This is a genomic window from Hoeflea sp. IMCC20628 (genome assembly GCF_001011155.1).
Lineage (GTDB): Bacteria > Pseudomonadota > Alphaproteobacteria > Rhizobiales > Rhizobiaceae > Hoeflea.
In genome coordinates, this window is the sequence record NZ_CP011479.1 from 949,327 (window position 1) to 1,006,997 (window position 57,671).

Genomic DNA, 57,671 nt, shown 5'->3' on the forward strand with positions numbered 1-57,671 from the left:
CCGAGATGGTGTCAAACGACAGCGCCTTGAGCGGCATCTGCATGGCTTGCCCGGTGGTACGACGGAACTCCTCGAGCCGGCTGGCAGCAGCAATTTCATCAACTGAGCCGGGCTGCTGGTCGTCAAGCCAGGCGAGGAACCGCACCATCGCAGCGCCATCCTGGCGGTGCACGCTGGCGCTGCCTGCAATCTCGGCGCTGTTCTTGACCGCCCGCGGGATCCGCGCCGGATCGGCAGCGCTGAGCACCGTCCCGCCAGATTGTCCGATCAGCATGGAGACCGCATGCGGGGCCACCGATGGATCGACCAGAACAGTGCCACCGTTCCGGCCAAGTTCCTTGAGTGCGTCATCGAAGTCTGATGGCGGTTCGAGATCGGCCAGTTGCGTGAGATAGGCCTCGGCCTCAATGCCGGTCTTGCGCTTGTCGATGAACAGCAGCGGCCTGCCGGTCGCGGGTATGATGGCACGCGACAGCGGATGCGGCGTCGAGGGCAGGTCCTGGCCACGGATGTTGAAGCTCCATGCGACCGAAGAGGGATCGGCCAGAATCACGGCATCGGCGCCGGCGTCGCGGGCGTTGTCGGCAATCATCGCCAGTTTTTCGCGCGCAAGTTTACCTGCATACTCGATCGGCTGCAGCGTCACCGTGCCGAGCGGCGGTTGCGGCCGGTCCTCCCAGATTTCGTCGACCGGATTGTGGTCGAGAAACACCAGACTGCCGCCGAGTACTTTGAGCGCGGCTTCCAGGCGTGTCACTTCGCTCGACGGCCATGTCCATGGATCAATTCCGAGCTTCAGCCCGCTGTGGTCCGAAGCCTCGATAAATGCCGCCAACGGTGTGGCGATCAGATCTTCGTATGTGAAGACCTGACCATCGGTCTGCGCCCGGACTTGCGCCGCATAGCGTCCGTCAACAAACAGATGGGCCTGGTCAGCGAGCACCAGCACCAGTCCGGCCGAGCCGGTGAAGCCGGTCAGCCATGTCAGTCGCTCGGCGCAGTCAGGCACATATTCTCCCAGATACTCGTCCGAACGCGGAACCGCGACGGCGTCGACGCCGGATGCGGCAAAACGCTCGCGAAGCCGGGTCAGCCTGCCGGCCGCCTGGTCAGGGGACGAAAGCACTTCGAAGTTCTGAAACATCATGGGATCCTGAATAAGCCTAACTCTGCCGACCTTATAGCAAATCGATGCCGGATTGGCAGCCGTTGTCGGCGGTTTTGAATTTTGTTTGAAGTTCGGGCTTTGCCCATTAATTGACACATTTCATGCAAATCGGTGGTCTGCCTAAAAAGTTAACAAGTTGCATTGCTCGTAGGCTTTGCATGCGCTGTATGCATAGCTGCACTGCAGCATTAATGCTGGCATCAAGGCGATAAACACCTATCTTATGGCTACAGGAGGAGTGAACGATCACTCAACCAAAGGGAAATATCAAATGTCCGGCAATTTTTTCAAAACCGCTCTCGACCGCATCGTAACTGCCCGCGAACGCCAGGTTCGCCGCTATGTGAATGGCGCGCTTCTGGGCATGGACGACAGCCAGCTCAAGGCTCTTGGCCGCACCCGCGAAGAAATCCAGCGCGAAGGCGCGCAGTCCTACCTCTACTAGGATTGCACGGTACGCGGATCGGATCTGCGATCCTCATCAGTTTTAAACGGCTCCTTCGGGGGCCGTTTTTTGTTGCGCTGCTGTTTGCGATTTTACTGCATTCACTTCAGATGAATCGTCACCCAGCCATTGCGCCACAGGGTTTCGACGTGGCGCATGCCCTGGGTGTTGAACGCGGCCAGAACCTGCCAGCGCTGGCTGGCCAGAATGCCTGACAGGATCACCGAGCCGCCCGGGGCGAGGTTGCGCTTGATATCCGGCGCCATGCGCATCAGCGGCCGGGCCAGAATGTTGGCGATGATCAGCCCGAATGGGCCGGAGCGCGAAAACGCGGTGGAATGAAACCCGGTCGCGGTGACGCAATTGATCTGGCTTGTGCAGTGGTTGTGCCTGACATTGGCGGCGGCCACGCGGGTGGCGATCGGATCAATGTCGGTAGCCAGGCACCAGATCGGTCCGAGCTTGGCCGCGGCGATGGCCAGCACACCGGAGCCGGTGCCCAGATCGAGAACCGGATCCACGCCGCGTGGTCCGCGCGGGTGGGCGCGCATCACCTTTTCGATCATTTCCAGGCAGCCGGCGGTGGTTCCGTGATGACCGGTGCCGAACGCCTGTCCGGCTTCCAGTTCGATCGCCAGATCATGCGGCCGTACCGCAGCGCGGTCATGGGCGCCGTGGACCAGAAACCGTCCGGCGCGCACCGGCTTGAGGCCTTCGAGTGACTTGGCGATCCAGTCGGTATCGTCGCCAAAGACTTCGGTTTCGATCATGGCATCTGGAAACGGGCCAGCCAGGATGGCGGCGATGCGGTCCTTCAGCTCTGCCTCGGGCTCGCCATTGGCGTAAATTGACGCCTCCCACAGCCCTTTGGCCTCGTCGACCTCCATCGTGGCGATGGGCAGACCCTCGTCTTCGAAAAAGTCGTTGAGCAGATCAAGTGCCCGGTTGGCACCGGCTTCGTCGGTGACGATGTAGTATCGGTGTTCGCTCACGATGCCTTGCTTCCTTCGTCGTTTGTCGCCTGACTGGCGGATATTTCTTCCGCCTTGCGGGCAGTCTTGCTGGCGGCTTCGGCGCGCGCATCGTCCTTGGGCAAGCCAAAGCTCAGGATCCGGTCGTTCTGTCCGGGCGTGTTGGATGAGGTCGCGGCAAACACGATCGTCCCCGACGGCTTGATCCATAACAGGATCAGTGCGCCCTCGGGGCGCGACGCCTCATAGGCATCCCAGCCGAATTCATCGGTCAGGCGGGTGAGCTGGAAGGTCCAGCCGTTGAGCAGCTTTTCCCGCAGATCCAGAAAGCTGACGGATTCCTTGGTCAGCGACCGTCCGCCGAGCGTGAAGTTCAACGCCTTGCGGGCCTTCTCGTCGATACGGCCGATCTGGAAGACATGGCTGCGGCCCAGTTCCGGTCCGAAATCGGTGCACACCAACGCATTATAGGCGTCGTTGTCGCCGGTCGCGATCAGGTTCGAAAAGCTCTTCGGATCAATGCTGTGGTGGGCTGATTCCGACAGCACCTCGCCGAAATAGACCGGAATGCTGGCGAGCCGCGCCTCGGCCAGATGGTTCCAGTTCTGGTCGGCCAGCATCACCGGTATCTCAGCTTCCTTGAGCTTGAGGGCGAGTGCCGTTGACCAGCGCGATCCACCAACAATGAGTATGCCGGGCTTGGATGCCTTCTTGAGCTTCAGGAAGCTCGCCAGCGGCGCCAGGGTGAAGCCGTGCAGCACGATGGTGGTGACGACGACAGCGAAGGTGAAGGCCACCATGCGGCCGGCATCCTCGACGCCAACATCAGCCAGCAGCGTTCCGAACAGGCCGGAGACGGCGACGGCGACAACGCCGCGGGGTGCGATCCAGGCGCTCAGCAGGCGCTCCTGCATGGTTGCGCCCGAGCGGATGGTGGCGAGCATGATGGCGACGGGGCGGATGACCAGCAGCAGTGAGGCAACAAACAGTGCTGCGCGCCAGTCGAGCGAACGGATATCATCGATGCTCAGCGACGCCGTGAGAATGATGAAGACGCCCGAGACCAGAAGCGTGGTGATGGTTTCCTTGAAGCGGCGCATGTCGGTGAGCGAGGCAATTCGGCTGTTGGCAAGCACCATCCCCATCACCGTGACAGTGAGCAGGCCGGATTCCTCAAGCAGCGTGTTGGTCGCGGCATAGACCGCCACCACCGAGGCAAGAAGCACCGGGGCCTTGAGGTATTCGGGCACATGGCCACGTACGAACGACCAGACAATCAGTTTTGCGGCTAGCCAGCCGCCAACAATAGCCACGGCGAAACCGGCCAGCAGCAGCACGATCAGGTTGTCGGCTTCATGTATGCCGATATAGACGAGGATGACCTCGAAGGCGACAACGGCGAAGAGCGCGCCGATCGGGTCGTTGACAATGGCTTCCCAGCGCAGCAGCGAGGCGGGGCGGGCATCGAGCTGGGCCTGGCGCAACAAGGGCATGATCACCGTCGGTCCGGTGACCACCAGGATGGCGCCCAGCACAATCGCCGTCGGCCAGCTCAACCCGCCGATGTGATGGGCGGCGAAGGCCGCCATGACCCAGGTCAGCGGGCCGGCATACATGATGATGCGGCGAACCGCAGTCGAGGTCTCGCGGATTTCCTTGAAATTGAGCGTCAGCCCGCCTTCAAACAGGATGATCGCCACGGCGATCGATACCATCGGCCTGTAGATCGCGCCAAAGTCAGCCGCCGGATTGAGGAACCCGGTTGCCGGTCCGGCGATGAAGCCAGCGGCGAGCAGCAGCACGATGGCCGGCAATTGCAGCCGCCAGGCAAACCATTGCGCGGCAATGCCCGCGGCGCCGATGACGGCCAGTTTGAGAACGATGTCATCCATGTCAGTCCCCCGTCGCGCGCCCCGAATGCGTTCCGGGACAAGTGCGTGACGTTCTATTGAACGTCCGCGAAACGCTGTAAAGCGCTGAAATGGTGCGCGGGGCTAAAAGTTCCACCCAAATAATGGCAGCGTGACCGGTTTCAGAGCAGGTTTTCAAGCTTGGCTACAGCCGTTTCCGGGTTTTCGCCCCAGGCAATGGTGCTCTTGAAGCGGCCTTGCGCGTCGAGCAGGAACACCGAAGCGGTGTGGTCCATGGTGTAGTCGCCTTCGGGGTCCTTGACGTCAACCGGCACCTTCTTGGCGTAGATATTGAAGCCCCGGACAACCTCGTCGATCTTCTCGGGCGATCCGGAGATGCCGATCACCCGGTCAGTGACACCCGACACATAATTGCCGAGCAGTTCCGGCGTATCGCGCTCGGGGTCCACGGTGACAAAATAGGCGCCGATCTTGTCGCCATCGGGATCGACCTGCTTGAGCCAGCCATCAAGCTCGTAAAGTGTGGTCGGGCAAACTTCCGGGCAATGGGTGAAGCCGAAAAACAGCGCTGTCGGCCGGCCGCGAAAGGCAGCCTCGGTGATCGGCGCGCCGGACTGGTCGACAAGCTCGAACGGTACGCCATAGGGTTTAGCGGCGATCTCGTTCTCGGTCACCTGCCATTCATAGGTAAACCAGCCCAGAACCACGGCAAACACGGCGATCAGCGCCCAAAGGGCAATGCGAAGGGCTTTCATCGAAGTCTCCAGCTTGGCCCTCAGCCGCAGCCATCCAGGGCTGCACAGGCAGGGCCGGTATATTCAGGTCAATTCACAGGCACCAGGCAAGCCCGTTGGCCGCAAGCACGTTCAACAGCGCCGGTCCGTTCGTCTGCCAGGCCGCAAACACCAGTGCGGTCGCAACCGCTGCAGCGATGAGGCCCAGGGCACGGGGAAGCATTCCCCTCCATGGACTTGATTGCGGTGGATTGGCGGGCGCGGCGGTCATGCGCCCTATCTAGCGCGCCGCAGAGGCGATGCCAAGCGGCCCCGGCCTCTCCGGCAGTTGACGCGCGCTTGTGCCGCAGGATTTTTTGCCGCCCGCGCCGTATCTTTTATTTGTCGCCTGCAAGGTCCATATGCGTTTGATCCGATTCATCGGTGGCGCAGCGGGAACCGATCAGGCCCTGCGGCGTTGCCGGCACAAGGAGATTTTCATGATCATTGCCACATCCATCCGCTCGGCGCTTTCCGCCGGTCTTGTTGCCGCAACTCTGGCAAGCCCATTGATTGCCACGTCAGCCAATGCCGAACAGGTCGGCGAGGTCGGCGTCGACTGGCTCGGCAACGATATCCTGATCGATGCGGTCACCGACCCGGAAGTTGACGGCGTCACCTGCCATGTGGCCTATTTCGACCGTGGCGTCATTGACCGGCTGCAGAAGGGTAACTGGTTCGAGGATCCTTCCAACGCCTCCATCGCCTGCCGCCAGACCGGCCCTATCACCATCAAGGACATCGATCTCGATGAAGATGGCGACGTGGTGTTCAAGGAATCGCGCTCGCTGATCTGGAAATCGCTGGTGGTGCGCCGGATCTACGACAAGGCCAACGATACGTTGATCTATCTGGTCAACTCGCAGCAGGTGCAGGACGGCTCCGCCAAGATGAACATCTCTACCGTACCGCTCTACGGCCAGGAGGTGACCTGGGAAAACGGCAAGCCGTAAACCCGCCGCTGTCTGATTGGCTGAAGTTTGATTTTTGTCATGCTGCTTTGACGGCTTTTATGGTTGTGTCTGCCATTGGAATTTCGTTCGGCGTTCGGCGCGAACCAAATCGGTTGCAAAGGCAGGCGTTCCCGTGAAACCAGACAGGCTTGAAAACGCTCATGCGCACAAGGTGCAGGACGTTGCCATCGGGCTCGATACCGACCCGGCGACAGGCCTCGAACCGGCACAGGTCCATCAAAGGCTGAAGCGCTACGGCCCCAATCAGCTGCGCCGCCAGAAAACCAGGAACGTGCTGGCAATCCTGGCGCACCAGTTCAACAGCATCATTGTCTGGTTGCTGGCGGGGGCGGCCCTGCTGTCGTTTGCGTTTGATGATATTGCCGAGGGCGTGGCGATTGTCGTCGTGCTGCTGCTCAATGGCGGCATCGGCTTCGTCACCGAGCTCCGGGCGGCGCGGTCTATGGAAGCCCTGATGCGCATCGCCGAGGTGAAGACGCGGGTGCGCCGCGACGGGCATCAGCGCATCGTCAATGCGCACGAGCTTGTGCCAGGCGACGTGGTGATCCTCGAGGCGGGCGATGTGGTGACGGCCGATTTGCGGATCAGCCAGGCCTCGAACCTGCAGGCTGATGAATCCGTTCTGACCGGTGAATCGGTGCCGGTCGTCAAATCCACCAAACCCGTCAGCCTGGACGCAACGCTTGGTGACAGAACCTGCATGGCGTTCAAGGGAACGGCGATCACCCAAGGGACGGGCGAGGGGCTGGTCGTGGCCACCGGCATGAAAACCGAAATCGGGCATATCAGCGATCTGGTCCAGAGCGCCGAAAGCGAAGCCGCACCACTGGAAAAACGCCTCGACAGCCTGGGCCACCGGCTGGTGTGGCTGACCTTCGCGCTTGCAATACTGACCATCGGAGCCGGCATCCTGCGCGGGCATGAGGTGGTTGCCATGATTCAGACCGGCGTGGTGCTGGCAGTGGCGGCCGTGCCCGAAGGACTTCCGGTGGTGGCGACGCTGAGCCTGGCGCGCGGCATGTGGCGGATGAGCCAGCGCAACGCAGTGATCACCCGGTTGTCCTCGGTCGAGACGCTGGGCGCCACCACCGTGATCCTCACCGACAAGACCGGCACGCTGACCGAAAACCGGATGACGGCGGTGCGTTACCTGCTTGACGGTGGCGATGTCGAGCTTGAAGCGCATGAGAGCGACGGCCGCAATCCGGCATCTGATGATCCCTTCAACTGGGCGATCAGGATCGGGGCGCTGTGCAACAATGCCGAACTGGGCGACGGCAAGGCAGACGGCCGGGCTGGTGATCCGATGGAGCTGGCGTTGCTGGCGGTGGCCAAAACATCAGGTGTCAGCCATGCTGGCCTTTTGAAAGAGTTTCCGGAAATCCGTGAGCACGCCTTTGATCCCGATGCCAAGATGATGGCGACGGTGCATGCTGACGATGGGAGATGTCTTGTTGCGGTCAAGGGGGCGCAGGAAGCGGTGATCGACAGCGCTGATGCGGTGCTGACTGCGGAGGGTCCGCGCCCTCTTGACGAGACGGCGCGCCAGCAATGGAAAAGCCGAAGCTCGAAAGCGGCCTGCGAAGGCCTCAGGCTGCTCGGTCTGGCGATGAAACGCAGCGAGCAGGAGGGTCCCGATCCCTATGTCGGCCTGACGCTGGTGGGGCTGGTCTGCCTGCTTGATCCGGTCCGCGAGGACGTGCCGCCGGCGATCAAGGCGTGCCGGGAAGCCGGTGTCCGGGTCATCATGATGACGGGCGATCATGCCGACACGGCGGCAACCATCGCCCGGCAGGCAGGGCTTGGCGACGGCGATCTGACGGTGATCGAGGGCAGCGAGATTGCCGGGCTTGATCCTGGCGCGGTGAGCGAAGATGTGCGTAAACGGGTTTTGTCGGCGGACGTGTTTGCCCGTGTGGCGCCGGAAACCAAGCTGACGCTGGTGTCGATCTATCAAAAAGCCGGCCATGTCGTGGCGATGACCGGCGATGGCGTCAATGATGCGCCTGCGCTGAAGAAGGCCGATATTGGCATCGCCATGGGAAAGCGCGGCACCCAGGTGGCTCAGCAGGCAGCGCACATGGTGCTGCTCGACGATCAGTTCGCCACCATCATCATGGCCATGCGGCAGGGGCGCGTGATCTTCGACAATATCCGCAAATTCGTGGTCTATCTGATGTCGTGCAATGTCAGCGAGGTCCTGGTCGTTGGCCTTGCCGTCGGTATCGGCCTGCCAATGCCGCTACTGCCGTTGCAGATCTTGTTTCTCAATCTGGTCACCGACGTCTTTCCGGCCTTCGCGTTGGGGCTGGGCAAGGGCGATAAAAACGTCATGCACAAACCGCCCCGCGATCCGGACGAGCCGATCATGGACCGCGCACGCTGGACGCTCATCGGCGTGCTCGGCGCGGCCATCACGGTGTCCACGCTTGGCGCCTTCCATCTGGCGCTCGACTGGCTGAGGCTGGAGGCCGATGCCGCCGTCACCGTGGCGTTCCTGACGCTGGCGCTGGCGCAATTGTGGAACGTGTTCAACATGCGCGATCCGGATGCCGGGCTGTTCAGCAATGACGTCACCCGCAACCCTTACGTCTGGGGCGCGCTGGCCCTGTGTCTCGGGCTGATCGGTCTTGCGCACTGGCTGCCATGGCTGGCGGACCTTCTCGGCCTGCCAAACCCGGGCCCGCAGGGGCTGGCGCTCTCCGCCGCCGCCAGCCTGGCGCCGCTGGTTCTGGGACAGGTGTGGTTGACGTTGGCGCGATTTGGGAAGGGGTGAGGGCGGATATGTCGGGGGTAGCTTGTTTTTGGGACGTTAGGGGTCAAACGGTTTGCCGACCGGCAAAGTATATTGTTCAATTCAAAGATGGTTCTCAAAGTGCATAAATTCAGCATAGCCGGACAATGCGAATTTTCTCGATTCATTGGGACTGTACTCACCGCAGTGGTTGTCTGCGGAAGCCTATTGCTAGCCGGTTGTTCGGATGAGCGCTCACCTCGGGCGCTAAGCAAAAGCGAGATCGAGCAGTGCAAGCGAATAACAAAACCGGAAATCATCGATGTGGCCATAAGGGATGTCGCTGAAGACATTCCTAATCTATTTCGTGAACTGAATAGCCTTCAATCGGGCGGGGTCGTTTCGGAGGAGGCCATTCCATCAGCTTCGGAAGCATTCCAAAGCCTCAAAAATTCGAATTGTTGCAAGATCCGGGACAAAATACCTGGAGATTATGACAGAGATACGCAGAAGCTTGGTGTCATGAAGGATGGATTTATCCGAATTTACGCAGTTGAAGCAAATTATGAGATAGATCCCTCTTTCAAACACAACAAGCGCAGGACAATTGTCCTGGTCAACTGCACCGGAAAAACGGTCGGAGGTCCCTCTTTCTCTATAAGATGACGACCACCGTACTCCTCAATACCCCACTGTCGCCGATCCGGTCCGGCGCGTATCCGAGGCGCCGAGCAGCAGGCTCTTGTCGGCGTCGACATGGATCGACTGGGTCGAGCCCATCACGCTTTTGACCGCGATCTTGTGGCCCTTGGCCTCCAGCGCTGCGACTGTGTCTCGCGACAAGCCGCCTTGTTCGACGCGGATTTCGTCGGGCAGCCATTGGTGGTGGATGCGCGCGGCGTTGGTGGCTTCGGCGACATTCATTCCGTGATCGATCATGTTGGAGATCACCTGCAGCGTGGTGGTGATGATGCGCGAGCCGCCGGGGCTGCCGGTGACCAGGAATGGCTTGCCGTCTTTCAGCACAATGGTCGGGCTCATCGAGGACAGCGGCCGCTTGCCGGGTTCGACTGCATTGGCGTCGCCGCCGATCAGGCCATAGGCGTTGGGCACGCCGGGCTTGGCGGAAAAATCATCCATCTCGTTGTTGAGCAGCACCCCGGTGCCTGCCGCCGTCATGCCCGAGCCATAGGAGAAATTCAGCGTGTAGGTGTTGGACACCGCGTTGCCATCCTTGTCGACAATGGAGAAATGCGTGGTCTGGTCGCTCTCATAGGGCGCCAGCTTGCCGGGCTTGATCGTGTCCGACGGCGTGGCGCGGTTGAGGCTGATGCCGTCGCGGATTTTTGCCGCATAGTCCTTCGAGGTCAGGGCCTTGACCGGGACATCGGCGAAATCCGGGTCGCCCAGATATTCCGAGCGGTCGGCATAGGCGCGCTTCATGGCTTCCGCCATCAGGTGGATTGTCTCGGAGGAGTTGTGGCCGAGATAGGAGACCGGATAGCCTTCCATCACATTGAGGATCTGGATGATGTGGGTACCGCCCGAGCTTGGCGGCGGCATCGAAACGATCTCGTGGCCGCGGTAGCTGCCGCTGACCGGCTCGCGGATGACGGCCTTGTAATTTGCCAGATCCTCGACGGTCATCGAGCCGCCTGCTTCCTGCACTGACGCTGCGATTTTTTGCGCCACTTCACCTTTGTAGAACCCGTCCGGGCCTTCCGCCGCGATTGTCTTCAGCGTTGCGGCGAGATCGGGCTGTTTGATGACGTCGCCGGGTTCGTAAAAGCTGCCATCTGCTTTGTAAAAGATCGCGGCTGAGGCCGGCCAGGTCTTCAGCCGCTTCTCCAGTCCCTTGAGACTGTCGGCCAGATCGGCGGTGACGGTGATGCCGTCTTCGGCGAGTCTGATCGCAGGTGCTGCGGCCTCGGCCAGCGTCATGGAGCCATAGGTTTCGAGCGCCAACTGCATGCCGGCGACCGTGCCGGGCACGCCGACGGCGAGACCATGAAAGCGCGACAGCTTGCTGTCGGCATTACCCTCGGCGTCGAGATACATGTCGCGGGTCGCACTTGCGGGCGCCATCTCGCGGTAGTCGATGGCCTTGGTCTCGCCGCTCTCCGCGTCATGCACCATCATGAAGCCGCCGCCGCCGAGATTTCCGGCGCGGGGCAGGGTGACCGCCAGCGCCAGCGCCACGGCGACACCTGCGTCGACCGCATTGCCGCCGTCTTTCAGCACCTGCAACCCGACTTCGGCCGCGACCGCCTCCTGCACTGAAACCATGGCGGATTTCGCCCAGACCGGATGCACTGCATCCATGCTGGAAAAGATCGCGGCTTCCTGCGCGGTGGCGGCAACGGGGGCGAGGACGAACAAAGCGGCGGAGGCGAGGGCGGTGAGCGGGCGGATCATCGGGCGGTCCTTTCAAGATTGTCAGACTGTCAGCGCCATGAACGGATCGACATGGCGCTTTGCCAAGATACTGGTTCATCGAAAGCCACATAGCCGTCTTCGTCAACCCGGTTTTGCCAGAACACCAGGCGATGAAGGATGTCTGTATGGACACTGCCGCTGCGGCAACCTGCGCCTCACGCCCTTTATCAGGCGGGGGTCGCACCCTATGTAGGGCTTATGACCGAACCCAATCTTGACAGAAACTGACCATGGCGATCCTCGGCATCATTGGCGTGCTTGCGGTTCTTGCCGCTATCTATGGCCCGCAATACTGGGTCGGCCACACCATGCGTCGCCACAGCGCCAACCGGCCGGATTTTCCCGGCACTGGCGGTGAGATGGCGCAGCATCTGGTCGAGCGGCTCGCGCTCAAGGATGTGCGTGTCGAGGCGACCGATGCCGGTGACCACTACGACCCGGAAGCCCGCACGGTGCGCCTGTCGCAGGCCAATTACAACGGCGCCAGCCTGACCGCTGTTGCGGTCGCTGCGCATGAGGTCGGCCACGCGCTTCAGCACCATCGCGGTGAACGCGGGCTGGCGCTGCGCCAGTCTTTGGTCAGGTTCGCGATGGTCACCGACCGGATCGCCTTGATCTTCTTCATTGCAGCACTCGTGCTGGCGATCCTGCTGCGCGCGCCGGTGGCGATGCTGGGCATGGCGGTGATCGGCATCGGCCTGCTGGCGATCCGGATTGTCGTGCATCTCGTCACCCTGCCGGTCGAATATGATGCCAGCTTCAACAAGGCACTGCCGATCCTGCGCGAGGGCGGTTATCTCGGCGATCAGGACCTTGCTGGCGCACGTAGCGTGCTGAAGGCCGCAGCCCTGACTTACGTCGCCAGCGCGCTGATGAGCCTGCTCAATCTCGCGCGCTGGGTCCGGACTTTGCGGTAACGTCGTCTTGAATTTCCAGAACCGTGATGCAACTAGTAGGGTCTCGACAAGTCCGGACAACGAGACACCACGAAATCAAAGGAGATTGCCATGACGACCAGACGCAACTTTATCATTGGCGGGGCCGCTACTGTCGGAGCCGTAACGCTTCTGCCATCGCTCGGCTTCGCCGCCGCGCATGCAGCCAGCTTCAATCTCATGGACGGCAAGATCGTGATCCATCCGGTCGAGCATGCTTCCATCGTCATGGAGACCCCGGGAGGAACCCTCTATATCGACCCGGTTGGTGACGCGGCGCTGTATGAAGGCTTGCCCAAACCGGACCTTATCCTGGTCACCCACCGGCACGGCGATCACTACAATGCCGATCTGCTGGCCGCACTTGCCCCGGCGCCGATCCTGACCAACGCCGATGTCAAAGGCATGATGCCGGAGGATCTGCAGGCTCGCACGGACGTCATCGCTCCGGGTGAATCTACGGAAAAGACCGGCATCGCCATTGAGGCCATCGCGGCCTACAATACCTCTGCCGACAGGCAGGATTTCCACCCAAAGGCGAGAGGCGACCTGGGGTTGGTGCTGACCATCGACGGGACTCGTGTCTATATCTCCGGTGACACCGAGGGAACGCCGGAAATGCAGGCGCTCGAGAATATCGACCTGGCCTTTGTCTGCATGAACCTGCCGTTCACAATGGACGCCGAACAGGCAGCGGAAGCCGTGGCGGCCTTCGCGCCGGGCATGGCTATTCCTTACCACTACCGCGGTAAAGACGACGGAACCCAGGACCCGCAGGTGTTTGCGAAACTGCTGAGCGAGGCCGGCAGTACGACCGAAGTCAAGCTGCACGACTGGTACAACGGTTCACTGGGCTGACGCTTCAGCCGCTCTCCGGACCCGGTTCGACCTTCCGCCGATTAGGTGGAAGGTCGAACCTTGAAACAGCGCAATGAAGCCTCTGGGTTAGGCGAGATGCTTTTTGAAATGCGCAAGTGTCCGCTCCCAGGAGAGATTTGCCATTTCCTCGTCATAACGCGGGGTGCTGTCGTTGTGGAAACCATGGTTGGCGTTCTTGTATATGTAGGCCTCATACACCTTTTCATTCGCCTTCAACGCAGCTTCATAGTCAGGCCAGCCGGCGTTGACGCGTTCATCCAACTCACCGTAATGCAGCAACAATGGTGCCTGGATCTTGGGCACATCTGCTGCGCTTGCCTGACGCCCGTAATACGGCACCGCGGCTTTAAGTTCCGGAAATGCGACCGCCGCCGCATTTGCGACACCGCCTCCATAACAAAAGCCGGTGATCCCGACATTGCCTGTAGAGCCTTCGTGAGCCATCAGAAACTCGACCGCAGCAAAGAAGTCATTCATCAGTTTTTCTGGATCCACGGTGCTCTGCAGATCGCGACCTTCGGCATCATTTCCTGGATACCCTCCAACGGAGCTCAGCCCATCCGGTGCAAGGGCCATAAAGCCGGCTTTTGCAAGGCGGCGAGCAACATCTTCAATATAGGGATTGAGGCCCCGGTTCTCGTGGACAACAACCACCGCTGGCAATTTGCCCTCAACTGCTGCGGGCCGCACCAGATAGCCTCTGACCTCACCGTGCCCATTCGGCGACGGGTAGGTAATGTATTCGGGTGTGATATCCGGGTCATTGAACGAAACCTGTTCGGCCAGGGCGTAGTCGGGTGACATCAAGCCCAAAACCGTCGTGGCAGTCATGCCCGCGACAGTGTATTTCGTGGCGCGTTCCAAAAACTCCCGCCTTGAAATCATACCGTGGGCGTAAAAATCGTACAGCTGCAGCAGTTTGGGGTCGAAGTCTTTCGCTGTTAATCTGGCCATAATTCTTCTTTCCTTTTGCAAAAACCAATGCGTCATTGCGGTCAGTTTGGAGATATGAAGCGATTGTCCGCAATTTCAATACTGATATCTATGCTCTCTCATCCACCCATGAGGATTTGGAAAATTCAGTGTTGCTGGATTTTGCGCAGATGTATGCATTAATGCAAGCTACAGAAATGGCACGTTGGGTTTTGAGTGATGGATCTGAGGCCTCAAAAAATTCCAGCTTGCGTTTATACTCGTCAACCGCGACGCCAGTTCCGGGCAATGCGTCGAGATCGTAAGCCTCAAACAGAAGCACCGATCACCCGTGATGTCCGGGATATCCGGTTTTACCATAATGGTGATTTGCTTCTATGGGACAGGAAGGTAGAAGGAGCCTCGCTGTGACAGCGTTTGCCCGCAATCCAGTCTTGACTCCGAAGGAACCCCAGTGACCACTCCCGATCACCTCGAAGAGCTGTTGAACGCCACCAGCTCCGCATTCAAGAGCGGGGCGCTGGTGCGGCTGCGGCTGGTTGGCTATCACGGCTCAGAGCCGGATCTGAAGTCTGTCGAAATCAAGAAGATCACGGTCAAGGCCGGTGACAAATACTCCTTCACCTACCGCTACAAGACCCGCGATACCATCAAAAACTTCTTCGAAACCGAGGCGCTGGATCTGCTGCGTCATGCCTTGAAGACCGAGTTCGGCAGCGCCCAGCTGGCGACAACCGACTTCGACATGGCGTTTGAACGCAAAGGCGACAGGACGCAGCTCAAGCGCACCGAGGTGGAAGGCCGCGAGCCGCCCTCGACCGATCACAACCGGGTCAAGAACCGGCCGCTGACCGATACCGGCAAGCTCTGGCTCAAGGCTTTGGCGATTACCGGCAAGGACGGAGCCGTGCGTCACAATGCGCAGGACAAGTTCCGTCAAATCAACAAGATGGTGGAAATCTTTGCGCCTTTGATTCAGGCGCTTAAAGTGGAGAATCCGCTGATCGTCGACATGGGCGCGGGCAAGGGCTATCTCGATTTCGCGCTCTATGATTATCTCGCCACGGTGGTGGCGCACCCGGTTCGCATTGTCGGCGTCGAAATGCGCGAGCAACTGGTAAATGACGGCAATGCGACGGCACGGAAATCAGGCTTTGACGGACTGAGTTTCAAGACCGGCACCATCATGGATTACGACGCCAGCGGCGCTGATGCGGTGATTGCGCTGCATGCTTGCGACACCGCCACCGACGACGCCATCTTCAAGGGCGTCAGCGCTGACGCGGCGCTGATCGCGGTGGCGCCCTGCTGCCACAAGCAGATCCGCCGGCAGATGGCCGACGGCCATCCCGACCAGCGGCTCAACCCGCTGTTGCGTCATGGCATCTTCGTCGAGCGGCAGGCCGAGATGCTCACCGACACGCTGCGCGCTCTTCTGCTGGAGCTTCACGGCTACCGCACCAAGGTGTTCGAATTCGTCTCCGACGCGCACACGCCAAAGAACAACCTGATTGTCGCGGAGAAGGATTTGCGGTCTGCCCGTGACCCCGATGCGGTGCGCAAGCAGATCACCGAGATCAAGGCGATGTTCGGCATCAGGCAGCATTATCTCGAGGGCCTGTTCGAGGCGTGATAACGTTGCAGTCTGTTTTGCTATCTGAATAACTGCAGGATCATGTTGGGTTGGGAATTGGCGATGGACAGGGCCTGGATCGCCAGCTGTTGTTGCACCTGCAGGGCTTTGAGCCGTGTTGACTCCTCTGCCATGTCCGCATCCACCAGGCGACCGAGTGCCTTCTTGGACACTTCGATCAGCTTCTTGGTAAAAGCTTCCTGCCTTTCGATGCCTTTAGCCTTGATCCCCAGCATGGCATTGGCATCGATCAGATCCTTTTCCATGTCGTCCATGGCCTGAACCATGCCGCTCAACTCATCGGCGGTGGTGTTGGCGTCGAGCGTGATCTGTTTTGCGGTTCCCGACGTTCCCGAGCCGAGCAGATAAAAGGTTTCGGCCGAACCACCCGCCGTGGTGACATCCCTGTCTTCAGTCAGGATGCCGTTGCTGTTGTCGGCGGGATCGATCAGCGTCGTCTCACTCTTGTCCACCTCGATGTAACCGACACTGACAAAGCCGCCGTAGTCCCTGGTCGAGGCCGGCATCGAGACGATCCCGGGCGAGCCATAAAGCCAGTTCTGGCCATTGAAGGACGAGCTTTGCGCAACATTGAGCAGTTGTGCCTTGAGCTCATCGAGCTCCTTGTTGATCTTTGTCTTGTCGACGCCGGGTTCGCTTGCAAGGACCAGCTTGGCTTTGATTTCGCCGACGATGTCGACCGCCTGGCTCATTCCGGCCGAGGCAACATCCGTCATGGCGCGCGACAGGCCCAGCGCGTCGACAACGGCGCTCTTGGCCTTCATGTCGGACCGCAAGGTGGTTGCTATCGACCAGTAGGCAGCATTGTCCGACGCATCATTGACCCGCAATCCGGTCGAGATGCGCTGCATCGTGGTTTCCATCTGCGCATTGATCTGCCGCAGCGTGGCAAGCGCAGACATGGCTGAATGGTTTGTGTGTATGCTGGACATCGGACGCGGGTTTCAAATTGAAATTCTGCATTCAAATTTCTACCGTGAAGTGTATTTCGCCAACTCTTAAGTATTTCTGAATTCCTGGTGCAGAGATACCTATTTAAAACTGCAAGTTGATTTTCCGGGGAAGGATTTGCCGCGGAGATTACGAGGTTCCGGCAGGATCGTCATGGTGGCCAAATATGACCGATTGTTAATTCCACTTTTGCGACCCCGGGCGCTAGAACTGACAGCAATGCTGGTGATTTGATCGAGACTGAAGCGAAGGATACCCCATGACACCGACGATATCGAAGTTCGCCAACGCGTTGAGCAGCAGTGCGAAGCCGACTGGGCTTGGGCTTGTCTGCACCGCCTTCTTGACCTTTTCCGCCACAGCGCATGAGGCCACAAGTGTCGACATCACCGGCGCGATCTTTGCCAGCACCCGGGCCGATTGCGCCAGCTATGAAAACCTCTATTCCTCGGATGTCACCGATACCCAGCAATATCGGCAGCTCAAGGGCTCGGTGCATGTCACGGCCTACGACGATCATTGCGTGGTCGAGTCCAACTCGATCCCCAATCACGACACCGGCGAGGGCAGCGGCCGCAATTTCGTCGCGCCGGTGACGGAAATCTCCGGCAGCTTCACCATTCCGCGCAGTCCGAAACAGCAGGCATCCGTGACGGCGCTTGAACAGCGCAGCTATGATGCGATCCTGCTCAATGGTGTGGTTGTGGATATCCTTTCGGCCGGCTGCTACCGGCCGGGTGGCAACCGCGTCGATGCCAACGGCAATGTGGCGATCGGCTGCCGCGCAACTGACAAATGGCTGCTTGATCCGCTGGGACCGGACGCTGGCTTCGGGGCTGATATTCATCACGCCCACACCCAGCCCAATGGCCAGTATCACTATCACGGCAACCCGATGGCGATGTTCGATGATCAGCCTGGCGATGACGGGTCGCCGGTGATCGGCTTTGCGGCCGACGGCTTCCCGATTTACGGCAGCTATTTCAAGGACGCCGCCGGTGCCGTGCGCAAGGCGAAATCCGGCTACAGCCTGAAACCCGGCACCCGCCCGTCGTCGGCCAGTGATCCCGGCGGCACTTACGATGGCATGTATGTCGATGATTTCGAATTCACCGATGCCGGCGATCTCGACGCCTGCAACGGCATGGTGGTGAATGGCCAATATGCCTACTACGTCACTGATGCCTATCCCTGGGTGATCAAGTGCTTTTCCGGTACGCCGGATTCGTCCTTTGCCAAGCCACGCCCCTGAACCCGGACCTTTGACGTTTGTCGCCGGCATGCGCGCCGCGGCGAGCGGCAATCATGACCGGCAAACACGGCTTTTGCACCGGTGTTGGCGCGGCGATCACGCCGCGCAGCTTCGTCATGCCAGCGTCAGAAATTCCACTTTCCCCGTTGCAATGTCATAGACTGCAGCGGCGGACTTGATCTTTCCCGACGCGTGAAATTCGGAGAGGATCGGACCGGCGGCTGCTGCTTTTTCCGCGTTGAGCTTGGCGTTCTGTGCGGTTGCTGCTGCGAGCAGGTCACTCGGATTGCCGGGCATGACATCATAGACGGCAGGCCGAATTGCATCGACCAGGCTCGGCAGGTGTCCGGGCGGGAGGATATTGTCCTGAATCGACGTGATCGTGGCGCCAACCGCGCCGCAGGATGTATGCCCGAGAACGACAATCGTCTTGATGCCGAGAATCGCAGCGCTGTATTCGAGGCTGGCCAGCCCGTCCTTATTGATGAAGTTGCCGGCAACGCGGACAACAAAAAGGTCGCCCGGCCCCTGGTCGAAAATCAACTCCGGCACGACGCGGGAGTCGGAACAGGCGACGACGGCGGCAAAGGGCTGCTGCCCGAGCGAGCGGGCCGACCGGCTGGCGGAATGATCCGTGTTGATTGCGGTATTTGACACGTAGCGTGCATTGCCCTCGATGAGGCGCTGAAGTGCTAGATCGGGTGTGGCTGGTGGCGTTTCGTCGGTTTGAGCAAAAGCCCGGGAACCGGACGCCGTTGCTGCCAGGGCGACGGCCAGACCGCCTCCGAAAAGCCCCCGGCGGCTGATGGTCGCTTTCGCGTTTTGCTCACACATAAATTTCTTCCTTCAATGTCTTCACTAAAAATCGCCGGACCATCCGAAGATTGGCCCGGCGATGTGTGCCCGGAAACTGTTATCCCGCCGCCTTTGATGGCGGTGGGAAATATCCGTCAGATCAGTTCGACTTCTGCAGCAGATTGCCGATGGCGTTGACTGCGTTGCCGACGTCGTCGATGGTTTTCTGCATCTTCTCGGCCTTCAGTTCTTCCTCGGTCCTGGGCCGGGCGGCTTCTTCGGCCGCGGCCTTGTCCGCTGCTGCCTTTTCTGCTGCCAGCGCCGCCTCATAGTCAGCCGCCCGGGCAGCCGCTGCTTCAGCGGCGGTCTTTTCGGCGGCCATGTCGGCGCGAACCTTTTCTTCGGCTTCGAGCTTGATGCGGGCCTCGCGTTCGGCCTGTACCCTCAGTGCTTCTTCAGCTTGCAGCTTCTCGAAATTGTCGTTCTCCAGCTTGGCCTTGGCTTCGGCGGCGGCTTTTGCGGCTGCAGCCTTGTCTGCCTTGGCCTGCCGGGCGGCACGGTCATTGGCTTCCTGGGCAGCGGCTGCCTCAGCTGCCTTTTTTTCGGCAGCCATCTCGGCGCGGACCTTGTCCTCGGCTTCAAGTTTGATGCGGGCTTCGCGTTCGGCCTTTGCCTTCAATTCCGCATCAGCCTTGGCTTCGGCTTCGAGCTTGGCTTTCGCAGCGGCTTCGGCGGCCTGTTGCGTTTCGGCTTCCGACACCACCGGTGCCTGCTCGACCTCGGTCTTGGCGTCCTTGTTCTCGTCGCTGCAGGCGGCGAGAGCCAGGGTGAGTGATGCCACGGTCAGAATTTTGCGGATCATGTAAAGTCCCTCAGGCTGTTTGGTCACGCCAGTGGAGATCACTGGCTTTTCAGGTCATGCCCCTGTCGAGCACACCAACCCTGAATGTTTGGTTAACGAGCCGTTAATACTGGGTTCAGTTTGGGCTGCACAGCATTGCGCAGCTTGCTGATCCCGTCGTGGCGGCCACTGACTGGCCGGGTGCGCCGGGCAGGGCGCTCAGCGGACCTGCTTCAGTGCAGTCTTCAGCGAATTGTCGGAATAGGGCTTCATCAGCAGCACCGCATCTTCGTCGGCGCCGGCTGGCACCTCGCTTTCGCCGGTGGCGAAGATGATGCCGACATTCGGCTTCAGCCGCCGTATTTCCTTGGCCAGTTCTCCGCCCTTCATGTCCGGCAAACCGACGTCGGTGACCAGAATGTCGAAATCCTGCGCTTCGGCGGCCTTCAGTGCCTGAGCAGCATTGCCCGCCTCGATGACGGTATGGCCCATGTCCTCAAGCATGTCCGCAGTGTTGATGCGGATCAGTGCTTCGTCTTCGACCAGCATGATGGTTAGCTTGTCGGCTTTCGGCGCGGCAGGTCCCGACTGGCCATGCGTGGCCGCAGCACCGGTTTTTGCGGCGGGCATGGTGCGCTGCTTCTGGTTGGCCAGAAGGTGACGGATGCGGCCGTCAAGAGATTCACGGGTATAGGGTTTGGAGAGCAGTTCGACGCCGGGGTCGAGCTTGCCGCCATGGACGATGGAGTTCTCGGTGTAACCGGAGGTGAACAGCACCACCAGGTCAGGCCGCTGGGCAATGGCCATCTTGGCCATCTCCGGGCTTTTCAATGTTCCCGGCATCACCACATCGGTGAACATCACATCAACCGGGATGCCGCTTTCGATGACGGAAAGACCGGCTTGCGCGTCGCGCGCGGTCAGCACATTATAGCCAAGATCGCGCAGCGTCGCCACCACGGTGGCGCGGACTTCATCATCGTCTTCCACCACCAGAATGGTTTCGGAGCCGCCGACAGCCGGGCCGGAAACGATCTGTTCTTCAAGGTGCTCCTCGTCGACGGAGCGCGGCAGATAGAGCTTGACCGTCGTGCCGTGGCCGGGCTCGCTGTAGATCTTGATATGGCCGCCGGATTGCTTGACGAAGCCATAGACCATCGACAGGCCCAGCCCGGTGCCCTTGCCTTCGGGCTTGGTCGAGAAGAATGGCTCGAACACCTGTTCCAGCGTTTCCTCGTCCATGCCGCTGCCGGTGTCGGAGACCGCAATCAGCACATAGTCGCCGCTGCTGACGTCCTCGTGGCCGGTTGTGTAGCTGTCATCAAGACGGGCATTGCCGGCCTCGATCGTCATCTTGCCGGCGCCGTCCATGGCGTCACGGGCATTGATGGCCAGATTCAGAATGGCGTTTTCCACCTGGGTCGGGTCGGCGGATGTGTTCCACAATCCTTCGGAGATGATGACTTCGCAATCCACGGTCTCGCCGATCGAGCGGCGCAGCAGATCTTCCATGCCGTTCACAAACCTGCCGACATTGATCACCTTCGGCTCCAGCGGCTGACGGCGGCCGAATGACAATAGCTGGCTTGCCAGCTTGGCGCCGCGGTTGACCCCGGCAAGCGCGTTTGTGACCCGGGTTTCGGCGCGCTCATTGCCAGCCACATCCTTGGCCAGCAATTGCAGGTTTCCGGCCACGACCTGAAGCAGGTTGTTGAAATCATGGGCGATGCCGCCGGTGAGTTTGCCGATGGTTTCCATCTTCTGCGATTGCTGCAACGCCTTTTCCGATTGCAGCAATTGTTCGGTGCGCTCGGCGATCCGCTCTTCGAGTGTGGCGTTGAGCTCGGCAAGGGCTGCTTCATTGAGCTTGGCATGTTCGATATCGGTGTTGGTGCCGACCCAGCGGCGGATATCGCCCTGCTCGGTCTTGACCGGAGTGGCCCGGACCACGTGCCAGCGGTAGACGCCATCATGACGGCGGACGCGGAATTCGGCCTGGTAGATCTCGCCGGCCTCGATGGCGGCGGTCCAGGCAGCCGCAGCGGCCGGAAAATCCTCGGGGTGGACGATCGATCCCCAGGCGTCGCCGGCGAGTTTTCCCTGAGCCACACCGCTGAAGGCCACAACCCGGTCATTGAGCCAGTCGATCTTGCCGTCAGGCGTCGCTGTCCAGACGTGGTTGAGCATCGACTGCGACAGCGTACGGAATTCTTCCTCGCTGGCCTTGAGCGACAATTCAGCGTTCTTGCTGGCTGTAGTATCCCTAAACAGCACGGCGACATTGTCGGAACCTGCGCCGTCAATGGCGAACGCCTGCACCTGGAACCAGCGATCATCGAGCTCGCTGGCCGGACTTTCGCTGCTGGCAGCCTCGCCGGTGCGCGCTACCTTGCCGTAGAAATCGAACCAAAATTGTTCATGGCCGGGGGCAATGTCGCGGCGTATCCATTTGCCGACCGCGTCCTTGATGCCGGTCTGGCGGGCGAAGGCCTTGTTGATTTCCAGGAATTCGTAATCGACCGGATTGCCGTCGTCATCCCAGATCATGCGGATGACGCAGAATCCGGATTCAAGGTTTTCAAACAGATTGCGGTAGCGTTCGCGCTGGGCGTGAGCTTCCATCTCCGCCTTGCGGCGGGCGGTGACGTCAAACAGCACACCGGGAAACCGGTCCGGCTTGCCGTCCTTGCCTTTGACCAGTTTGCCCTGCGCCAGCACGTGGGACACCGATCCATCGGGCCGCATCACCCGGTACTCGGTGCTGTAGGCGCCACCGGATTCGATAGTGCGGACGATTTCGTCGGCGACACGTGGCCGGTCTTCCTCATGGATCCTGTTGACAAACTCCTCCAGCGGCAGGCCCTTCTTGGCCTGTTTGCTCGAAAGCCCGAAAGTATCGGCAAAGCGGCCATCGGTGACGATCAGATCGCCCGACACATCCCAGTTCCAGGACCCGATCACATCGGCATTGGTCATGGTCAGGTCGAGCCGTTCCAGCAAATGCTTGGTCTGCGAACTGCGCAGTGCCACGACGTGCCCCTTGTCCGGGGTGGGAACCGAGACCGAATCCAGATCGACCGGCCCGTCGGAGCCGATGAAAAAGCCCCGGTCATCATAGATACCGGAATAGGGCTGGCCGACGATGTCACCGGTTTTCCAGCCCAGCAACCGCTCGGCGCCCTCGCTCCAGCCGGTGATCACGCCTTCCGGGTCAAGAAAGATAAGAGGTGCAGTCAGCGTCGTGTCCATGCGATCTTTCCATCGTGTCAACGCGACATGCCTGGAAACCGCTGGGCTCCCGACTGCCGCTCAAGTTGCAGCCGTATGTATCATATCCGGCAAGGATGCCTAGATGCAGAATTGTGGCAGTGCGACAGGGTACCAAGTGGCGCGCCCTGCTGACACCTGCTGTCAGCATCGGCCGGTTTGTTCCCCATATGCCCCGGCCACCCCTTTCTTTCGCCATCGACTCTGCCCATATTGCCGCTATGGCAAAATCTCCTGCAAAATCATCCCGCCCGGACGGTTCCGAATTTGACGGCTTCGAGGAAGCGCCGCAGGCGCCGCTCAGCGGCGATCCGATCGCCAGTTCCGGCTCGATTGCCGACTGGGCCGCTGATCTGGCGAAAGAAGCCGAGCTCGACGCGGTGAAGGCGCGGCGCAAGGCGGAAAACCGCGAAATTCGCTCGCAGGCCGGCAAGCACCGGATGAAGGCGGGCAAGCTCAGCGTCGATGAGGCTGCGGCGCTGCCGCCGAAGGGCAAGGCCAAGAAGACCTCTGCCAAATCCACCAAGGAGAGCAACGCCAAATCGGCGCGCGGCACCTCGATGGGTGCGAGCACAGATCCACGGGCACGGTCTGCCGCCGGTCTCAACGCCGTGGCTGGCCTCGACATGTCGATGGAGGAGGCGGAAGCTTCCGGCGCCACCAGCGCCAACACCGCCACCGTGCAAGCATTGTCGGATCTGATCGAAAGCGGCAACCCGCTGTTCAAGAACGGCAAGACCTGGACGCCGCACCGTCCGGCACGGCCGGAGAAATCCGAGGGCGGCCACACCATCCGCATGGTCACCGAATATGAGCCGGCCGGCGACCAGCCGACGGCGATTGCCGATCTGGTGGCCGGTGCCAACGAGAACGAGCGCAACCAGGTGCTTTTGGGCGTCACCGGCTCGGGCAAGACCTTTACCATGGCCAAGGTGATCGCCGAGACCCAGCGCCCGGCCTTGATCCTGGCGCCGAACAAGACACTTGCCGCGCAGCTCTATTCCGAGTTCAAGAACTTCTTCCCCGACAATGCGGTCGAGTATTTCGTCTCCTATTACGATTACTACCAGCCGGAAGCCTATGTGCCGCGCACCGACACCTTCATCGAGAAGGAATCGACCATCAACGAGCAGATCGACCGGATGCGCCACTCGGCCACCCGTTCGCTGATGGAGCGCGACGACGTCATCATCGTCGCTTCGGTCTCCTGCATCTACGGTATCGGCTCGGTGGAAACCTACACCGCCATGACCTTCCAGATGGCGGTCGGCGACCGCATCGACCAGCGCCAGTTGCTGGCCGACCTGGTGGCGCAGCAATACAAGCGCCGCGACATGGATTTCCAGCGCGGCTCGTTCCGGGTTCGCGGCGACACCATCGAACTGTTTCCGGCCCACCTTGAAGACGCGGCTTGGCGGATCTCGATGTTCGGCGACGAGATCGAGACCATTGTCGAGTTCGATCCGCTCACCGGCCACAAGACCGGCGATCTGCAATCGGTCAAGATCTACGCCAACTCGCACTATGTCACCCCACGGCCAACGCTGAACCAGGCGACAAAGCAGATCCGCGAGGAACTCAAGCATCGCCTCGTCGAACTCGAGGCCTCGGGCCGGCTGATCGAGGCGCAGCGGCTGGAGCAGCGCACCCGCTTCGATCTGGAAATGCTCGAGGCCACCGGCGTCTGCCAGGGCATCGAGAACTATTCGCGCTATCTCACCGGTCGCGCGCCGGGTGAACCTCCGCCGACGCTGTTTGAATATATCCCCGACAACGCGCTGCTGTTCATCGACGAGAGCCATGTCTCGATCCCGCAGATCGGCGGCATGTACCGCGGCGACTTTCGCCGCAAGGCGACGCTGGCCGAATACGGCTTCCGGCTGCCCTCCTGTCTCGATAACCGACCGCTCAGGTTTGAGGAATGGGACGCGATGCGTCCCTCCACCGTTGCCGTTTCCGCCACCCCGGGCAGTTGGGAGATGGAACAGGCCGGCGGTGTCTTCGCCGAACAGGTGATCCGTCCCACCGGGCTGATCGACCCGCCGGTGGAAGTGCGTCCGGCCCGGGCCCAGGTCGACGATGTGCTGGGCGAAATCCGCGCCACGGCGCAGGCTGGCTACCGCACCTTGTGCACGGTGCTGACCAAGCGCATGGCCGAGGACCTGACCGAATATCTGCACGAGCAGGGGGTTCGCGTCCGCTACATGCACTCCGACATCGACACACTGGAGCGGATCGAGATCATCCGCGATCTGCGCCTCGGCGCCTTCGACGTGCTGGTCGGCATCAACCTGTTGCGCGAGGGGCTCGACATCCCCGAATGCGCGCTGGTGGCGATTCTTGACGCCGACAAGGAAGGTTTCCTGCGCTCCGAGACCTCGCTGGTGCAGACCATCGGCCGCGCCGCGCGTAATGTCGACGGCAAGGTCATTCTCTATGCCGACAAGATCACCGGCTCGATGGAGCGGGCGATGGAGGAGACCTCGCGGCGCCGCGCCAAGCAGGAAGAATACAACACCGCCCACGGCATCACGCCGGAATCGGTCAAGGCGCATATCTCCGACATTCTCGAATCGGTCTACGAACGCGACCATGTCCGCGCCTCGATTTCCGCACCCGGCGGCAAGGGCCAGGCCGGCAATGAGGGCGTCATGGTCGGCGCCAATCTCAAGGCGCATCTGGAAGCGCTGGAAAAGCAGATGCGCGATTCCGCCGCCGATCTCGATTTCGAAACAGCCGCCCGTCTGCGCGACGAGGTCAAGCGGCTGAAGGCGGTCGAGCTCGAAATGATGGACGACCCGCTGGCGCGCAATGCCGGCATCGAAAACACCAAGGCCAGCCGCAAGGCCACCGCCACCGGCAAGCCGCAACGCGGTCCCTCCAAACCGGCCAATCCCGATATCCTGCGCAATCCGGAATCGAATTATTTCAAGAAGCCCTCGCTCGACAATATGGGCCCGGGCACCGACATGGTGAAACCGCTTGCGGGCTCCGCGGCACCGGACAAGGCCTCCTATTTCCGCAAGAACGATCTCGACGAAATGACCGTCGGCCGCACCGAAAAGCCGGTGCCGGGCGCCGCACCGAAAAAACCCGATGATCCGATCCTCAAGCGCGGCAAGGTCGGGGCAGGGTCCTACGAGGACCCGGCGGAAGCCGCCCGCAACAAGCGCCGCCCCGGCAAGACCGGCCGTCCGGGCAAATAGCGGCGTCCGACGCCGCCTCGTACCCGCAAAACCATGTTGCCGGGTTCACCCTCGGCCGCATCCCCGGCATTTGATTCAAATCCCGCTGCCCGGTTTAACCTCCGCCTAAACCGGGCAGCGCTAGGTTTTGCGCGACCCCGACACCGGCACCCGTTTGCCGTCAGCATAGGAGCGCCAGCCAGATGCCAGACTTCTTTCCCGTCACATTGTCCGGCTCAGGTGCCGTGTCCGGTGCCGCAGTCGTTGATCTCACCGCCTTGCCGGCGCTGCCGCTCCGGTCCGCTGGCGGCAAATCTTTCACGCGGATCGCACCTGCGGTCTGGCCGTCGCCCGGCGCGGTCGACCTGGTGAGCCAGTTGCTCGATCTCAGCGGCACCGCCATCACCCATACCGCCACCAATTCGATGCCCGAATCCGATTCCGATTTCTGGGGCATGCTGGCCGCAGCACTGCCGAAGGACGTGCAGGACTGAACTGGCCGTCCGGCTCGATTGCACCGCCGCCTTTCATGCTGACCATCAGCCCCTGCGCACACGCTTTGTTAACTGTTCTTGCTAACCTGGCCCTAATCTCCTGACGTTATGTTTGCGCGCACAAGGAGCAGCGCGTCATGATTTCGAGCGTCATCACCACGGCATTTTCCGGCATGGCCGCGCAGCAGCAGCGGCTCGATTCGATTGCCAGCAACATCGCCAATGCCGACACGCCCGATTATGCCCGCAAGCGCACCGACATGGTCACCGTGCCGGGCGGCGGGGTGAAGGCGGTAACGCGCGAGGCGCAGACCGGTGGTGTCGATCTCGCCACCGAACTGGTCGACCTGATCGGCACCAAAATCGCCTATGAGGCCAATGTCGTGGTCATGGAAACCGGCATGGACATGTGGGACACGCTGATGAGCGCGCTGGCCCCCGAGGACCGCGACGAGCGCTGGCGCTGATCGCGACCCGTTTGCCGCCTCGCTGAATTCGCTTCCCATCGGCCAAAACCGTGCTAGATGGCAGGTTCAGCGCACACCCGCGTCAGCTTTCAGGATCATCGCCATGTCCCGCCAGACCCTCACCATCGTCATCGCCATCATCGCCGTCGGCGCCGCCATCCTCGGCTACATGTATTACCAGGACCAGCAGACCTCCGGCGTCGAAATCAAGATCGGCGAAGGCGGCATTTCCATCGAAGAGAAGTAGGGCAGGGCAGGACTCGCGGCTTGTTCCCTCTCCCCCCTTGGTGGGGGAGCCTCCAACCCCACGCCGTCACCCCGGACTTGATCCAGAGAAGCGAAGCGACGTCGTAGCCTCCGGGGTCCAGCAGCGTCTGCGTCGGCAGGCGCGGGATACTCGGTACTAATCTGCGACCTGCAAAAGGTCTCTCGGCTCGCGGACGCTCGCCCACTGGATGCCGGATCGACTGTTTCTTCGCTACATTGAATCAACTTTATCAATTATTTCGTAAATAAGCGGAAAATTTATCCCCTTGTTCTCCGCAATTTTAAACAAACTGGAAATAACGTTTGGAGATTTTGCAATTTCATTTTTATTTAATCCCCAAATCTCTGCAACCTCTAAATAAATTTCTTCTTTTAGTTCACCTAAGCAGTTGTCAATGTAGTCGTTCATATTTCCTTTTACAGAGCAAAATAGCTCATGGCTTCCATCGGGGTAGTCTACTGGATTTGGGTGACCGCATATTTTTTGCAATAATTTGTTTATTACAGCGTTGTTTTTTGTATCCTTTTTGTCAGAATCAAAAAGTACATAAACGGGAATTCCAAATTTCTTGAATATCACTGCTGGCTTATCTAATTTCGTCTTTCCATCGGTTCGAATAATTGCGATTCCATCGTCATCTGCACTTCTTCCTAGAGAGAGGTATGCCGCAGACAAGATTGCCTTATCCGATACTCCTTCTACGAGAATTATCCGATCAGCAAAAAAACCCTCAGATATCTCGTCGGTGAATATGTGCAGGGCAGCTAGAAAACGTTCATCAGAAAAGGGTTTGGCTGGTGGGTCTAAAAGGTTTGCCAACTCCTCACTAATTTCATTGATCTCACAGGTGGAGCAAATAGTCCTATATTCTTCGCCATCAGTGATTTTTCTGATAACTCTTAGTGCGTTGAAATCACTTAGTGCGATCATTTTTTCAGAGTGGGTTGTGTAAATCACCTGGATTCGAATGCCAGTAAGTTTGTCAGTAATTACCCACCCCCTTGCCATGCACCACAATGTCTGAATCCATGATGATATGGATCGGACTGATTTGCAGCAGCTGAGCAAGGACGAATTGATCGAGATGGTGCTTCGGCTCCAACGGCCTGCCAAGGATTCTCGGACGTCTTCCAAGCCGCCCTCTACGGACAAGAAAGAGAAACGCGTCAACTCACGACCGGGTGGAGCCAAGCCCGGGCATGAACCCCACAATAGGGTGCTGGCGGATTTTGCCGACATGTTTCGCGATCATGAACCGACCGCCTGCAAGAGATGCGGCCATGCGTTTTCCGGTGATGATACGATGGTGCTGGCCGGGGCCTATGACGAGATCGATATTCCTGCGATCCGTCCTCATGTCACCCGGCATCGGCGTTTTTCCTGTCATTGCCCGCAATGCGGCACGACGACAAAAGCCACCGCACCTGCCGTGGCAACCGCAACGCCGTTCGGGCCAGGCATTCACGCGCTGGCGATCTACCTCAAGAGTTTCCATGCATTGTCTTACGAACGCCTGAGCGGTGTGTTCATGGATATCTTCGGCCTCCATGCGAGCGAGGGCGCGATCATGAACATGTTTGCCCGCTCCCGTCCGAGCTTCCAGGCCACAGCACAGGCCGCCAAGGCCAGCCTTCGAGCCGCCCGCGTTGTCGCCAGCGACGAAACCGGTGTGCGTATTGAGGGCACAAATGCCCAACACTGGGTTTTTCATTGCAAGGATGCCGTTGTCCACCAGCCCGATTACTCCCGTGCAGCACGGGTCGTTCACGAGACCATGGGCGGCCATGTCCCCGAGGTATGGATATCTGATCGGTATTCAGCCCAGCAATCTCACGGCCATCGACATCAAACCTGCCTTGCACATTTGGCGCGTGATACAGCCTTTGCGCTGGAACATGGCGAGGATGATCTCCCTCTTCGCTTCCAGCTTTGGTTTGGCCGTGTGTTTGATTTCGCCAGAGCCATAAGCACATTCGCTGCGTCTACCGTCGCAAGCAAGAAGCGCAAATTCGATAAACAGCTTGCCGGGCTTCTATGCGCCCCGACTTCATGCGACCTGGCCCAAAAGCTCCAGGCCAAGATCGGGCGGGCCCGCGATCAGCTGCTGACGTTTTGCGACTATCCCGGAGAAGTCGATGTCACCAACAACACATCTGAGCGAAAGCTCCGTCCATGGGTCATTCAGCGAAAGGTGACAAACGGATATCGCGCCATGTGGGCCGCCCAAGCCGAAGCGAACATACGCACGACAGTCGATACCGCACGCCTCAAAGGCGCAAACCCCTTCCAGGTCATCGCATCCGTCCTGGCATAGGCCGGTAGAAGAACCGGAAATCACGAATTCAGGGGTGGGTAATTACGCTGAGTTTCATATTCGACTAAATTTTCTTCACAAGCTTCTGCGTTTGGCGCAGGAGTTATTGTCAAATCTGGTGTTTGAGGCTTGTCGGTCATGCGGCGATCTGGTGGGGGTTTGTAGCTTCAATTCCGTCTTTGAACGTGACGCCTGTGATGACTTTGGCCAGGTAATCAAAGCCGCGTAGTTTTCGCCAGTTTTGCTCGGCGCATTGCCCCAGCTTGAACATCATGTGCAGCATGCCTTCGCGGGTCAGGCAGCCCTTTGAACGCTTGGTGCGATGCCGGATCGTGGCAAACGCAGATTCAATTGGGTTGCTGGTGCGGATGCTCTGCCAATGCTGGGCGGGGAAGTCGAAGAATGCCATGAGCTCTTCGCGATCTTTTTGCAGGCACAGCGCTGCCTTGGGATACTTTGGCTCATAGGTTTTGATGAACAAATCGAATGCCTTGTTCGCATCGTCTTTGGTCTCAGCCTGCCAGATATCGTGGATCGCGGCCTTGGCCTTTGGCTGAGACAGCTTGGGCAGGCAGTTGAGCACGTTCATCGTTTTGTGCTGCCAACATCGCTGCTGGCGGGTCTCGGGGTATACTTCCTCCAGCGCCGCCCAGAACCCCATGGCTCCGTCTCCAATCGCCAGCTTGGGGGCATTCATTCCTCGGCTGTTCAGGCTCAACAGAACCTCGCGCCAACTCTGCGTGGACTCGCGCACCCCGTCCTCAATGGCCAGGAACCGCTTTTTGCCACGGGCCGTAACGCCAACAATCACAAGGGCGCACAGCTTGTCGTTCTCGCCCCGAAGCCCGCTATGGACGCCGTCAGCCCAGATATAGACGATTGGCTCGTCATCGAACGCAGCGTCTCTCCAACCGTCGTACTCCTTTGCCCAATCACGCTTGAGCCGCGACACAGTATTCGCCGATAAGCCAGCGGCATCAGGGCCCAGAAGAACCTTGAGGGCAGCGCCCATTTCGCCGCTGGAAACACCTTTGAGATAAAGCCATGGCAAGGCCGCTTCCAACGTTCTGGTTCTGCGCACATAGGGTGGCACCAGGGCAGATCGAAATGTCACCGGTGTGCCGTCCTTGGATCGAACCTTTGGAATGCGCACGTTCACGGGGCCAATGCCGGTCTGTACTGGCCGAGCCGGATGATGCCCATTACGAACAACAGCTGCGTGACCTGCCTCAGTGCGCAAGTCGGCAAATTGCGCCAGATAACTGACAAGCTCTGCCTCGACTGCTGTCGCGATCAATTGCTGGGCTCCCGTTCTCAACAAATCCGTCAGCGTGTCCGTCATCCCGTCTCGACGCGCAAAATCAACAATGTTAGTCGTCTCCATGGTGGCGTATCTCCTTTGGTTGGGCTGCTGTCTCGCAACAACAAATCAACCAGATACGCCGCCAACCTTCAAACCGCCCAAACACCAGATTCAGTCATAGCTCTTGGCGCAGCTGCAAGATCTGAAAATTGTTTCCGTATTTCTGTGTATATTTTGCGTTTTTCTGTTTTGCTGGATTCATTGTAGAAATCTTGGAAATTTGGATGAGATTTTCTATATATGGCGTACCCACCACTGCGATCACTAGACGAAACCTCTCTGGTTATTGTGAGGGTTTGATCTACTATTGAATTTGAAAATTCTTTCATTTCAGAAGGGGTTAATTTTGAGAAGGTTATGGTTATAAGTATTGGCTTGGACGTGTCTCGCCCAAAATGATCGTGACCCGATATTTTGGGGGCAGCTTCAAAAAAGATCTCAATCGCTCGAAGGATGGTGGACTTTCCAGCATTATTAGATCCGAGTATTGATGTGAATTTGTCAAAATCCATTTTGAGAGAATCTATAGATTTGAAGCCGATTATCTCAATTGAGCTTATAAGCATTATGATTTCTTTGAGTATTTGTATTTTTTGGTAATAGTCTTTGCAACATATCTGCCCACTGAATCGGCAGACAATATTTCTTGGAACACTGAAGCTGGCACATTATAATAGTAATTACCCACCCCTGAATTTATGATTTCGGGCCTTGATGTCGGCCTACGCCAAGACGGATGCGATAACCTGGAAGGGATTTGCGCCTTTAAGGCGGGCGGTATCGACGGTTGTGCGTACATCCGCCTCGGCTTGGGCGGCCCACATGGCGCGATATCCGTTTGTCACCTTTCTCTGAATGACCCATGGACGGAGCTTTCGCTCAGATGTGTTGTTGGTGACATCGACTTCTCCGGGATAGTCGCAAAACGTCAGCAGCTGATCGCGGGCCCGCCCGATCTTGGCCTGGAGCTTTTGGGCCAGGTCGCATGAAGTCGGGGCGCATAGAAGCCCCGCAAGCTGTTTATCGAATTTGCGCTTCTTGCTTGCGACGGTAGACGCAGCGAATGTGCTTATGGCTCTGGCGAAATCAAACACACGGCCAAACCAAAGCTGGAAGCGAAGAGGGAGATCATCCTCGCCATGTTCCAGCGCAAAGGCTGTATCACGCGCCAAATGTGCAAGGCAGGTTTGATGTCGGTGGCCGTGAGATTGCTGGGCTGAATACCGATCAGATATCCATACCTCGGGGACATGGCCGCCCATGGTCTCGTGAACGACCCGTGCTGCACGGGAGTAATCGGGCTGGTGGACAACGGCATCCTTGCAATGAAAAACCCAGTGCTGAGCATTCGTGCCCTCGATGCGCACACCGGTTTCGTCGCTGGCGACAACGCGGGCGGCTCGAAGGCTGGCCTCGGCGGCCTGTGCTGTGGCCTGGAAGCTCGGACGGGAGCGGGCAAACATGTTCAGTAATTACCCACCCCTGAATTCGTGATTTCCGGTTCTTCTACCGGCCTATGCCAGGACGGATGCGATGACCTGGAAGGGGTTTGCGCCTTTGAGGCGTGCGGTATCGACTGTCGTGCGTATGTTCGCTTCGGCTTGGGCGGCCCACATGGCGCGATATCCGTTTGTCACCTTTCGCTGAATGACCCATGGACGGAGCTTTCGCTCAGATGTGTTGTTGGTGACATCGACTTCTCCGGGATAGTCGCAAAACGTCAGCAGCTGATCGCGGGCCCGCCCGATCTTGGCCTGGAGCTTTTGGGCCAGGTCGCATGAAGTCGGGGCGCATAGAAGCCCGGCAAGCTGTTTATCGAATTTGCGCTTCTTGCTTGCGACGGTAGACGCAGCGAATGTGCTTATGGCTCTGGCGAAATCAAACACACGGCCAAACCAAAGCTGGAAGCGAAGAGGGAGATCATCCTCGCCATGTTCCAGCGCAAAGGCTGTATCACGCGCCAAATGTGCAAGGCAGGTTTGATGTCGATGGCCGTGAGATTGCTGGGCTGAATACCGATCAGATATCCATACCTCGGGGACATGGCCGCCCATGGTCTCGTGAACGACCCGTGCTGCACGGGAGTAATCGGGCTGGTGGACAACGGCATCCTTGCAATGAAAAACCCAGTGTTGGGCATTTGTGCCCTCAATACGCACACCGGTTTCGTCGCTGGCGACAACGCGGGCGGCTCGAAGGCTGGCCTTGGCGGCCTGTGCTGTGGCCTGGAAGCTCGGACGGGAGCGGGCAAACATGTTCATGATCGCGCCCTCGCTCGCATGGAGGCCGAAGATATCCATGAACACACCGCTCAGGCGTTCGTAAGACAATGCATGGAAACTCTTGAGGTAGATCGCCAGCGCGTGAATGCCTGGCCCGAACGGCGTTGCGGTTGCCACGGCAGGTGCGGTGGCTTTTGTCGTCGTGCCGCATTGCGGGCAATGACAGGAAAAACGCCGATGCCGGGTGACATGAGGACGGATCGCAGGAATATCGATCTCGTCATAGGCCCCGGCCAGCACCATCGTATCATCACCGGAAAACGCATGGCCGCATCTCTTGCAGGCGGTCGGTTCATGATCGCGAAACATGTCGGCAAAATCCGCCAGCACCCTATTGTGGGGTTCATGCCCGGGCTTGGCTCCACCCGGTCGTGAGTTGACGCGTTTCTCTTTCTTATCCGTAGAGGGCGGCTTGGAAGACGTCCGAGAATCCTTGGCAGGCCGTTGGAGCCGAAGCACCATCTCGATCAATTCGTCCTTGCTCAGCTGCTGCAAATCAGTCCGATCCATATCATCATGGATTCAGACATTGTGGTGCATGGCAAGGGGGTGGGTAATTACTTATAATATACGTACGTGTGCTTATCCCTAAAGCTGACCTCGAGCTCCGATTTGTCTTCGTCAAAGCAAACTTGGCGCACACTGGTAGAATCCGGAAACTCTTGGCAAATTGACATAAGACTCACCTATTGGGCTCGGGAAATGATTGTAACCATCAGGTGAATTGGATTTCAATGCAATGCGCTAAGTTGTACTAGGGAAAATTTTGCTTTGTTGCTCACCCCCCCACATTCTTTTCCCCACCCTCCACCCCCATGCCATACTCGTCTCACTCCCGCTGCCGGATGGGTCGCGAACGTTTCGATGCAGGCGGGAGGGAATGCCCCTGATCGGGTGCGCTGACGTAGCGCCTCGGGTGAGGGGAGGCGGAGGCCATTGCGGTTCCGCTGGCGGGCGGTGTTCTTGCGAGCGCCGTGCAAAGCCAGCCACCGGGCCGGGTTCAGCCCCACGCCAGCCGCAAGGCGGGTGAGGGGGGGTGGCACCGGACCGGGCCTGTGGCGGACATGATGTGACTGGATGCAGCCCGCGCCCGAAATATTTTGGGCGCACACCGGGAAGCATCGCTACAGCGCATCAGGGTCCGTGCCGGAACGCGGCAAAAGCCTCTCTCACGGTCTGTCCGGATCGTGGCCGGAGTAATCCGGGCGGGGACCTGGTGGATAAGCCACCCCCGCGTGAGGCGAGGCACCGTCTGTCGGATGCGGACAGCGTCCGGCGGGTTCCGGGCCGCGCGCGTGTTGCGCCACCCATTCATACCCCCAGAGAGGCACAGCCCGCGCGCGGCCCTCCGGACTATCCGCCTGTCGCGCGAAAGGGCTTGCCCTTGAGCGATAACGTACAGGCGTAGCAAAGGATTTTCCCACACCCCGGCGGCCTTGTCGCGCGGCGGCGTTTGCGGCTGCGCACAGGCCGCCGCGAAGCGGCCTAGTTGTTGACCTTGCAACCGCGACGGCGTTCCTCGGCCTTGATCTCGGCGACGCGGCGGGTTTCCCACTGGCTCAGATTGGGGTTCTTGGTCCAGCAATCGGAATTGTCAAAGGTGCGCTTGCCGAGATTGGTGGAAAAGCAGTAGCCGTTGTTGTCGTAGATGGCGTTGCGTTCGTACCAGAGGTCGAAGCAACTGGCAGCCGTTGCCGCCGGTACCAGAGCGGTCATTCCGGACACCAGTCCGGCGGCGAGCACAATCATCATGCGTGTCATGGCAAACTCCCGTTTTGCTGACGCGGCAAGGCGCCGCCTGATCCCCTATCGATAGCCGCGCCGGTCGCTGCCGCATTGATGCACATCAATGAATATGCCTGTCGCGACCCGCCGCCATAATCTTGCCGGTTTCGGGCTGGCCTTTGCCGTCAGCCCGGTTTATCCCGGAATCTGCAAGTGAGGCTACATGAAAATCATTCGACCCATTGTCCTGACCGCCACGCTGCTCGCCACTGTGACCGGCGCGACGCAACCGGCCCTGGCCTGGGAAGCCGTCGAGCAGACAAAAACCTATCCGGTCAGCGGCCAGTCAGGGGCGGCGCTCTACGAGGCGATCGGCACTAACGGTCCGGTGATCGGCGACGGGCGGCGGACCATCGCCCACACCACCTTCAAGCTGACCTGGCGGCGCGATTACCAGCAGCGCGGCGCCGATTGCGTGCTGGCCTCGGCCAAGCCGAAACTGATCATCACCTACACGCTGCCCAAGCCGCGCGGTTCCATGCCGTCATCGGTGGCGTCGAGCTGGAAGCGCTTTGCCGACGGGCTGGCAAAACACGAGCGGGTGCACGGCCAGTATATCATCGACATGGTGCACGCCATCGAGACGGTCAGCACCGGCATCAGCGCCAAGGACGATCCCGGTTGCAACAAGGTGCGGGCCGAGCTTCAGACCCACCTCAAGCGCCTGTCGGATCAGCAGCGCGCCCGCGGCCGCGAATTCGACCTGCTGGAAATGGGCACCGGCGGCACCGTGCAGCAGCTGGTGCTGGGGCTGATCGAGGAACGTTGAGCTTTGCGCAAGTCTTGACGCACAAAAGTGGTTCGGCGGGATTGGCCTTGCCCCGCAGCAGATGCCTGCTAGGGTCCGCGAAGCCCGAAGAACAGCAGGAAACACACCCCGCATGAGTGTCCGAATCGCCAGCTTCAATGCCGAAAACCTGCTCAGCCGGTTCGATTTTACCGGCTTCCGCAACGAACTCAGGCAGGACCGGGTGGCGCAGCTTTACGAGTTCAGCTCCGAGGCGCAGTACCGCAATGCCGAGATCGCCCGTGTCATGTCGCTGACCGATGACACGCGGCAACTGACCGCGCTGGCGATCGCCGAGGCCGACGCCGACATCATCTGCCTGCAGGAGGTGGAAAATCTCGATACGTTGCACCGCTTCGAATATGGCTATCTGTTCAAGATGATCGGCGACGGCTACCGCCACAAGGTGCTGATCGACGGCAATGACAGCCGCGGCATCAATCTGGCGCTGATGGCGCGCGAAGAGACGCTCGACGGCGCCAGGATCGAGATCGAGACGGTGACCAGCCACGCGCACCAGACCTACAAGTCGCTGGGGCTTTACACCGCCGATCTCGAAGGTCTCGCCCATCCCAATGACAAGGTCTTCAAGCGCGACCTGCTCGAGGTCGATGTCAAGATCGGCTCCAAGCGGCTGACCATCTATGTGGTGCATTTCAAATCGATGGGTGGCCCGCGTGATGGTATTGACGGCCGCACCCTGACCATGCCGGTGCGGGTGGCCGAGGCGCGGGCAGTCCGGCAGATCATCGCCAAGCGGTTCGGGCCTGATGGCGGCGGCAAGCGCTATGTCATTGCCGGTGATTTCAATGATTATGCGGAAAAACTGGTGATCACCGGCGACCGCCGCAGCGGCTACACTTTCACCCCGGAAGCGGCGGATGACGGCGCGGTCACCGTGCTGACCGCTGGCGGCTTTGCCGAGAACGTGGTGGCGCGGCGGCCGGAGATGGATCGCTGGACGCTGTACCACACCCGTGGCCCGCAGGAACGGCACCTGTGCCAGCTCGACTACCTGCTTGGCTCGCCGGCCATGGTCCGCACCAGCCGCGACCGGTTGCCCGACATCATCCGCTCCGGCCAGCCCTGGCGGACACTGTTTCCCGAAGGCCAGGAAGTCGACCGCTACCCGCGTACCGGCTGGGACCGGCCCAAGGCGTCGGATCATTGCCCGGTGGCCATGACCTTCGATCTGGTCTGAGTCATGACGGTCTCGAACATCCCGGAAAATCAGGTGTTCCATCTCGATGCGATCCGGCTGTCGGTCGATGACGCGGTGCATCCCTGGCATGAGGCTGAGCGCGCTGCCATCGAGGCGCACTGGGCCCGTGAACAGGTGGAACGGCCATGGCTGTTTAACGGCACGGTGATGCTGCACCGCGGCTTGCTGCTCGAGGACGGGGTGATTTCAGGGATCAGCCACCGGGTGCCCTATGCGGGGCTGCTGCACTGGCTCAAACGCCAACCGCAGCCCGATGCCTGGCATCTGTTCGGCTCGGCGGTGATCCTGTCATCCGACGATGCCATGCTGCTGATCCGGATGGCGGCGCTGACTGCCAATCCCGGCAAGGTCTGTGCGCCGGCGGGATCGCTCGACGAATCCGATATCACCGGCAGCGCCGTGGATGTCGATGGCAGCATCCTGCGCGAGGCGCGGGAGGAGACCGGGCTCGACTTGTCCAGCGCTGCGGCTGAGGACCGGCTGCTGTGCTGGCGGCGTGGCGGCCTGGTTGCCGTATTCCGCCGGTTCCGCATGGCCGAGCCGGCGGCGGTACTGGTCGAACGCATGCGCGAGCACATCAGAACCGAGCCCGAGCAGGAGATCGAGGATGTGGTGGTGGTGCGCGCACCATCAGGTGCCGGGCCGACCGTGACGCCCTATATGCAGGCGCTGATCGATTTTCATTTTGCAGCGCCCGATTTTGTTACCGGTTGTCAGGCCGGTGGAATGCGCTAGGCTGGCCAAACCAACGGCAGGGAGCCCGCCGATCATGACGGACTATGCAATTTATGACGTCTTCACCGACGAGGCGTTGACTGGCAATCCCCTGGCGGTGGTGTTTGACGCTGATGCCATCGACGATGCGCGGATGCAGGCGATTGCCGGTGAATTCAATCTGTCCGAGACGGTGTTCGTGCTCACACCGGAAAATCCGGCGCACACGGCGGGCGTGCGGATTTTCACGCCGGGACGCGAGCTGCCATTTGCTGGCCACCCGACGGTCGGTGTCGCCATTGCGCTGGCCCACCGCCGTCTCGGCGGCGACCTGCCGGCCGCTGGCGTCGACATGGTGACGATGCTCGAGGAGCAGATCGGGCCGGTGCGTTGCGCCGTCCGCATCAGCCCGAATGCGCCGGGCTTTGCCGAATTCGACCTGCCGAAACTGTCGCGCCGGCTGGATGTGGAAATCGAACCGGCTGACATCGGTGCGGCGCTCGGCCTCGACCCGCAGGACATCGGCTTTGAAAACCACCATGTGTCGCTGTGGAGCGCCGGAGTGCCGTTCGTGATGGTTCCGGTGCATGATATGGCGGCGGCTGCCAAGGCCGCCTGCCTGGCTGCGGAATGGGACCGTGTGGCGCCGATGGGCGACGGCATGCTGGCCGATGCCTATGTCTATTGCCGTGGCGGGGTAAACCACACCGCGTCCTTCCATACCCGCATGTTCGCGCCGGGTATGGGCATTGGCGAGGACCCGGCCACCGGCTCGGCGGCGGCAGCCTTGTCTGGTGCCATTCACCATTATGACGGCATGCTCGATGGCAACCACGCGCTGGTGATCGAGCAGGGCGTTGAAATGGGCCGGCCATCGCTGATTCACATGCATCTCGATTGCGCCGAAGGCTGTGTGCGTCATGTCCGGATCGGTGGCCAGGCCGTTAAAATCGCTGAGGGGCGATTGCTGGTTTGAAGCATATCAGGGCAGATGCAGAGCGACTTGCCGGATCTTGTGAAAAACGGTGTGGACAAGGCCATCCATCCGGTCTATACGCCCCTTCGTCCCGGTAGCGGGACAGGTGGGGCGCGTAGCTCAGTTGGTAGAGCAGCTGACTCTTAATCAGCGGGTCCACGGTTCGAGCCCGTGCGCGCCCACCATCTTTTCTCTAAATTACCCAATGAAATCAAGGGTGGTTTGGATTCTCTGGTTTTGAAGCTGAATGTGACCCTCCAAAAAGGGTCACATTAGGGTCACAACCCCTAAAAGGTGTTGTGACTGAATCAGTCCTCACGCTGCCTATAATACAAACCTTCACTCCACAATTCACGCTGCAGCACAAACCATGCCGCCAGCCCGATTGAATAAACTGGCGGTGAAGGAGAACCGTTCATGTGCAATTTGTACAACATCACCATAGGGCCGAGGGCAATTCGTGAGTTCACGAAAGCAGTGATCGACGAAGTCGAAAACCTTGAACCTGGCAAAATCTATCCCGACTATGGGGCCCAATCGTGCGGAGTGGCGGAGACGGAAAGCGTGAGTTGGTCAAAGCGCGTTGGGGAATGCCCACCCCATCTAAATTCTCGGAAGGCAAAAAATCCGACAGCGGCGTGACCAACATACGAAATGTTTCATCGCCGCACTGGCGTAGATGACTCGGTGTCGAAAACTGTTGTGTCGTGCCAGGGACAGAGTTTCGGAGTATGGCAGTGTCCGCGCCCCCGCGACAAAGCGTTTGCCATTGCATTGGTTGGCCATGAACGAGGAGAGGCCGTTGTTCGTTTTCGCGGAAATTTGGACGACATGGACGAGCGTCGGCAAGGTCAAGGAAGGCGAAATCACAGCAGACTTGTTCGGTTTCCTCACAACTGAACCTAACGCTGTGGTGAAACCGATCCACCCGAAGGCGATGCCAGTAATTCTGACCACGCCCGACGAAATAGAGACCTGGCTGACAGCGCCATGGGATGAAGCGAAGGCCCTCCAGACTTCCCGTTAACAACGCCATGTAATCATCGGCGGATGTTGCCGCGACATGGGCTTTGGGTAAATAGGGATAGACCGTCATATCAAGGCGTGGCGGACGCCGTTCTATCCGGCACAGCACCAAATGCTTGACCGCATCAAAGCCGATGGTGCCCCGCTCCAGGGCATCGAACACGACAAATGCATATTGCGACGGATCCGCCAGCCCAGCAGGTACCGCATAAACAACTGTCGTGATTGCGATCAGCCGAGACACTGCGCTCCAAAACAGAACGGGCGCGCGGGCGGTCAGGTCGCGGGTTGCCCAAATCAAGAGCGAGGCCGCCATTAGGAAGAAACCCGCGATTGCGAACGAAAGTACAAAGTTCGCAGGAATCTGTAGTTTTAATGGCGCGGCCGCAAGCGTATCTGTCATAGCCGCCCTCGCAGTGATCGATACAAGCGCCGATGGTTATTTACCAACTTTGTAAAAGTGGCGTTAAATAAAACGACATGGGGTATGCCAGTTCGCCGGGAGGCAGCCGTTGGTTGGTTCCGCAGAGGTGGCGGTTCGCGCTACTCGTTAAAGGTGAAGCGTCATGACAAGATTTGCCGCTATCATCAATTACCGGATTTCTGCTGGATTTTCGAATAGAGGCCACGCCACTATTAAAAGAAAGAGGGCGGGGCTTGAATTTGGACGACTAGGCATACAATATCCATATAATATTCAATTCAAGGCGCCGCAATGAAGCGTGATGAACAAAAGCTGCTCTGGATTCCTGCGATTCGCAAGGCTGACGGGCCGGTCTATCTCGCTATTGCCGATGCCCTGTCTGCCGATATTCGCTCCGGAAAGCTCGCTGCCGGTGCTCGCCTTCCTCCGCAACGCGCATTGGCCGACGCCCTCAAGATCGACTTCACGACCGTCAGTCGTGCCTATGCCGAAGCGAGCAAGCGTGGTCTTGTTGAGGGCAAGGTCGGTCAGGGCACTTACGTCCGGACCAGCCGTCCCAGTTTGATCCGGCCTGTCCCAAGTGGGCTCGTCGACATGAGCATGAACCTGCCGCCGCGGTTTGACGAACCCGGTCTTATGGCGCGTATGTGGGGCGGAATAAGCGGGTTGCAGTCGACCGGCGGTTTCGATTTGCTGATGCGTTATCAGGAAGCCGGTGGCGCAAGGAGGGATCGCGAAGCCGGCGCGCTGTGGCTCTCGTCCCGGCTAGAGGGCCTGCGCCCAGAGCGCATTCTCGTTTGTCCAGGTGCGCAAGGGGCGCTGGTCGCCGTTGTTGGCGTCCTTGCCGCTCCGGGCGATACAATCTGCGTAGAGTCCCTGACCTATCCGGGGGTTCGCTCGGTTGCTTCCCATCTCCGGGTTAAGCTTGCCACCGTGTCGATTGACGATGACGGGATCATTCCGGAATCCTTCGAGAAGGTTTGCGTGGATTCGAAACCGAAGGCTCTCTATTGCAATCCGACAATCCACAATCCGACGACAGCGACTTTGTCGCTCGCCCGGCGTCACGCGCTTGTGGAAATCGCACGGCGACACCAGGTTCCGATTATCGAGGACGACGCCTATGGCGCGTTGCCGCTTGATCCGTTGCCGCCACTGGCAGCCATTGCGCCTGAGCTGGTTTATCATATTGCCGGCCTCGCGAAATGTATCGCCCCGGCGCTGCGCATAGCCTATCTGGTCGTTCCCGATGGTCACGCAACTGCAAGGTTGAGTGGCGCAATCCGCGCAACAGCATCCATGGCCTCGCCCTTGACCGCTGCGATAGCCTCGCGATGGATTGAGGACGGCACCGCAGAGGCAGTTGTTGCGGCAATCCGACAGGAAACTGCCGCACGCCAGATCATTGCGGCAGGGATTTTGCCGTCTGAGGCTATCAGCGCTGACCCGGAGGGGTTCCATATCTGGTTGCGCATTGCGTCGCCGTGGACCCGGGGGGAGTTTTCATCGCGTCTCCAGTTGCACGGCATAAGCGTGGTTGCCAGCGATGCCTTCGCGCTTTCTTCGCCGCCCGAGGCAGTGCGGCTGGGTCTCGGTGCGCCAGAGACCCGGGACCAGCTTGCTCAGAGCCTGCGGGTCGTTGCCGATCTTCTCGATCAGTCCCCTTCAGCCTCCACAATGGTAGTCTGACGCGAGAGAAGGTGTCACCCTTCATGCATACAATATCTTGACATTCAATCCATATAATATACATGCAATTATATATTGATGGTGCTCAACTGTGCGCAATCAAAACGCAATGCCCCTCCAGGCGCTCAAGGCTGACATCAACTTGCATTGAGTGCCCTTCGTGAAAGGACGCACCATGTCTGCACAACAAGAATGGCCACCACTCCAGCCAATCCACACCGGGCTGCGGGGGCACTGCCCGCGCTGTGGGCAGGGACACTTATTTCAAGGATTTCTTGCGATGCGCAAGGAATGCGAAGTCTGTGGCCTCGACTATTCCTTTGCTGATCCGGCGGACGGGCCGGCATTCTTCGTCATGATGTTCGCCTGCATTCCGAGCACAATTTTCGCTCTTTGGCTGCAGATCACTTACGAACCGTCGTGGTGGGTGCACTTGATCACGACGGGCCCGCTTATGTTGGCAACTTGTCTTCCCCCGTTGCGGCTGGTCAAAGGCTGGCTGATCGCGAGCCAGTATTTTCACAAGGCGCAAGAAGGTTCGATCGATTGGGACTGGGTAGAGAAGTGACCGTCCAATTATCCCGCTCAGGTGAGAGAAGGGGCGGCAGTCGTGGTCGGTGATCGGTATAACGTCAATTGCTACCGAGAATAGGCGTGTCACCCGTGAGGTGTTTGAAACCAGGCAGCCGCGTTGACCAATGCTCTACAACGGACCAACTGCTTGTAGGTCGGGGCTGATAGTTTTCGTTCCGGATCAAAGCGTCGGGTCACGCGCCGAAAGGCCGCTCTGGGCCGTTTTACGCCAACAGCGTTGCGTCTTGGGAGCAGTGAAAAAATATCTCACTGAACGGACATCGGGCGCAGCATGTCGTCGGTGTCAAGTTTGATCGCGCTGCGCCAGAGCGGGGTCTTGAACACATGACATACATGCTTGCCGCCGTCGTCTTTGCGAGTCTCCATCAGCAATCCAGCCCAATCGAGCGGCCGAAGCACGCAAGCTGAGAACGCGGCCATCTCTCGCCACCCCGCGGTGTGCCAGTCTTGCGTCTCACCGTAAAAGGTTTCGAACAAGGCAGCCTCGGTCGTGCCATGATCGGCTTCGACGTTAATCACGTTCATCCAGACGTCCCACTTTCCGAAGGGGCGGTTGTCGAAGCGCGCATAAGAAGTGTGATCGAGCTGGAGCACAAAGTATGGGATTAACTCGGCAAACAGGTGGCCAGGGGCTTGCGCCAGCTTTGTGCCACGCTTGGTCAAGCGAAACTCACCCTTGATGTGACGTCCCAGGCGCAGGGAAATCAGCAGGAAATGAAGAACCTCGACCGGCGGAAACTCATATTCATTGATTACCTTGTTGTAGCGGAACATCTCTTCTGCGCTTTTCCCTGGCCAGTCGAAATGATCGACGGCCCAGTGGACGAAGACGCGCTTGAAAGCCTTGGTTTTGGTCAAACCGATCGATCCGTGCATCTGCGCATATTGCAGGGTCAGGAGAGCGGCTCGAAGCAGCGGAGAATTCGCGAGCTCGGGATGGTCATCGGCGAGAGTGCGGAATTCGATCATGTCAAGATGTTGCCACAGACCGCGCTGCAGTTCTATGCTGTCCGCACATTATGACACCAGTACCCCTGAGATTTTGCACCAGTAACGAATGGCCGAATCGAAGGGGCGTGCCGCAGCAGTCGGAATATGGCTGACAGCCTCCTAATGGTCGATATTACCAAGGAAGATTTGGCAGTTACGGGCGGATAGCAGGCATTAGCTGCATGCGCAGCATCCTCCTTCAAATCGGCGAAAGCGGTCGTTTAGGGTCGGTTGACGTTGTTGAGGATACTGAGTCTCGGCCAAGGTCAAATCCGCGCTGTAAGCGTGTAAACCTTTTCGGCCCTACGCAACGCGCCACAGCAGGAAATCCAGAACCGACCGGCCTGTGAGGCGGATCGTGCCAAAGATATAAACGACCGCTACAAAGCCGTCGAACACAACAAACGCGTATTGCGAGGGGCCAGCCAATCCGTTTGGGACCGCATAGAGCACTGACACGATTGCAACTAAACGCGATATAGCGCTCCAGAACACGACCGGGGCCCGTGCAGCCAAATCGCGGGCTGCCCAAACCAAAAGCGACGTGGCCATCATGAAGAATCCAGCGAGCGTGAACGAAAACACGAAGCTTGCGGGATCATGGGCTTGGACCGCCTGCGCGATGATCATCGGCGCAAAGAGGAAATTAAATAGCGCGGTTCCGATGATGAATTTTTTGAACATGTTTTTTGTCTCTATATTTGCTTCAGTTCCGGGTGAATTTCGCGCATCTGATTTGGCAAATCAGCCGCTATGGCGATGGCTCCGTGACAGGGTAACAACATGTCGGGAGGGTCAGACGAAATGAGCGCCTTTAGATTGGCGATATATCTCGCGCGATCTTTGATCCCGAAGCTCGGAAAGACCTTGTTGGCGCGGATCTCGTTTCCAACGTTGCCCTCAGCGTTCTTTTGCGCCCCAAAGGCGTCAACCACATGCCAAAGGCACCGCCCGTTGACATGCGCAATCAACCAGGTCTCGCCATTTTTCAGCCCTGCCGGAGATTCCAAACGCATCCCCTCAGGCAATTCATCGCGCAGCGCTTCCAGCCCCTCAAATGTCAGTCCCGTGCGGCCCTGAAGCCGCTCATGCATGACAGGTGACGCGACTATTGCGGCATCTGGATAGGCCGCTGCGTATTCAACCAAGCCGCCGTTGTGATAGCCGTTCGGCGCAAAAAGGAAGGCAACGTTGCCGATATCGGCAAGGCTGGCGTTGGCGGCATCGCTCAGCCCCGATACGGGGCTGAACAGGCACAGTTTTCCCGAACGCAGTTCAATCGCCGTGCAACGCAGGTTGTTCTTTGTAGCGGTGAACATGCTCGGCATGCCCGTCACCGGCTCAAATGCAGATAGCTGCGCCGCCATGATCAACGCGCCATTTCACGTTGCAAAATCATGCGCGTGATCTGACAGGCAACGACCAATTCGACCCATGCCCACGGCACGGCAATCAGTGCCACGGCTACAGTGCCAGTGCCCATGTTCACATTGGCGATCCAGAACAGCAGTAGCGAAAACGCCGTGGCGAAACTGCCCGCGACAATCACGCTGCGGGTTGTATGACCACTGACACGGGCGTGCAGCCAATAGGAATAGGCGGTCAGCCAGATCAGCAGCATCATCCAAACTGTCCACGAGATGAAGATCGGCACATTCATCGGTGCGATACCTGCAAAGTCAGGAAAGGCCGCCTTTGTCATCGGCAGAACGATCAAGAAGGCGCGAATACATTCGAGAACCATGATCCATAGGCCAGAGGCGATCAGCGCCTTGGTGAATCCGGCGGGGAGGCTATGTGACTGTGTCATTTTATGCTCCTTATAGTGTCGCATGCCAGTCGCGGACCGCAGCGCCGATCTGGTCGGGGGAATCCTCTTGGATGAAATGCAGCCCTGGCACCGTGACCTCGGTCAGGTTGGGCCAACTGCGGACGTAGTCGCGCACCGGGCCGGCGATCAACACACCGGGGTTGGCATTGACGAACAGCTTGGGGATGGGCGTCTGCGTCAGCCATTCCGAATAGGCCCCGACGATTTTGACCACATCCGCGGGGTCCCCGCCAATCGGGATCTGGCGTGGCCATGTCAGGGTCGGACGACGATCCTCACCGGCATTGGCGAAGGGGCGGCGGTATTCGTTCATCTCTTCTTCGCTCAGATCACGCTGGATCGAAGCTGGCAGGATGTTTTCCACAAACATGTTCTTCTGCAGAACCATCTCGTCCCCCGCAGGTGACCGCAGCCCCTCAAATACCGCGCGGCTTTTTTCGGGAAAGCTGTCCATGCTGGGAACGGGGGCGACAATGGCCTCCATGAACGCAATCCCTTTGACTGCGTCGGCGTGCGTATGCGCCCAGTGAAAGCCAAGGCCAGAACCCCAGTCGTGGATGACCAACGTCACGTTATCGGTGACACCCAATTGCTCCAGCAGCGAGAACAAGTATTTACGCTGTTCCACATAGGTATAGCTGTTGGGGCCAGAATTATCGAGTTTGTCGCTATCGCCCATGCCGATCAGGTCGGGCGCGATCAGCCGCCCTTTGCCCGCCAGGTGCGGCATTATATTGCGCCATAGATAGGACGATGTCGGGTTTCCGTGCAGGAACACAATCGGGTCGCCGGTGCCTTCCTCGATATAGGCCATCTGCTTGCCATGGACGGTGGCAAATTTCTTTTTGTCGCGGAAAGACGTAGTCATGTTGGGAACCTCGGACTTGTGTTTGAGTCGAGTTAGACTTAGAAGAATGATCATTCTTAAACAAGGCCAAAAATGCCCAGAGCGAAATCCCATTCCCGCGAAAACCTGCTGGACGCTGCCCTGAATACCTTTTGGAAGACTGGTTATCATGTTGTTTCCATGGGCGATCTGGTGCGGGAAACTGGCGTCAGCCGTGCAGGTATCTATAGTGATTTTAACGGCAAAGAGGATCTCTTTCATGCCTGTCTCGATAGGTATCAAGACATCGTCGTGAGTCCTGCCTTTGCCCCAGTCGAGGCCGAGGCTGCGGGAATCGAAGGCATTGAGGGCTACCTGAACAGTCTATTGACGCGCTTCGAATATATGGGTGGCTTGGGACGGGGATGCCTTGTGGGAAACACGCTGACCCAGATCCCCGAAGATGCGCTGGAGACCAGACAAAAGCTGCGCGCCCATTGCGACCGTCTGACTGCTGGCTTTCATAAGGTGCTGACCCATGAAAACGGTGGACATAGCCTGCTCACCCAAGACGAAATTGGCGACCTTGCACGCTACACCATGATCTCGGTGCAGGGCATCTGGTCCTATTCACGACTGACCGAGGACGCTGCGGAGTTGCGCGCGGCGTCTGATATGCTCATCGCGGTTTTGAAAGTCCGATTGCGCGGGTCGCCGCAGTGACGTCGCCCCTGCCAGATGGGGAATTCCAGTTCATCGCGCTGGATGTCGAAACCGCATGTGGTGACAGCGCAAGCATCTGCCAGATCGGGATTGCCTGTGTCGGGTATGATGAGAGCATTCGCACATGGTCTACATATGTTGACCCGCAAATGCCCTTTGCGCCGTTTAACATCGATCTGCACGGAATCGGTCCTAATACCGTGCGAAACGCGGGAAACTTTGCGCAGGTCTGGCCCGATATGCTGCCGTTGCTTTCTCGTCACCCGATGGTGCAGCACAGCAGGTTTGATGAACACGCAATCAATGCCGCATGCAAAGCGCACGGCCTGCTGCGCCCATGCCTGACGTGGCTCGACAGCGTGACTATCGCGCGGGCGGCATGGCCCGAGCTAAAAGGCAACGGCGGCCACGGTCTGGCCAACCTGAAACAGGTGCTGAAACTCGACTTCCACCATCACGACGCAGGCGAAGACGCCCGCGCAGCAGCGATGGTCGTGCTGCATGCGCAGGCCGCGTCGCCTGAATTGGCGGCGAAGCATGCGCTGCGGTTTAAACCCGTGCAATTGTCGCTTCCCTTTTAGGTTCTTGGTCTTGGTCTGCGATCCGCGACTTATGAGTCCGGTATAGGTTGGGGGCAGTCGTTGTTTGCGGAGGGAGGAATGACGGCTTTGTCCGCCGAAATCGCCAACGAGGATTTGGCAAGTTCGGGCGGGGAGCGGACTTTCGCCGGGGCGGGAACGACTGGCCGGAATGGGGCCGCTTTCCGACCGTCCGGTTTTGGGCGCCCAATATGAAATAGCCGCCAAAGAGCGCGGGGGGCTAACCTCAATGGCCGCTTCCGACCACATTCTCGGCATTTGTCGCAGAAGGCGATGATCCCAAAGGCGGGCATGCCTATATCGGTGCAGTACATGCCCTTCCGGCCGGAAGGTTTGTATGGATCAGCCTGATTCTTCTTGCGCCACCTCTCCGGCAACCGCCGTGGAAATCTCGGTGCCCTGCAAAGGTACAGGGACATAGGGGGACTGGTCCGCCATCGGAATTCTCTCGCGCCGGGACATGCGCCAGATTGCAAAGACGGCGAGCGCCGCGTGGCTCAGAGCAAGCCATACGAAGAAACCGCGTGGACCGAACGAACCAATCGCTAGGCCGACCATGATAGGTCCGCAGACTGATCCGGCACCAAGTACGAGAACGAGCCCACTGCTCGCGCCAACCATCTCGTCGACGTTGAGATAATCGTTGGTGTAGGCCAGCGACAGCGAGTGGATGGAGAGTGACAGTCCCCCGGTCAGAGCGATTAGGGCAGCTGTGGTAATTGAGTCGATGGCAGTGACCTCGGCGGCGAACAGGCACGCGCCAGCAGCAGCAGCGGTGACGCCGGTGATAACCTTGCGCCGGTCTATCACGTCAGAGAGTTTTCCGATTGGCCATTGCACGATCGCCGCACCGAGGATGAGCAGCGCCATGAAGAGCGAGGTGTCGGCGACCGTGAACCCGACGCTACGTGCATAAACTGCCCCCATGCCGAAGATCGTGCCGTTCGCGATGCCCGCCACAAACACCCCGAAGACGCCCAGCGGCGACGCCGCTGCAAGGCGCTTCAGGGTGACACGTCGCCCAGCCTCAGAAGTGGGCAACGGCGTCGCGCGCAGAAGAAGTGGAACGACAGACAACGAAATCAGAACCGAGACGAGCATGAACAGTTCGGCCGCACTGTCGCTCGCCAGGTTGAGCAAAAACTGTCCGCTTCCCATACCGGCGAAGGTCACGGCGAGGTAGAGGGCAAGGACCTGCCCGCGGGTTTCTTGAGGCGCGCGGTCGTTCAACCAGCTTTCAGCGACAACAAAGATGCCAGCATAGCAGAATCCGGTGATGAACCGAATAAACCACCATGCGACTTCGTTCACGAGGAGAGCGTGCAGGAGGATCGCTACCGAGGCTACGGCGGACATCGCTGCAAAGACCCGGATATGCCCGACGATCCGCACCGCTTGTGGCGTCCAAAGGGACCCCGCGAGAAGCCCCGCGAAGAAGCCCGCCATGATAATCCCGATCACAGAGGCATCGAAGGCCTCGGTTTCTGCACGGACCCCGAGAAGGCTGCCTTGCAGTCCGTTGGCCATCATCAGAAGACCGATGCCCAACAGCAGTGTCCAGACCGACCTTAGGGTCGCCAGCAAGGTAGGGCGAGGCCCAAGGGAAGCAGGATCGTAAGGCATGCGAACCCCATAGCAGACTCATGCCAGCGCGTCAGCTGCCTTTGACGCCCGCCGATCTGGGCATGCCTGTTGATTGCTATTGAGAGTTGATCTGTGAACCGGCGGGATTTGAAAACCGATCAGCACGATAAGCCTTTGAAAACACCGCTGCCTGTGGGCTCCAATGACGGCACCGAAATACACTTTTCGCATTTCCGCCCTCAAAGTAGCCAGTCCGCAATCCACCCCAAGTTCGACATGCAGCCTGATACTGCGAACGACAGCTTTCAGGAAATTTTACAGGCTGCTAAACGGCTGAGATGAGGGCGCGAAGCAGTCAATGAGTGGATGCCTCGTCAGGGTCAACAATGGGACGAAAGCACCAAAGAGCAATTGGCAACCTCGGGTGGAAAGCGGAAGTTTTGGGGGTAGTCCTGATCTAGGAGTGACAGAAGCTACCATTGTCGCCTTTGCTGACCCCTTGGATCAGGTCATCGACGGAATGGGCGGTCAGCAGGCGTTTGCCGTGACGCAGAGGATGCCTACAAGAATCGGTCCTATTCAATCATCATTTTTTGGAAACAAACTGCCAACTGGCCAACCTCTGGCGAGAGGTCATCGCGCCACCTCGGCGCAAACCAATTCCGGATCAACAACACATCTGGCAGAGGATCGATTCTATTTCATCGATTTCGTCTTGGATGTAACGTCGCTCCTTATCGCTCTCATACCGAAGCCGAGAACGCAGTTCCTTGGATTCGGCTTCTAGGCGGTCGGCCAAGCGTATGTCATCAAACCTGAAGTTCTCAATCAATCTTGCCATAGATATATCCCAATCGAATTCATGCATTTCATGCTGATGGATGTTTGTAGTGGCGGCAAGGGCTGAAAGCCCCACCGAAGACGACCATGGGCTCAGCCACTGAGGCCATGGTCCTGATATGGCCCGGCTAATCCTAGACTACATGTTCGCCTGAGGCAGGGCGACCCGTCTCACAGTATGCAGGTTTCGAGGATTGCGCTGGATATCCCGGCGCCGTGCCTCATGCATAGGAGACGGGCCATAGCATATCATCTACATTGGTTTGGACGTTCACAAAGAGACGATTTCTGTCGCTTTGGTTGACGGGAGCAAACGTGGAGAAGTTCGCGAACACGGACAGATCCAGAATACGCCTGCGGCTTTGAAGCGTCTTTGGAGCAAACTCTCCCGGCCGGGAACGACGCTGCGGTTCTGTTATGAGGCCGGTCCATGTGGCTATGTCATTCAGCGGCAACTGGCCGCTGCGGGGCACGACTGCGTGGTGGTCGCTCCGTCGCTGATCCCCCGCAAACCCGGGGATCGGATCAAGACCGACCGCCGGGATGCCATCAATCTGGCGAAGTTGCATCGGGCTGGCGAGCTGACACCGGTATGGATTCCCGACCTTTCCCATGAGGCGATGCGGGATCTCAGTCGCGCACGTCTGGCCGCGGTTCGTAGCTTGCGGCAGGCCCGCCAGCAGCTCTCCGGATTTCTGCTGCGCCACGGCTTCCACTATAACCGCACCGCCTGGACGCAGATGCATCGTCGGTGGCTGGCTGGGCTGCGGTTCGAGCAGCCCGCGCACCACATCGTCCTGGAAGACTGTATGGCAACGATCGAAGCTGCAACGGCCCGTCGTGATCGGTTGACGGCGCAGATCGAGACCATGCTCGCGGACTGGGCTCTGACGCCAGTGGTCCACGCCCTCCAAGCGCTTCGCGGGATGGCCCTGGTCACGGCCGCAACCGTGATCGCAGAACTCGGCGACATCACGCGCTTTGAGAACCCCCGGCAGCTCATGGCCTATCTCGGCTTGGTCCCCTCGGAACATTCCAGCGGCGGAACCAGACGTCAGCAGGCGTTTGCCGTGACGCAAAGGATACCTACGAGACTCGTTCCTGTCCAATCATCAATCTTTGGAAACCAATCTACCAACTGGCCAACATCTTGCGCGAGGTCATTCCGCCACCTCGGAGCAAACCCATTCCGGATCAACAACACATCTGGCAAAGGATCGATTCTATCTCATCGATTTCATCTTGGATGTAACGTCTCTCCTTATCGCTCTCATACCGAAGCCGAGAACGCAGTTCCTTGGATTCGGCTTCTAGGCGGTCGGCCAAGCGTATGTCATCAAACCTGAAGTTCTCAATTAATCTTGACATAGATATATCCCAATCGAATTCATGCATTCCATGCTGATGGATGTTTTAAGTGGCGGCAAGGGCTGAACGCCGTTCCGAAGATGATCGCGCGCTCAGCCACCGACTTGATACGGCGTCATTTTCTTATCTTACCAAGGTGTGGAACGGCCCATGCAAGATATTCCATGGTGCAGGATTGAAAGGACTCGCGGTTCACTAAACCTGATTGTCTCCATCAAAATCTTCTCGATCAATAAGTCAGCGCAGACTCGATTTTAGAAACGCATCAAATTGAGGGGCTAACGAACCAAAAGTGATTGCATTGTGTGAACGCAATATGCCGCGCCTTGCTGCGGCTTATGGAATTGATATCGGCAAGAACATTTTTCAGGTCGTCGGTTTTGGAAGCGACGGTGTACCGAAACCACCTGCAGCTTACAGGCGTTGGCTCGAGTAACGTTCACGTTGTGGATGTTGAACCGCCTCGGTGAGGTTTGCTGGTTGCAGGACGATCATGCTACCACAATTTCAGATAGCAATTGCGGAGTAATTCGTGTTTTGGTGTCGGGTGGGTAGTCGACGAAGCCGCCCAGCGAATGGGTTGCGGGAAAGCTCGAGATTAGAGTGCTACCTATTGACGTGACATCCTTCCGCGCGCTTTGATCCCAAGGGCACTTTAGAAACTGAGTCCTAAGGCTGGGCGTAATGAGAGTGGCTGCCAAAGGCACTCAGGGTAGGGCTTATGTCGATATTGTTGCGGACTATTTCAGCATTTCCATCGGGCCGCACCACCAGTGAACTCTTTGCCTTATTGGATGTAGATTTCGACCCTCGCAAGCGATCCGAGCTTTACGCTGAGTTAAGCGTCCTGGCTGACGCTGGGAAAATCACTAAGGCCCGGGATGGAAAATGGCGACATTTATCGCGATATCCAGCCCCACAAACAGACCTATCCTTGGCAACGGGTCCAAAGCTTGTCGGAGAGAGCAAAGTCCTCAGGGCCGCGACCGCTTCATTTCGACTTAGTGCCCAGAAGGAGACCTCGCTCAATGAAGAAACAGGCGCTGCCAAACTCGATCCTAGCGCGCTTCTCCGGTATTATCGTTCCACGCTTCGAGCAGACGCTCGTGGGGCGATTTCTCAAGTTGATGATCGGCATGGCGTACAGTGGCATCTCGTTACCGGGCTGGGGCCACTGACGCCAGAAAAGGGGAATAGTCTCTGTATCGCAATCGCGCTTAACGACCTCGCTGATGAATTCCGTAAGGCGTTGGTTAAGCGTGAGGCGAACGAACAGACTCTAGCTGTCGGATGGCCGATAGCGGTCGGTCGGAAGCAGGGCGCTCCCGTTGTTTGGCCCATTGGCTTGATTAGCGCAGAATGGACTCGGAGCGAAACGCATCTGGAGATCACCATCGATGCCGATGATGTCCTCGTCAATCCTGACTGGCTCAAAGGGGCCGCGCGCGGGGCTGGATGGACCGAGGCCTCGCTGCGGGACGTCTTCAATCAGACTGAAGGGCTCGGACTTGAACGCGCTGACTTCCTCGTTAGGCTCAAGGAAGCCGTGGCGGGTACATTTCGCGGTAAAGTTTCCGGAACCGCAATGGTTTCAGAGGTTGATCCAGAAACGCCGGGAATCTATGACTTGGCGGCACTCTTTCTTCCAACAGATAGCACGTTTACTGCCGGAGCAGTGCGTGACCTCGACCAGATCGGCGCGTGGGCAAGTGAGAAACTTGCCCGGACTGCGCTCGCGTCAATTCTAGGGCTCGATCCACAAGCCCAGGCAGAAACACCTCCCGCGATAAATGTTGGCAGCGTCAACAAAGAGCAGATCACTGCGGTCCGTGCGGGAATGACCGCGCCCCTGACAGTCATAACCGGTCCGCCAGGCACAGGCAAAAGCCAAACGATCGTTTCGATGGTCGCATCAGTTCTTGCTGATGGTGGGTCTGTTCTGGTGGCGTCTAAAAATCACCAGGCGCTGGACTCAGTTGAAGACCGCCTCGCAAAAATAGCTCCGGATACGAATTTCTTGGTCAGGACCCTGGATCCGAAGCGGGAGATCGACCAATCCTTCACCGACGTTTTAACGTCGCTCATAAGAGAACCTTCAAGAGCTGCAAATGAGCCCGATCGGGTCGCGCGCTCCCGCTTGGCGACGTTGGCACAGCAGCGCGTCCGGGTGCTTGACCAAATCGACGAAGAGGAGCGCCTGAACACGCAGATCGCCGATTTTCTGGAAAGGATCGAAGCTCGGACGCTTCATGGAGACAACCTGAATGCAAGTCTATCGGCTCCAGCGGTTCTTGGGCTTTGGGCTCGCATTCTCGAAGCGCTCCGGCGCTTGTTCTCGAGAAAGCCAAATCCTGCGTCCGCACCTGACGCACGGGCAGAGGGGGCAAACCTCGCTACCCTTCAAGCGGAACTGAAACGGCTTCGCGCGGAATTGGATGCCCTCGATACGACCGGCGACCCGATTGCGCTCACCACTGAAATCACCGCGACGGTGAGGCAGTTTTTGCCACGGGTGCTCGCCTCACGAGTTGCCCTGTCGGAGGGTGATCGGTTACGCCTTGGTGAGGAGCATGCCAACCTTGAATTGGTTCAGACCCGCGGGCCGCTGCCAATCGCGCTTGCCACCGAAGTCGTGGCGCATCGTCCTCTCTGGTTGGCATCGGTGCTAGGGGCTCCACGTCGCGTGCCGCTTGGCGAGGGTCTTTTCGACCTTGTGATCTTCGACGAGGCCAGCCAGTGCGATATCGCCTCGGCACTCCCGCTATTCGCGCGGGCTAAACGCGCCGTGGTCGTCGGTGATGATCGCCAACTCTCTTTCATCAGCCAGCTGGGGGTGGCCCATGATCGCAACCTGATGCAGGCTCAGGGTCTGCCTGTGGGGTCGATGGGACGGCTGGCGCAAAGCCGCAGGTCGCTTTTTGACCTGGCAAATCTTACGCCACATGCGGTGAAGATCACGTTGCGCGACCAATATCGATCTGCCACCGATATTGTTGGGTATATCAACGATCAGTTTTATGGGGGGCGTTTGCGTGTAGCCGCTGACCAGTATCGGTTGAAAGTGCCAAGCGGGACAAAGCCGGGAATCGCGTGGACAGATGTCCCCGCACCGAGCTTACCTATGCAGGCCAATATCAACGCCGCCGAGGTATCGGCTATTTTGGCGCAACTGCGTCTTCTTCTGGAGGTCCAGCAGTATGAAGGCAGCGTCGGCGTCATCGCACCATTCCGGCCCCAGGTTCAGGCACTCAACGATGCGATCAAGGGGGCACTGCCCGCCGATCTGCTAGAGCGAGCGGACTTCCGGGCAGGAACAGTGGATAGCTTTCAGGGGCAAGAAAGGGACCTTATCCTTTTTTCGCCGTGCCTGGGTCGGTCCAGCGCCACTAGCGCTGTCACCTTTATCCAGAAGGACTGGCGCAGGTTGAACGTCGCAATTAGTCGAGCCCGCGCCGTCGCACACGTCTTTGGCGATCTGAGCTACGCGCGCACCGGTAAGGTAACAAGCCTTCAGAAGCTAGCTTCAATTGCTACCGAGCCGCGTGCGCGCGTGGCGGAAGGAACGTTCGATAGTGAGTGGGAGCGGCGTGTTTATTTCGAGCTGAAAGATCGGGGGTTCAATCCGATTGCACAGTACGAAGTCGCCGGGCGGCGTCTTGATTTCGCGCTCTTCGGGTCTGGGGATATCAAACTCGATCTTGAGATCGATGGTCGCCACTGGCACTCGGACATCGACGGAATGCGTAAGCTATCCGACCTTTGGCGGGACCATCAATTAAAGGGCCTTGGCTGGCGGGTACGTCGGTTCTGGGTCGACGAACTATCAAGAGATATGGAGGGATGCATTGAGATCATCCGAAAAGACCTTTCCTAAATCAAAGCGTTACGCCTACCTTGCTGGAGCCTTGGGCTTCGTGTCCTTCGTCGCACTGTGTCCGTCGTCAGATAAAATGGGACATCAGAGCGGCTTGAGTATTGGAGGCTCTGGTTCGTTTGTGTGACTGATTATGCCGCTTGTTTTTGATGGTGCAAGCGACGTTGGCGGATTGTCAGCTTCTTGATCTCTTTCCTTTCTCTCAAGATGGCTTTGTCGCGCCCAAAGTAGACGTCGGCGGGTGTGACGTTCTTCAAGCTCTCGTGGTAGCGCCTGTTGTTATAGTAGTCGACGAAGGCCTCGATCTGGCGTTCAAGATCGCCTGGCAGATAGTAATTTTCCAGCAGGACCCGGTTCTTCATCGTCTGATGCCATCGCTCGATCTTTCCCTGGGTTTGCGGGTGGAACGGGGCTCCACGAACGTGATCCATCTTCTTGTCCTCCAGCCATTCAGCCAAATCGCCAGAGATGTAACATGACCCGTTATCGCTGAGCAGGCGCGGTTTGTGGCGCACGACGGCCTGGTCGCAGCCCGATGCCTGAAGCGCCAGTTCAATGGTGTCTGTCACGTCCTCGGCCCGCATGTTTGTGCAAAGCTTCCAGGCGATGATGTAGCGGCTGTAATCGTCCAGGATCGTGCTGAGGTAATACCAGCCCCACCCGATGATCTTGAAGTAGGTGAAGTCGGTCTGCCACATCTCATTGATGGCGATAGTTTTGTCTTTGAACTCATTGGCTGCCTTGATCACCACATAGGCCGGTGCGGTGATTAAATCGGCTTCCTTCAGGATACGATAAGCCGATGATTCAGAGACAAAATACCGCTTCTCATCAGTGTATTTGACTGCCAGCTCCCGGGTCGTCAGCGCCTCGTGTTCCAGCGCGAACTCAATCAGGTCATCACGCCGGTCTTGGGGGATACGGTTCCAGACCGACTTCGGCCGTGGAGACCGATCATCCAAGGCAACAACCCCACCGTCGAGGTAAAGATCATACCATCTGTAAAAAGTGGTGCGCGGTATGCCCAGCATATCGAGGGTCTGCTTGGTTGGCAGGTGCGATCCTTCGACCGTGCGAATGATCTCAAGCTTCTCGGTCGCAGGGTATCTCATGCCTCGTCCTCCCCAGCACCTGTCATGCTTTTTTTGAGCAGGCGGTTCTCCAGGGTCAGATCGGCGACGCATTCCTTCAACGCCAAGGCTTCAGAGCGAAGGTCCTTTACTTCCGGCGACGTCGCTTGCCGTGCTGTGTCACCCGAGAGCCGGCGCTTGCCTGCTTCCAGGAACTCCTTCGACCAGCTGTAATACAGGCTTTCGGCGATACCTTCGCGGCGGCACAGCACCGAGATGCTTTCCTCTCCACGCAAACCCGCCAAAACGATACGGATTTTTTCCTCCGCTGAATAGGTCTGGCGGGTCTTGCGGCGGATGTTCTTGACCAGCTTGTCAGCTGCGTTCTTCGATGTTTCAGGCTTCTGTCTCATCTCGATCTCCCAATCGGTAAGATGAACCAGAAATCCTCCGTTGTTCAAATCCTCAAATCTGTCCCACGGGCGCTGACGTCAGACACTGTTTGGACTGAAGAAGAGGACGCTACTGTGTTTTCGCTTTGGGAAACCGATATTTCTATTCAGAATATTGGTATTGCCACCGGTCGCTCTTAGTCAGCCGTGCAGACTCAGGTGTCAAAACTCGGGTATTCAAAAAGTGGGCAGGGCGGTGACAAAGTCTACCAGAGAACGCCGGCATTTTGCCTGGCGGGGCAGAGTAAAATCCAGCCAATGGTAGATTGCTTTCTTTTTGAGAGGGCGGCCGGGGATGTTTGTCGTGGAGAGTTATGCCGCCGTTCGCCGGTTTGTTTTTGTTGAAGGCCACAGCCGTCGGGAGGCCTCTCGGGTCTTCGGTTTAAGCCGTGAGACGGTTTCGAAGATGTGCCGCTTCTCTCTTCCACCGGGCTACACGTGCACGAAGCCTGTGGGCAAGCCGAAGCTTGGAGCCTTGCTGCCTGTCATCGATGAGATCCTGGCGTCGGACCAGTCCGGTCCGGTGAAGCAGCGACATACGGCCAAGCGGATCTTCGAACGGTTGCGTGCCGAACACGGTTTTGACGGCGGCTACACGGTTGTGAAGGACTACGTGCGTATCTGCCGGTCCAAGGGTCGAGAGACCTTCGTGCCACTGTCGCATCCGCCAGGACATGCGCAGGTCGATTTTGGTGAGGCGATCGCCATCATCGGCGGCGTGCGCCAAAAGGTCCATTTCTTCTGCATGGATATACCGCAGTCGGACGCCTGTTTCGTGAAGGCCTATCCGCGTGAGACCACGGAGGCATTCCTGGATGGACATGTTTCTGCCTTTGCTTTCTTCGGCGGCGTGCCGCTATCGATCCTCTACGACAACCTCAAAATCGCCGTGGCCAAGATCTGCGGCGACGGCAAACGCGAGCGAACCCGTGCGTTCACCGAGCTCGTCAGCCATTATCTGTTCCGTGATCGCTTTGGTCGACCGGCCAAAGGGAACGACAAGGGCAAGGTCGAGGGGCTGGTGAAGTTCTCCCGTGCCAACTTC

47 protein-coding genes, 1 tRNA gene and 4 pseudogenes (2 of these 52 only partly in view) are annotated in these 57,671 nt (G+C 58.8%); 27 read left to right on the forward strand and 25 right to left on the reverse strand.

The window, feature by feature from the left end; all coding sequences use genetic code 11:
- On the reverse strand, positions 1–1,144 hold the 5' portion of the coding sequence (locus IMCC20628_RS04450; RefSeq protein WP_047029210.1) for an aminopeptidase P family protein. The gene continues 686 nt to the left of window position 1, outside the view; 1,144 of the gene's 1,830 nt are visible here — the first part of the coding sequence; it begins with the start codon at positions 1,142–1,144; its stop codon lies beyond the left edge, outside the window.
- A 295-nt stretch (positions 1,145–1,439) separates the two neighbouring features.
- Between IMCC20628_RS04450 and IMCC20628_RS25365 the strand changes: the two genes are divergently transcribed.
- Positions 1,440–1,613, forward strand: coding sequence for a hypothetical protein (locus tag IMCC20628_RS25365; RefSeq protein ID WP_047029211.1), 174 nt, complete (start codon positions 1,440–1,442; stop codon positions 1,611–1,613).
- 101 nt (positions 1,614–1,714) lie between these two features.
- On the opposite strand, the gene IMCC20628_RS04460 is transcribed toward IMCC20628_RS25365, so the two are convergent.
- From IMCC20628_RS04460 to IMCC20628_RS25765, 4 genes are all read right to left on the reverse strand, one after another.
- Positions 1,715–2,605, reverse strand: coding sequence for a 50S ribosomal protein L11 methyltransferase (locus IMCC20628_RS04460; protein WP_047029212.1), 891 nt, complete (start codon positions 2,603–2,605; stop codon positions 1,715–1,717).
- Positions 2,602–4,476, reverse strand: a complete 1,875-nt coding sequence (locus IMCC20628_RS04465) for a sodium:proton antiporter (RefSeq protein ID WP_047029213.1) — start codon at positions 4,474–4,476, stop codon at positions 2,602–2,604. The genes IMCC20628_RS04460 and IMCC20628_RS04465 overlap by 4 nt, the downstream gene beginning before the upstream one ends.
- Positions 4,477–4,616: 140 nt before the next feature.
- Positions 4,617–5,210 carry an SCO family protein gene (locus IMCC20628_RS04470; RefSeq protein WP_047029214.1) on the reverse strand — a complete coding sequence of 198 codons (594 nt, stop codon included), beginning with the start codon at positions 5,208–5,210 and terminating at the stop codon, positions 4,617–4,619.
- Positions 5,211–5,283: 73 nt separating this feature from the next.
- Positions 5,284–5,412, reverse strand: a complete 129-nt coding sequence (locus IMCC20628_RS25765; RefSeq protein WP_280949426.1) for a hypothetical protein — start codon at positions 5,410–5,412, stop codon at positions 5,284–5,286.
- A 262-nt stretch (positions 5,413–5,674) separates the two neighbouring features.
- Between IMCC20628_RS25765 and IMCC20628_RS04475 the strand changes: the two genes are divergently transcribed.
- From IMCC20628_RS04475 to IMCC20628_RS04485, 3 genes are all read left to right on the forward strand, one after another.
- Entirely contained in the window at positions 5,675–6,181 is a 507-nt protein-coding gene (locus IMCC20628_RS04475; protein ID WP_197078457.1) for a CreA family protein, read from the forward strand.
- Positions 6,182–6,314: 133 nt separating this feature from the next.
- On the forward strand, positions 6,315–8,978 hold the full coding sequence (locus IMCC20628_RS04480; protein ID WP_052766601.1) for a cation-transporting P-type ATPase: 2,664 nt from the start codon (positions 6,315–6,317) through the stop codon (positions 8,976–8,978).
- A 72-nt stretch (positions 8,979–9,050) separates the two neighbouring features.
- Positions 9,051–9,602 (forward strand): hypothetical protein, encoded by a 552-nt coding sequence (locus IMCC20628_RS04485; RefSeq protein WP_156174405.1) that lies wholly within the window; start codon positions 9,051–9,053, stop codon positions 9,600–9,602.
- 15 nt (positions 9,603–9,617) lie between these two features.
- On the opposite strand, the gene ggt is transcribed toward IMCC20628_RS04485, so the two are convergent.
- The gene (ggt, locus tag IMCC20628_RS04490) at positions 9,618–11,351 is read right to left on the reverse strand and encodes a gamma-glutamyltransferase (protein ID WP_047029216.1); all 1,734 of its coding nucleotides are present in this window, start codon (positions 11,349–11,351) and stop codon (positions 9,618–9,620) included.
- Positions 11,352–11,602: 251 nt separating this feature from the next.
- On the opposite strand from ggt, the gene IMCC20628_RS04495 reads away from it, so the two are divergent.
- Both IMCC20628_RS04495 and IMCC20628_RS04500 read left to right on the forward strand, forming a co-directional pair.
- Positions 11,603–12,289 carry a zinc metallopeptidase gene (locus tag IMCC20628_RS04495; RefSeq protein ID WP_047029217.1) on the forward strand — a complete coding sequence of 229 codons (687 nt, stop codon included), beginning with the start codon at positions 11,603–11,605 and terminating at the stop codon, positions 12,287–12,289.
- 90 nt (positions 12,290–12,379) lie between these two features.
- Positions 12,380–13,165 carry an MBL fold metallo-hydrolase gene (locus tag IMCC20628_RS04500; protein ID WP_047029218.1) on the forward strand — a complete coding sequence of 262 codons (786 nt, stop codon included), beginning with the start codon at positions 12,380–12,382 and terminating at the stop codon, positions 13,163–13,165.
- Positions 13,166–13,252: 87 nt separating this feature from the next.
- Here IMCC20628_RS04500 and yghX read toward each other — a convergent pair whose 3' ends face one another.
- Positions 13,253–14,140, reverse strand: a complete 888-nt coding sequence (gene yghX / locus IMCC20628_RS04505) for a YghX family hydrolase (protein ID WP_047029219.1) — start codon at positions 14,138–14,140, stop codon at positions 13,253–13,255.
- A 433-nt stretch (positions 14,141–14,573) separates the two neighbouring features.
- On the opposite strand from yghX, the gene IMCC20628_RS04510 reads away from it, so the two are divergent.
- Positions 14,574–15,752 carry an SAM-dependent methyltransferase gene (locus IMCC20628_RS04510; RefSeq protein ID WP_047029220.1) on the forward strand — a complete coding sequence of 393 codons (1,179 nt, stop codon included), beginning with the start codon at positions 14,574–14,576 and terminating at the stop codon, positions 15,750–15,752.
- Positions 15,753–15,772: 20 nt separating this feature from the next.
- On the opposite strand, the gene IMCC20628_RS04515 is transcribed toward IMCC20628_RS04510, so the two are convergent.
- Positions 15,773–16,705 carry a flagellin gene (locus IMCC20628_RS04515; protein WP_047029221.1) on the reverse strand — a complete coding sequence of 311 codons (933 nt, stop codon included), beginning with the start codon at positions 16,703–16,705 and terminating at the stop codon, positions 15,773–15,775.
- Positions 16,706–16,983: 278 nt separating this feature from the next.
- Between IMCC20628_RS04515 and IMCC20628_RS04520 the strand changes: the two genes are divergently transcribed.
- Positions 16,984–17,976, forward strand: a complete 993-nt coding sequence (locus tag IMCC20628_RS04520) for a YHYH protein (RefSeq protein ID WP_052766295.1) — start codon at positions 16,984–16,986, stop codon at positions 17,974–17,976.
- 114 nt (positions 17,977–18,090) lie between these two features.
- Here IMCC20628_RS04520 and IMCC20628_RS04525 read toward each other — a convergent pair whose 3' ends face one another.
- The 3 genes from IMCC20628_RS04525 to IMCC20628_RS24165 all read right to left on the reverse strand — a co-directional run bounded on the left by IMCC20628_RS04525 (position 18,091) and on the right by IMCC20628_RS24165 (position 22,861).
- Positions 18,091–18,810 (reverse strand): carbonic anhydrase, encoded by a 720-nt coding sequence (locus IMCC20628_RS04525; RefSeq protein WP_047029222.1) that lies wholly within the window; start codon positions 18,808–18,810, stop codon positions 18,091–18,093.
- 121 nt (positions 18,811–18,931) lie between these two features.
- Positions 18,932–19,633, reverse strand: coding sequence for a hypothetical protein (locus IMCC20628_RS04530; protein ID WP_156174406.1), 702 nt, complete (start codon positions 19,631–19,633; stop codon positions 18,932–18,934).
- A gap of 198 nt (positions 19,634–19,831) precedes the next feature.
- Positions 19,832–22,861, reverse strand: a complete 3,030-nt coding sequence (locus IMCC20628_RS24165; RefSeq protein ID WP_052766297.1) for a PAS domain-containing protein — start codon at positions 22,859–22,861, stop codon at positions 19,832–19,834.
- Between the two features lie 239 nt (positions 22,862–23,100).
- Here IMCC20628_RS24165 and uvrB point away from each other — a divergent pair, with 239 nt between their 5' ends.
- From uvrB to IMCC20628_RS25370, 4 genes are all read left to right on the forward strand, one after another.
- Positions 23,101–26,085, forward strand: a complete 2,985-nt coding sequence (gene uvrB, locus IMCC20628_RS04540; protein WP_156174407.1) for an excinuclease ABC subunit UvrB — start codon at positions 23,101–23,103, stop codon at positions 26,083–26,085.
- Between the two features lie 182 nt (positions 26,086–26,267).
- Positions 26,268–26,558, forward strand: coding sequence for a hypothetical protein (locus tag IMCC20628_RS04545; RefSeq protein WP_047029223.1), 291 nt, complete (start codon positions 26,268–26,270; stop codon positions 26,556–26,558).
- Between the two features lie 137 nt (positions 26,559–26,695).
- Complete coding sequence (locus IMCC20628_RS04550; protein WP_047029224.1) at positions 26,696–27,025, forward strand: flagellar basal body protein; 330 nt, start codon at positions 26,696–26,698, stop codon at positions 27,023–27,025.
- A gap of 103 nt (positions 27,026–27,128) precedes the next feature.
- Complete coding sequence (locus IMCC20628_RS25370) at positions 27,129–27,272, forward strand: hypothetical protein (protein WP_047029225.1); 144 nt, start codon at positions 27,129–27,131, stop codon at positions 27,270–27,272.
- Positions 27,273–27,503: 231 nt separating this feature from the next.
- Here IMCC20628_RS25370 and IMCC20628_RS04560 read toward each other — a convergent pair whose 3' ends face one another.
- Positions 27,504–28,301 carry an ATP-dependent endonuclease gene (locus tag IMCC20628_RS04560; protein ID WP_047029226.1) on the reverse strand — a complete coding sequence of 266 codons (798 nt, stop codon included), beginning with the start codon at positions 28,299–28,301 and terminating at the stop codon, positions 27,504–27,506.
- A gap of 28 nt (positions 28,302–28,329) precedes the next feature.
- On the opposite strand from IMCC20628_RS04560, the gene IMCC20628_RS04565 reads away from it, so the two are divergent.
- The gene (locus IMCC20628_RS04565; protein WP_047029005.1) at positions 28,330–29,607 is read left to right on the forward strand and encodes an IS66 family transposase; all 1,278 of its coding nucleotides are present in this window, start codon (positions 28,330–28,332) and stop codon (positions 29,605–29,607) included.
- A 136-nt stretch (positions 29,608–29,743) separates the two neighbouring features.
- Here the strand turns inward: IMCC20628_RS04565 and IMCC20628_RS04570 are convergent, their stop codons facing one another.
- From IMCC20628_RS04570 to IMCC20628_RS04585, 5 genes and pseudogenes are all read right to left on the reverse strand, one after another.
- Complete coding sequence (locus IMCC20628_RS04570; RefSeq protein WP_047029227.1) at positions 29,744–30,991, reverse strand: IS256 family transposase; 1,248 nt, start codon at positions 30,989–30,991, stop codon at positions 29,744–29,746.
- Between the two features lie 68 nt (positions 30,992–31,059).
- The gene (locus tag IMCC20628_RS24565) at positions 31,060–31,536 is read right to left on the reverse strand and encodes an AAA family ATPase (protein WP_082127998.1); all 477 of its coding nucleotides are present in this window, start codon (positions 31,534–31,536) and stop codon (positions 31,060–31,062) included.
- 156 nt (positions 31,537–31,692) lie between these two features.
- A pseudogene (locus tag IMCC20628_RS04575) lies at positions 31,693–32,454 on the reverse strand (transposase); the annotation flags it as partial.
- A 30-nt stretch (positions 32,455–32,484) separates the two neighbouring features.
- The gene (locus tag IMCC20628_RS04580; protein WP_047029005.1) at positions 32,485–33,762 is read right to left on the reverse strand and encodes an IS66 family transposase; all 1,278 of its coding nucleotides are present in this window, start codon (positions 33,760–33,762) and stop codon (positions 32,485–32,487) included.
- Between the two features lie 975 nt (positions 33,763–34,737).
- The gene (locus IMCC20628_RS04585) at positions 34,738–35,013 is read right to left on the reverse strand and encodes a YARHG domain-containing protein (RefSeq protein WP_047029229.1); all 276 of its coding nucleotides are present in this window, start codon (positions 35,011–35,013) and stop codon (positions 34,738–34,740) included.
- A gap of 187 nt (positions 35,014–35,200) precedes the next feature.
- Here IMCC20628_RS04585 and IMCC20628_RS04590 point away from each other — a divergent pair, with 187 nt between their 5' ends.
- The 6 genes and pseudogenes from IMCC20628_RS04590 (at position 35,201) to IMCC20628_RS04615 (ending at position 39,763) form a co-directional block, all read left to right on the forward strand.
- The gene (locus IMCC20628_RS04590; RefSeq protein ID WP_082128002.1) at positions 35,201–35,806 is read left to right on the forward strand and encodes a DUF922 domain-containing protein; all 606 of its coding nucleotides are present in this window, start codon (positions 35,201–35,203) and stop codon (positions 35,804–35,806) included.
- A 112-nt stretch (positions 35,807–35,918) separates the two neighbouring features.
- Complete coding sequence (locus tag IMCC20628_RS04595; protein WP_047029230.1) at positions 35,919–37,025, forward strand: endonuclease/exonuclease/phosphatase family protein; 1,107 nt, start codon at positions 35,919–35,921, stop codon at positions 37,023–37,025.
- 3 nt (positions 37,026–37,028) lie between these two features.
- Entirely contained in the window at positions 37,029–37,781 is a 753-nt protein-coding gene (locus IMCC20628_RS04600; protein ID WP_052766298.1) for a hypothetical protein, read from the forward strand.
- Between the two features lie 31 nt (positions 37,782–37,812).
- Positions 37,813–38,736, forward strand: a complete 924-nt coding sequence (locus tag IMCC20628_RS04605) for a PhzF family phenazine biosynthesis protein (RefSeq protein ID WP_197078458.1) — start codon at positions 37,813–37,815, stop codon at positions 38,734–38,736.
- Positions 38,737–38,845: 109 nt separating this feature from the next.
- Positions 38,846–38,921: transfer RNA gene (locus IMCC20628_RS04610), tRNA-Lys, on the forward strand.
- A 232-nt stretch (positions 38,922–39,153) separates the two neighbouring features.
- Positions 39,154–39,763, forward strand: a pseudogene (locus IMCC20628_RS04615) (SOS response-associated peptidase family protein).
- Here the strand turns inward: IMCC20628_RS04615 and IMCC20628_RS25565 are convergent.
- Positions 39,761–39,916, reverse strand: a pseudogene (locus IMCC20628_RS25565) (IS21 family transposase); the annotation flags it as partial. The pseudogenes IMCC20628_RS04615 and IMCC20628_RS25565 sit on opposite strands and share 3 nt — an antisense overlap.
- 561 nt (positions 39,917–40,477) lie before the next feature.
- On the opposite strand from IMCC20628_RS25565, the gene IMCC20628_RS04620 reads away from it, so the two are divergent.
- Positions 40,478–41,875 (forward strand): PLP-dependent aminotransferase family protein, encoded by a 1,398-nt coding sequence (locus tag IMCC20628_RS04620; protein ID WP_047029232.1) that lies wholly within the window; start codon positions 40,478–40,480, stop codon positions 41,873–41,875.
- Positions 41,876–42,050: 175 nt separating this feature from the next.
- Complete coding sequence (locus IMCC20628_RS04625) at positions 42,051–42,443, forward strand: DUF983 domain-containing protein (protein ID WP_047029233.1); 393 nt, start codon at positions 42,051–42,053, stop codon at positions 42,441–42,443.
- A 272-nt stretch (positions 42,444–42,715) separates the two neighbouring features.
- On the opposite strand, the gene IMCC20628_RS04630 is transcribed toward IMCC20628_RS04625, so the two are convergent.
- The 5 genes from IMCC20628_RS04630 to IMCC20628_RS04650 all read right to left on the reverse strand — a co-directional run bounded on the left by IMCC20628_RS04630 (position 42,716) and on the right by IMCC20628_RS04650 (position 46,308).
- Complete coding sequence (locus tag IMCC20628_RS04630; RefSeq protein ID WP_047029234.1) at positions 42,716–43,438, reverse strand: hypothetical protein; 723 nt, start codon at positions 43,436–43,438, stop codon at positions 42,716–42,718.
- 324 nt (positions 43,439–43,762) lie between these two features.
- On the reverse strand, positions 43,763–44,143 hold the full coding sequence (locus tag IMCC20628_RS04635; protein WP_047029235.1) for a hypothetical protein: 381 nt from the start codon (positions 44,141–44,143) through the stop codon (positions 43,763–43,765).
- 11 nt (positions 44,144–44,154) lie between these two features.
- Complete coding sequence (locus IMCC20628_RS04640) at positions 44,155–44,826, reverse strand: hypothetical protein (RefSeq protein WP_047029236.1); 672 nt, start codon at positions 44,824–44,826, stop codon at positions 44,155–44,157.
- Between the two features lie 2 nt (positions 44,827–44,828).
- A complete protein-coding gene (locus IMCC20628_RS04645) occupies positions 44,829–45,269 on the reverse strand; it encodes a hypothetical protein (protein ID WP_047029237.1) in 441 nt (146 codons plus the stop codon).
- A 10-nt stretch (positions 45,270–45,279) separates the two neighbouring features.
- A complete protein-coding gene (locus tag IMCC20628_RS04650; protein ID WP_245307877.1) occupies positions 45,280–46,308 on the reverse strand; it encodes a haloalkane dehalogenase in 1,029 nt (342 codons plus the stop codon).
- Positions 46,309–46,317: 9 nt separating this feature from the next.
- Here IMCC20628_RS04650 and IMCC20628_RS04655 point away from each other — a divergent pair, with 9 nt between their 5' ends.
- Together IMCC20628_RS04655 and IMCC20628_RS04660 are read left to right on the forward strand one after the other, a co-directional pair.
- Positions 46,318–46,839 carry a TetR/AcrR family transcriptional regulator gene (locus IMCC20628_RS04655; protein ID WP_245307878.1) on the forward strand — a complete coding sequence of 174 codons (522 nt, stop codon included), beginning with the start codon at positions 46,318–46,320 and terminating at the stop codon, positions 46,837–46,839.
- Complete coding sequence (locus IMCC20628_RS04660; RefSeq protein WP_047029240.1) at positions 46,836–47,420, forward strand: 3'-5' exonuclease; 585 nt, start codon at positions 46,836–46,838, stop codon at positions 47,418–47,420. Before IMCC20628_RS04655 ends, IMCC20628_RS04660 begins: the two co-directional genes overlap by 4 nt.
- Before the next feature lie 360 nt (positions 47,421–47,780).
- Here the strand turns inward: IMCC20628_RS04660 and IMCC20628_RS04665 are convergent, their stop codons facing one another.
- The gene (locus IMCC20628_RS04665; RefSeq protein ID WP_052766299.1) at positions 47,781–48,986 is read right to left on the reverse strand and encodes an MFS transporter; all 1,206 of its coding nucleotides are present in this window, start codon (positions 48,984–48,986) and stop codon (positions 47,781–47,783) included.
- A 499-nt stretch (positions 48,987–49,485) separates the two neighbouring features.
- On the opposite strand from IMCC20628_RS04665, the gene IMCC20628_RS25015 reads away from it, so the two are divergent.
- The 3 genes and pseudogenes from IMCC20628_RS25015 (at position 49,486) to IMCC20628_RS04675 (ending at position 55,104) form a co-directional block, all read left to right on the forward strand.
- Positions 49,486–49,809: a hypothetical protein gene (locus IMCC20628_RS25015; protein WP_156174408.1), complete on the forward strand. Its 324-nt coding sequence runs from the start codon at positions 49,486–49,488 to the stop codon at positions 49,807–49,809.
- Between the two features lie 301 nt (positions 49,810–50,110).
- Positions 50,111–50,920, forward strand: a pseudogene (locus IMCC20628_RS24585) (IS110 family transposase); the annotation flags it as partial.
- A gap of 1,031 nt (positions 50,921–51,951) precedes the next feature.
- Positions 51,952–55,104, forward strand: coding sequence for an AAA domain-containing protein (locus IMCC20628_RS04675; protein ID WP_047029243.1), 3,153 nt, complete (start codon positions 51,952–51,954; stop codon positions 55,102–55,104).
- Positions 55,105–55,235: 131 nt separating this feature from the next.
- On the opposite strand, the gene IMCC20628_RS04680 is transcribed toward IMCC20628_RS04675, so the two are convergent.
- Positions 55,236–56,587, reverse strand: a protein-coding gene (locus IMCC20628_RS04680; RefSeq protein ID WP_156174385.1) for an IS3 family transposase whose coding sequence is annotated in 2 segments (ribosomal slippage) — positions 55,236–56,251 and positions 56,251–56,587 — 1,353 coding nt in all. Because the reading frame shifts where the segments join, the coding sequence is not laid out codon by codon here.
- 334 nt (positions 56,588–56,921) lie between these two features.
- On the opposite strand from IMCC20628_RS04680, the gene istA reads away from it, so the two are divergent.
- A protein-coding gene (gene istA / locus IMCC20628_RS04690; RefSeq protein WP_047029244.1) for an IS21 family transposase crosses the window boundary here: on the forward strand, positions 56,922–57,671 show its 5' portion. The gene runs 738 nt beyond the window's last position; only the first 750 of its 1,488 coding nucleotides appear in the window; it begins with the start codon at positions 56,922–56,924; its stop codon lies off the right edge, out of view.

Coding starts and splice junctions, on each gene's coding strand:
- IMCC20628_RS25365 (WP_047029211.1), top strand. CDS start 1,440: ATGTCCGGCAATTTTTTCAAAACCGCTCTCGACCGCATCGTAACTGCC.
- IMCC20628_RS04465 (WP_047029213.1), bottom strand. CDS start 4,476: ATGGATGACATCGTTCTCAAACTGGCCGTCATCGGCGCCGCGGGCATT.
- IMCC20628_RS04470 (WP_047029214.1), bottom strand. CDS start 5,210: ATGAAAGCCCTTCGCATTGCCCTTTGGGCGCTGATCGCCGTGTTTGCC.
- IMCC20628_RS25765 (WP_280949426.1), bottom strand. CDS start 5,412: ATGCTTCCCCGTGCCCTGGGCCTCATCGCTGCAGCGGTTGCGACCGCA.
- ggt (WP_047029216.1), bottom strand. CDS start 11,351: ATGATCCGCCCGCTCACCGCCCTCGCCTCCGCCGCTTTGTTCGTCCTC.
- IMCC20628_RS04495 (WP_047029217.1), top strand. CDS start 11,603: ATGGCGATCCTCGGCATCATTGGCGTGCTTGCGGTTCTTGCCGCTATC.
- IMCC20628_RS04500 (WP_047029218.1), top strand. CDS start 12,380: ATGACGACCAGACGCAACTTTATCATTGGCGGGGCCGCTACTGTCGGA.
- yghX (WP_047029219.1), bottom strand. CDS start 14,140: ATGGCCAGATTAACAGCGAAAGACTTCGACCCCAAACTGCTGCAGCTG.
- IMCC20628_RS04515 (WP_047029221.1), bottom strand. CDS start 16,705: ATGTCCAGCATACACACAAACCATTCAGCCATGTCTGCGCTTGCCACG.
- IMCC20628_RS04520 (WP_052766295.1), top strand. CDS start 16,984: ATGACACCGACGATATCGAAGTTCGCCAACGCGTTGAGCAGCAGTGCG.
- IMCC20628_RS04525 (WP_047029222.1), bottom strand. CDS start 18,810: ATGTGTGAGCAAAACGCGAAAGCGACCATCAGCCGCCGGGGGCTTTTC.
- IMCC20628_RS04530 (WP_156174406.1), bottom strand. CDS start 19,633: ATGATCCGCAAAATTCTGACCGTGGCATCACTCACCCTGGCTCTCGCC.
- IMCC20628_RS24165 (WP_052766297.1), bottom strand. CDS start 22,861: ATGGACACGACGCTGACTGCACCTCTTATCTTTCTTGACCCGGAAGGC.
- uvrB (WP_156174407.1), top strand. CDS start 23,101: ATGGCAAAATCTCCTGCAAAATCATCCCGCCCGGACGGTTCCGAATTT.
- IMCC20628_RS04545 (WP_047029223.1), top strand. CDS start 26,268: ATGCCAGACTTCTTTCCCGTCACATTGTCCGGCTCAGGTGCCGTGTCC.
- IMCC20628_RS04550 (WP_047029224.1), top strand. CDS start 26,696: ATGATTTCGAGCGTCATCACCACGGCATTTTCCGGCATGGCCGCGCAG.
- IMCC20628_RS25370 (WP_047029225.1), top strand. CDS start 27,129: ATGTCCCGCCAGACCCTCACCATCGTCATCGCCATCATCGCCGTCGGC.
- IMCC20628_RS04560 (WP_047029226.1), bottom strand. CDS start 28,301: ATGGCAAGGGGGTGGGTAATTACTGACAAACTTACTGGCATTCGAATC.
- IMCC20628_RS04565 (WP_047029005.1), top strand. CDS start 28,330: ATGGATCGGACTGATTTGCAGCAGCTGAGCAAGGACGAATTGATCGAG.
- IMCC20628_RS04570 (WP_047029227.1), bottom strand. CDS start 30,991: ATGGAGACGACTAACATTGTTGATTTTGCGCGTCGAGACGGGATGACG.
- IMCC20628_RS24565 (WP_082127998.1), bottom strand. CDS start 31,536: ATGCTTATAAGCTCAATTGAGATAATCGGCTTCAAATCTATAGATTCT.
- IMCC20628_RS04580 (WP_047029005.1), bottom strand. CDS start 33,762: ATGGATCGGACTGATTTGCAGCAGCTGAGCAAGGACGAATTGATCGAG.
- IMCC20628_RS04585 (WP_047029229.1), bottom strand. CDS start 35,013: ATGACACGCATGATGATTGTGCTCGCCGCCGGACTGGTGTCCGGAATG.
- IMCC20628_RS04590 (WP_082128002.1), top strand. CDS start 35,201: ATGAAAATCATTCGACCCATTGTCCTGACCGCCACGCTGCTCGCCACT.
- IMCC20628_RS04595 (WP_047029230.1), top strand. CDS start 35,919: ATGAGTGTCCGAATCGCCAGCTTCAATGCCGAAAACCTGCTCAGCCGG.
- IMCC20628_RS04600 (WP_052766298.1), top strand. CDS start 37,029: ATGACGGTCTCGAACATCCCGGAAAATCAGGTGTTCCATCTCGATGCG.
- IMCC20628_RS04620 (WP_047029232.1), top strand. CDS start 40,478: ATGAAGCGTGATGAACAAAAGCTGCTCTGGATTCCTGCGATTCGCAAG.
- IMCC20628_RS04625 (WP_047029233.1), top strand. CDS start 42,051: ATGTCTGCACAACAAGAATGGCCACCACTCCAGCCAATCCACACCGGG.
- IMCC20628_RS04630 (WP_047029234.1), bottom strand. CDS start 43,438: ATGATCGAATTCCGCACTCTCGCCGATGACCATCCCGAGCTCGCGAAT.
- IMCC20628_RS04635 (WP_047029235.1), bottom strand. CDS start 44,143: ATGTTCAAAAAATTCATCATCGGAACCGCGCTATTTAATTTCCTCTTT.
- IMCC20628_RS04640 (WP_047029236.1), bottom strand. CDS start 44,826: ATGGCGGCGCAGCTATCTGCATTTGAGCCGGTGACGGGCATGCCGAGC.
- IMCC20628_RS04645 (WP_047029237.1), bottom strand. CDS start 45,269: ATGACACAGTCACATAGCCTCCCCGCCGGATTCACCAAGGCGCTGATC.
- IMCC20628_RS04650 (WP_245307877.1), bottom strand. CDS start 46,308: ATGATAACCAGTCTTCCAAAAGGTATTCAGGGCAGCGTCCAGCAGGTT.
- IMCC20628_RS04655 (WP_245307878.1), top strand. CDS start 46,318: ATGGGCGATCTGGTGCGGGAAACTGGCGTCAGCCGTGCAGGTATCTAT.
- IMCC20628_RS04675 (WP_047029243.1), top strand. CDS start 51,952: ATGTCGATATTGTTGCGGACTATTTCAGCATTTCCATCGGGCCGCACC.